Annotated in this window: 49 protein-coding genes, 1 tRNA gene and 2 rRNA genes (1 of these 52 running past the window's edge); 24 read left to right on the top strand and 28 right to left on the bottom strand. The window is 39.8% G+C overall.

Translation table 11 applies throughout. The annotated features are described in order from the left end of the window. From EMK97_RS11620 to rpmH, 18 genes are all read right to left on the bottom strand, one after another. A protein-coding gene (locus EMK97_RS11620; protein ID WP_130602346.1) for a hypothetical protein crosses the window boundary here: on the bottom strand, positions 1–374 show its 5' end (the start). It extends 913 nt beyond the left edge of the window; the window shows 374 of its 1,287 coding nt (coding positions 1–374); it begins with the start codon at positions 372–374; its stop codon lies off the left edge, out of view. Next, entirely contained in the window at positions 374–1,111 is a 738-nt protein-coding gene (locus EMK97_RS11615; RefSeq protein ID WP_130602344.1) for an ABC transporter ATP-binding protein, read from the bottom strand. The genes EMK97_RS11620 and EMK97_RS11615 overlap by 1 nt, the downstream gene beginning before the upstream one ends. A gap of 27 nt (positions 1,112–1,138) precedes the next feature. Next, positions 1,139–2,401: an ABC transporter permease gene (locus EMK97_RS11610; protein WP_130602342.1), complete on the bottom strand. Its 1,263-nt coding sequence runs from the start codon at positions 2,399–2,401 to the stop codon at positions 1,139–1,141. A gap of 2 nt (positions 2,402–2,403) precedes the next feature. Next, on the bottom strand, positions 2,404–3,549 hold the full coding sequence (locus tag EMK97_RS11605) for an ABC transporter permease (protein WP_246028772.1): 1,146 nt from the start codon (positions 3,547–3,549) through the stop codon (positions 2,404–2,406). Positions 3,550–3,675: 126 nt separating this feature from the next. Beyond that, positions 3,676–4,416, bottom strand: a complete 741-nt coding sequence (locus tag EMK97_RS11600; protein ID WP_130602338.1) for an outer membrane lipoprotein-sorting protein — start codon at positions 4,414–4,416, stop codon at positions 3,676–3,678. Between the two features lie 112 nt (positions 4,417–4,528). After that, the gene (locus tag EMK97_RS11595) at positions 4,529–5,854 is read right to left on the bottom strand and encodes an IS4 family transposase (protein WP_130600978.1); all 1,326 of its coding nucleotides are present in this window, start codon (positions 5,852–5,854) and stop codon (positions 4,529–4,531) included. Positions 5,855–6,025: 171 nt separating this feature from the next. Continuing rightward, positions 6,026–6,787 carry an IS5 family transposase gene (locus EMK97_RS11590; RefSeq protein ID WP_130598256.1) on the bottom strand — a complete coding sequence of 254 codons (762 nt, stop codon included), beginning with the start codon at positions 6,785–6,787 and terminating at the stop codon, positions 6,026–6,028. 89 nt (positions 6,788–6,876) lie between these two features. Beyond that, positions 6,877–7,773, bottom strand: a complete 897-nt coding sequence (locus tag EMK97_RS11585; RefSeq protein WP_130602336.1) for a ParB/RepB/Spo0J family partition protein — start codon at positions 7,771–7,773, stop codon at positions 6,877–6,879. Between the two features lie 48 nt (positions 7,774–7,821). Continuing rightward, the gene (locus tag EMK97_RS11580) at positions 7,822–8,640 is read right to left on the bottom strand and encodes a ParA family protein (RefSeq protein WP_130602334.1); all 819 of its coding nucleotides are present in this window, start codon (positions 8,638–8,640) and stop codon (positions 7,822–7,824) included. A gap of 54 nt (positions 8,641–8,694) precedes the next feature. Further along, positions 8,695–9,324 (bottom strand): 16S rRNA (guanine(527)-N(7))-methyltransferase RsmG, encoded by a 630-nt coding sequence (rsmG, locus tag EMK97_RS11575; RefSeq protein ID WP_130602332.1) that lies wholly within the window; start codon positions 9,322–9,324, stop codon positions 8,695–8,697. 56 nt (positions 9,325–9,380) lie between these two features. After that, on the bottom strand, positions 9,381–11,270 hold the full coding sequence (mnmG, locus tag EMK97_RS11570) for a tRNA uridine-5-carboxymethylaminomethyl(34) synthesis enzyme MnmG (RefSeq protein ID WP_130602330.1): 1,890 nt from the start codon (positions 11,268–11,270) through the stop codon (positions 9,381–9,383). Positions 11,271–11,711: 441 nt separating this feature from the next. Further along, positions 11,712–12,170, bottom strand: a complete 459-nt coding sequence (locus EMK97_RS11565; RefSeq protein WP_130602328.1) for a flavodoxin domain-containing protein — start codon at positions 12,168–12,170, stop codon at positions 11,712–11,714. Between the two features lie 185 nt (positions 12,171–12,355). Continuing rightward, on the bottom strand, positions 12,356–13,381 hold the full coding sequence (locus tag EMK97_RS11560) for an Abi family protein (RefSeq protein WP_130602326.1): 1,026 nt from the start codon (positions 13,379–13,381) through the stop codon (positions 12,356–12,358). Positions 13,382–13,671: 290 nt separating this feature from the next. Beyond that, on the bottom strand, positions 13,672–15,075 hold the full coding sequence (gene mnmE, locus EMK97_RS11555) for a tRNA uridine-5-carboxymethylaminomethyl(34) synthesis GTPase MnmE (RefSeq protein WP_130602324.1): 1,404 nt from the start codon (positions 15,073–15,075) through the stop codon (positions 13,672–13,674). A gap of 122 nt (positions 15,076–15,197) precedes the next feature. Further along, positions 15,198–16,826: a membrane protein insertase YidC gene (gene yidC, locus EMK97_RS11550; protein ID WP_130602322.1), complete on the bottom strand. Its 1,629-nt coding sequence runs from the start codon at positions 16,824–16,826 to the stop codon at positions 15,198–15,200. A gap of 5 nt (positions 16,827–16,831) precedes the next feature. After that, entirely contained in the window at positions 16,832–17,080 is a 249-nt protein-coding gene (gene yidD / locus EMK97_RS11545; RefSeq protein ID WP_130602320.1) for a membrane protein insertion efficiency factor YidD, read from the bottom strand. Further along, positions 17,047–17,385, bottom strand: a complete 339-nt coding sequence (gene rnpA / locus EMK97_RS11540; RefSeq protein ID WP_342774592.1) for a ribonuclease P protein component — start codon at positions 17,383–17,385, stop codon at positions 17,047–17,049. The genes yidD and rnpA overlap by 34 nt, the downstream gene beginning before the upstream one ends. Before the next feature lie 70 nt (positions 17,386–17,455). Then, positions 17,456–17,590, bottom strand: a complete 135-nt coding sequence (gene rpmH, locus EMK97_RS11535) for a 50S ribosomal protein L34 (RefSeq protein ID WP_118959841.1) — start codon at positions 17,588–17,590, stop codon at positions 17,456–17,458. Positions 17,591–18,077: 487 nt separating this feature from the next. On the opposite strand from rpmH, the gene dnaA reads away from it, so the two are divergent. The 8 genes from dnaA (at position 18,078) to EMK97_RS11495 (ending at position 28,094) form a co-directional block, all read left to right on the top strand. Beyond that, positions 18,078–19,472: a chromosomal replication initiator protein DnaA gene (dnaA, locus tag EMK97_RS11530; RefSeq protein WP_130602316.1), complete on the top strand. Its 1,395-nt coding sequence runs from the start codon at positions 18,078–18,080 to the stop codon at positions 19,470–19,472. 33 nt (positions 19,473–19,505) lie between these two features. Beyond that, on the top strand, positions 19,506–20,609 hold the full coding sequence (gene dnaN, locus EMK97_RS11525; RefSeq protein WP_130602314.1) for a DNA polymerase III subunit beta: 1,104 nt from the start codon (positions 19,506–19,508) through the stop codon (positions 20,607–20,609). A gap of 45 nt (positions 20,610–20,654) precedes the next feature. Continuing rightward, positions 20,655–21,734, top strand: coding sequence for a DNA replication/repair protein RecF (gene recF / locus EMK97_RS11520; protein ID WP_246028771.1), 1,080 nt, complete (start codon positions 20,655–20,657; stop codon positions 21,732–21,734). 26 nt (positions 21,735–21,760) lie between these two features. Then, positions 21,761–24,196, top strand: coding sequence for a DNA topoisomerase (ATP-hydrolyzing) subunit B (gene gyrB / locus EMK97_RS11515; protein ID WP_130602310.1), 2,436 nt, complete (start codon positions 21,761–21,763; stop codon positions 24,194–24,196). A gap of 148 nt (positions 24,197–24,344) precedes the next feature. Then, positions 24,345–25,268 (top strand): glycine--tRNA ligase subunit alpha, encoded by a 924-nt coding sequence (gene glyQ, locus EMK97_RS11510; RefSeq protein ID WP_130602308.1) that lies wholly within the window; start codon positions 24,345–24,347, stop codon positions 25,266–25,268. Beyond that, positions 25,268–27,334 (top strand): glycine--tRNA ligase subunit beta, encoded by a 2,067-nt coding sequence (glyS, locus tag EMK97_RS11505; RefSeq protein ID WP_130602306.1) that lies wholly within the window; start codon positions 25,268–25,270, stop codon positions 27,332–27,334. The genes glyQ and glyS overlap by 1 nt, the downstream gene beginning before the upstream one ends. Positions 27,335–27,518: 184 nt before the next feature. Further along, positions 27,519–27,833, top strand: a complete 315-nt coding sequence (locus EMK97_RS11500) for a TraR/DksA family transcriptional regulator (RefSeq protein WP_130602304.1) — start codon at positions 27,519–27,521, stop codon at positions 27,831–27,833. Positions 27,834–27,842: 9 nt separating this feature from the next. Further along, on the top strand, positions 27,843–28,094 hold the full coding sequence (locus EMK97_RS11495) for an HP1242/YdcH family protein (RefSeq protein WP_130602302.1): 252 nt from the start codon (positions 27,843–27,845) through the stop codon (positions 28,092–28,094). A gap of 64 nt (positions 28,095–28,158) precedes the next feature. Here EMK97_RS11495 and tusA read toward each other — a convergent pair whose 3' ends face one another. Beyond that, complete coding sequence (gene tusA, locus EMK97_RS11490) at positions 28,159–28,404, bottom strand: sulfurtransferase TusA (protein ID WP_130602300.1); 246 nt, start codon at positions 28,402–28,404, stop codon at positions 28,159–28,161. Positions 28,405–28,584: 180 nt separating this feature from the next. Here tusA and EMK97_RS11485 point away from each other — a divergent pair, with 180 nt between their 5' ends. From EMK97_RS11485 to EMK97_RS11470, 4 genes are all read left to right on the top strand, one after another. Beyond that, positions 28,585–30,567 (top strand): transglycosylase SLT domain-containing protein, encoded by a 1,983-nt coding sequence (locus EMK97_RS11485; protein ID WP_130602298.1) that lies wholly within the window; start codon positions 28,585–28,587, stop codon positions 30,565–30,567. A gap of 120 nt (positions 30,568–30,687) precedes the next feature. Then, positions 30,688–32,019, top strand: coding sequence for a Xaa-Pro dipeptidase (gene pepQ, locus EMK97_RS11480; RefSeq protein ID WP_130602296.1), 1,332 nt, complete (start codon positions 30,688–30,690; stop codon positions 32,017–32,019). A gap of 25 nt (positions 32,020–32,044) precedes the next feature. Further along, complete coding sequence (locus EMK97_RS11475) at positions 32,045–32,659, top strand: YigZ family protein (protein ID WP_130602294.1); 615 nt, start codon at positions 32,045–32,047, stop codon at positions 32,657–32,659. 24 nt (positions 32,660–32,683) lie between these two features. Continuing rightward, the gene (locus EMK97_RS11470; RefSeq protein WP_130602292.1) at positions 32,684–34,135 is read left to right on the top strand and encodes a TrkH family potassium uptake protein; all 1,452 of its coding nucleotides are present in this window, start codon (positions 32,684–32,686) and stop codon (positions 34,133–34,135) included. A gap of 100 nt (positions 34,136–34,235) precedes the next feature. Here the strand turns inward: EMK97_RS11470 and EMK97_RS11465 are convergent, their stop codons facing one another. From EMK97_RS11465 to def, 5 genes are all read right to left on the bottom strand, one after another. Further along, on the bottom strand, positions 34,236–37,130 hold the full coding sequence (locus EMK97_RS11465; protein WP_130602290.1) for a TolB family protein: 2,895 nt from the start codon (positions 37,128–37,130) through the stop codon (positions 34,236–34,238). 121 nt (positions 37,131–37,251) lie between these two features. Continuing rightward, positions 37,252–38,628 carry a Trk system potassium transporter TrkA gene (trkA, locus tag EMK97_RS11460; RefSeq protein ID WP_130602288.1) on the bottom strand — a complete coding sequence of 459 codons (1,377 nt, stop codon included), beginning with the start codon at positions 38,626–38,628 and terminating at the stop codon, positions 37,252–37,254. 38 nt (positions 38,629–38,666) lie between these two features. Further along, positions 38,667–39,962, bottom strand: coding sequence for a 16S rRNA (cytosine(967)-C(5))-methyltransferase RsmB (gene rsmB / locus EMK97_RS11455; protein WP_130602286.1), 1,296 nt, complete (start codon positions 39,960–39,962; stop codon positions 38,667–38,669). A 7-nt stretch (positions 39,963–39,969) separates the two neighbouring features. After that, positions 39,970–40,953, bottom strand: a complete 984-nt coding sequence (gene fmt / locus EMK97_RS11450) for a methionyl-tRNA formyltransferase (protein ID WP_130602284.1) — start codon at positions 40,951–40,953, stop codon at positions 39,970–39,972. Between the two features lie 35 nt (positions 40,954–40,988). After that, the gene (gene def, locus EMK97_RS11445; RefSeq protein WP_130602282.1) at positions 40,989–41,501 is read right to left on the bottom strand and encodes a peptide deformylase; all 513 of its coding nucleotides are present in this window, start codon (positions 41,499–41,501) and stop codon (positions 40,989–40,991) included. Positions 41,502–41,616: 115 nt separating this feature from the next. Between def and EMK97_RS11440 the strand changes: the two genes are divergently transcribed. From EMK97_RS11440 to EMK97_RS11425, 4 genes are all read left to right on the top strand, one after another. Continuing rightward, positions 41,617–42,750: a LysM peptidoglycan-binding domain-containing protein gene (locus EMK97_RS11440; RefSeq protein ID WP_130602280.1), complete on the top strand. Its 1,134-nt coding sequence runs from the start codon at positions 41,617–41,619 to the stop codon at positions 42,748–42,750. A gap of 70 nt (positions 42,751–42,820) precedes the next feature. Next, positions 42,821–43,957 carry a DNA-processing protein DprA gene (gene dprA / locus EMK97_RS11435; protein WP_130602278.1) on the top strand — a complete coding sequence of 379 codons (1,137 nt, stop codon included), beginning with the start codon at positions 42,821–42,823 and terminating at the stop codon, positions 43,955–43,957. Positions 43,958–43,966: 9 nt separating this feature from the next. Further along, the gene (locus EMK97_RS11430) at positions 43,967–44,440 is read left to right on the top strand and encodes a DUF494 family protein (RefSeq protein WP_130602276.1); all 474 of its coding nucleotides are present in this window, start codon (positions 43,967–43,969) and stop codon (positions 44,438–44,440) included. 130 nt (positions 44,441–44,570) lie between these two features. Continuing rightward, positions 44,571–45,128, top strand: a complete 558-nt coding sequence (locus EMK97_RS11425; RefSeq protein WP_130602274.1) for a DNA topoisomerase family protein — start codon at positions 44,571–44,573, stop codon at positions 45,126–45,128. Positions 45,129–45,177: 49 nt separating this feature from the next. On the opposite strand, the gene EMK97_RS11420 is transcribed toward EMK97_RS11425, so the two are convergent. Further along, the gene (locus EMK97_RS11420) at positions 45,178–46,329 is read right to left on the bottom strand and encodes a 5-(carboxyamino)imidazole ribonucleotide synthase (protein WP_130602272.1); all 1,152 of its coding nucleotides are present in this window, start codon (positions 46,327–46,329) and stop codon (positions 45,178–45,180) included. Between the two features lie 9 nt (positions 46,330–46,338). Continuing rightward, on the bottom strand, positions 46,339–46,821 hold the full coding sequence (gene purE, locus EMK97_RS11415) for a 5-(carboxyamino)imidazole ribonucleotide mutase (protein ID WP_130602270.1): 483 nt from the start codon (positions 46,819–46,821) through the stop codon (positions 46,339–46,341). 457 nt (positions 46,822–47,278) lie between these two features. Between purE and tsaC the strand changes: the two genes are divergently transcribed. Further along, on the top strand, positions 47,279–47,836 hold the full coding sequence (gene tsaC / locus EMK97_RS11410) for an L-threonylcarbamoyladenylate synthase type 1 TsaC (RefSeq protein ID WP_130602268.1): 558 nt from the start codon (positions 47,279–47,281) through the stop codon (positions 47,834–47,836). Beyond that, positions 47,833–48,747 carry an oxygen-dependent coproporphyrinogen oxidase gene (gene hemF, locus EMK97_RS11405; RefSeq protein WP_130602266.1) on the top strand — a complete coding sequence of 305 codons (915 nt, stop codon included), beginning with the start codon at positions 47,833–47,835 and terminating at the stop codon, positions 48,745–48,747. The genes tsaC and hemF overlap by 4 nt, the downstream gene beginning before the upstream one ends. A gap of 22 nt (positions 48,748–48,769) precedes the next feature. On the opposite strand, the gene EMK97_RS11400 is transcribed toward hemF, so the two are convergent. Further along, positions 48,770–49,183: a group II truncated hemoglobin gene (locus tag EMK97_RS11400; RefSeq protein WP_130602264.1), complete on the bottom strand. Its 414-nt coding sequence runs from the start codon at positions 49,181–49,183 to the stop codon at positions 48,770–48,772. A gap of 263 nt (positions 49,184–49,446) precedes the next feature. Between EMK97_RS11400 and EMK97_RS11395 the strand changes: the two genes are divergently transcribed. The 3 genes from EMK97_RS11395 (at position 49,447) to EMK97_RS11385 (ending at position 51,341) form a co-directional block, all read left to right on the top strand. Next, positions 49,447–50,154, top strand: a complete 708-nt coding sequence (locus EMK97_RS11395; RefSeq protein ID WP_130602262.1) for an OmpW/AlkL family protein — start codon at positions 49,447–49,449, stop codon at positions 50,152–50,154. Positions 50,155–50,280: 126 nt separating this feature from the next. Beyond that, positions 50,281–51,105: a shikimate dehydrogenase gene (gene aroE, locus EMK97_RS11390; protein WP_130602260.1), complete on the top strand. Its 825-nt coding sequence runs from the start codon at positions 50,281–50,283 to the stop codon at positions 51,103–51,105. Positions 51,106–51,110: 5 nt separating this feature from the next. Beyond that, positions 51,111–51,341 (top strand): hypothetical protein, encoded by a 231-nt coding sequence (locus EMK97_RS11385; protein ID WP_130602258.1) that lies wholly within the window; start codon positions 51,111–51,113, stop codon positions 51,339–51,341. Positions 51,342–51,354: 13 nt separating this feature from the next. Here EMK97_RS11385 and EMK97_RS11380 read toward each other — a convergent pair whose 3' ends face one another. Next, entirely contained in the window at positions 51,355–51,888 is a 534-nt protein-coding gene (locus tag EMK97_RS11380) for a gamma carbonic anhydrase family protein (protein ID WP_130602256.1), read from the bottom strand. Positions 51,889–52,614: 726 nt separating this feature from the next. On the opposite strand from EMK97_RS11380, the gene EMK97_RS11375 reads away from it, so the two are divergent. The 3 genes from EMK97_RS11375 (at position 52,615) to EMK97_RS11365 (ending at position 57,591) form a co-directional block, all read left to right on the top strand. Continuing rightward, positions 52,615–54,155: ribosomal RNA gene (locus EMK97_RS11375) — 16S ribosomal RNA — on the top strand. Between the two features lie 89 nt (positions 54,156–54,244). Beyond that, positions 54,245–54,320, top strand: a tRNA-Ala gene (locus tag EMK97_RS11370). Between the two features lie 388 nt (positions 54,321–54,708). Beyond that, a 23S ribosomal RNA gene (locus tag EMK97_RS11365) occupies positions 54,709–57,591 on the top strand. The 16S and 23S rRNA genes sit together here with 1 tRNA gene alongside, the layout of an rRNA operon. Positions 57,592–57,671 lie beyond the last annotated feature (80 nt).

Raw genomic sequence — 57,671 nt, 5'->3', positions numbered from 1 at the left:
TTACCCACTTCAGTCATCACAGTATCAAAGTCTTTGTAACGATACTGGGTTTCAGACGTTGCTATGGTTGCGCCTAAACCACCGGAATTTTTGGCAAAGTCCGTATTAGAAAAGTACAAGGGTTGTAGTTCATAATGTAGCTCAAAATTTCCTACTGAAGGTGACAGGTATGAGCCCATTAACCTAAGCGCATTTTGCGATTGAAAATTTCCCGAGATTGCTTGTTGCTCACTTAGTCCATCACTGGCATCAATGGTGATGCTATCTTGGCCAAGCGCATAGCTTTTTAAATAGCCAGTAAACACGGTATTGTCTGCAAAACAAGTTTGACTGTAGAGCAGGGCGCAAACCAAGCATAATGTTTTATTAGCCATTAATCACGGCGCTCATCATCAACAATACAGCCATCAACTAAACGAATGATACGCCGAGCACGCTCCATAATTTTTGGATCATGAGTAGAAAAAACAAAGGTCATATTTTGCTCTTCATTGAGCGTTTTCATCATTTCGAGTAAGTCTGCGCCTGTTTTAGAGTCTAAGTTAGCGGTTGGCTCATCCGCTAAAATAATACTTGGTTTGGATACCATAGCTCGTGCTACCGCGACACGTTGCTGCTGTCCACCAGAAAGCTCAGCAGGGCGTCTGTTTTCCAGCCCTTCTAAACCAACCGCATGCAGTATTTGTTTAACTCGCTTATTTCGCTCGGCAGGCGATATCCCCTGTAGCAACATAATATATTCGATGTTTTCTTTCGCACTTAGCACGGGGATCAGATTATACGCTTGAAAAATAAAACCTATATGATCGCGCCTAAAGTCAGATAACTCTGTTCCTGTCATTTGGCTAATATGTCGATTATCTAAAAGTACCTCACCAGAGCTAGGAGTATCTAAACCGCCAATAAGTTGCAATAAGGTTGATTTGCCTGAGCCTGAAGGGCCAATAATCGCGGTAAACTCCCCTCTATTTATTGTTAAATTAGCATTAGACAGGGCTTTAACTAAAGTGTCTCCTTGACCAAAATGACGACATAGCTGTTTAGTTTCAATCACTATCGCCTTGCTATCACCTTGTGCAATAGCACAGTTATTATTTGTCGTTAACACCATGAAAATAAGCTCACTTAAATTAATCTCTTAAAGGGTTTTTCGCATAGCAAAAGAAGGTTGTAGTTTTGCAGCATGCAAGGCTGGATATAAACAGGCAAGCACAACAACCACTAAAGTAGCACAAGCCATTTGCATAAAACTGACGCCATTAATCAGCAAATAAATCGGTTCATTCAGCGTCATACCTGTCATTTCAAGATCGGTATAATCAATCCCTACCACAGAGCCCCAATAACAAACTAAAAAGGCTAACAATAAACCAAGGGCTACACTTAACAGGCCAATAAAGAAACCTTCTAACAGTATTTGTTTGAATAATTGCTTAGGCTGAGTGCCTATTGCCAGCAAAATACCAAACTCGGTATGGCGCTCAAATATAGACATAAACATGGTATTAATTAAGCCAAGGCAGACCAGAATATAAAGAATGCTGGAAACAACTAAGGTTGAGTACTCGGTCATGGCAAGCATACTGCTTAGCTGCGGCACTAACTCTTGCCAAGATAGGGTCTCTAGCTCTGTGTTATTTAATGTTTGCCAAAAAGGTAATGTATTATCATCAGCTTGCGCTAACATTTGCAAACGCAGGGCAACTTGATGAACTCCTTGAACATTAAGTATCTCCTGACCTTGCTTTAAATTAACAAAGGCGATGGCGTTATCCATATTTCTTTCGTTAAAGCTAAATAAACCCGACACGCGAAATAAGGCTTGTGATAAATCTCCGCCCTCGGCTTGAGATACAGTGATAACAATACGATCACCTAAGTTAACTTCTAGAAGTTCAGCTAAACGATCGCCTAACAAGATCTCGCCATCTTTGCCTGTTAGGTAACTTCCTTTAAGCACAGCTTGCTTCAATTTACTTACTTGAGCTTCTTTTTCAGCATCAACACCATAAACAATGGCAGAAGCAACATTTTCTGACGAAGAAGCCATAGCTCCTGTGATAACACGCGGTGCAAAGGCTGATATCTCTTGAATATGGCTAAGCTGCTGATAGAGTTTATTTTCATTTTTTATATATAAATCAATATCATTCGCTTCTCTAAAGCCTTTTTGGTGAATTTGCGCCTCACCTAAAAAGGTTTGCGTAGAAATTTTCACCATAGTATCAACCATACCGCGAACAAAAGCATCGGTGAAAAGGATGGCGGTTAAACTACAAGAGATCAGAAAAATGGTTAGTAATGTCCGGCGAGTATTACGAAAAACGCTGCGCTTAGCCAATCTGGCAACCAAAGACCTTGTTTGACTATGTGCAGATAAATTGCTATTGGAGGAAGCCATAATTACACCGCCTGTAACGCTTTCAGCGGTGATATTTGTGCAGCTCTTATTGCCGGAATAAAACTCACCAATAAAGTACTGATAATGACTACTAAGCTAGGTACCCAGATAATGTACCAACTTACTTCACCTAGCATGGTATCAAAAACGATACCGCCCATATCAATAGGCTCAGGCATAGCAATCCCCTGACTTGCTAACCAAAAACATACAGGCAATGACAACAGTAGCCCTAAAATACAACTGACCATAGCCAAAGCAAGCGACTCTAACATGATTAGCATAAACACAGCCGCTGGCCTTGTGCCAATGGCTTTAAGCACACCAAACTCTCTAGTACGCTCTAATGTGCCCATTAAGATAGTATTTAATACGCCAATTGAGACAATAAAAATAATAATGCCCATCGAGACATAACTACCTTTTTTATCTGCCTGCATACTGTTATAAAACGCAGACTCAACCACTTGCCATGGCGAAACCCTAAATTCATTGCCTGTAAATAATTCACTATCTGCAAACTGCTTTTGCATAGCGTCAGCAAATGTTCGCGCTAAGCTTTGGTGTTGCAAACGAATAGCAACTTGATGCACCTGGCTATTATCTCCTTGCCCCATGGTCAAAAATTCCTGCATTGCTGGTAAAGACAGATAAACATTCATTTTTTCATATGAGCTTTCGTCACCAACAATGGCACTAACAATAAATATATCATTGGCTATAGAGCCATCTATACCTTGTGATATAAGTACCAGTTCATCGCCTAACGACAAACTCAAGTTTTTAGCTAAGCTATAACCTATCATGGCAGGAAAATAGCCTGCTTCAGTCATGCCAATCGTTAAGTATTCACCTTGATTAACCTTACTTTTTAATCGCGTTGTTTGTGCTTCTTTGATCGGATCGATACCAATAACTTGCGCGGGAAAGGTTTTGTTTTTGCCATAGGCAAGTGAAGGTCCATACACTCGCGGCGCAGCTGCAACCACTTGTTGATTTTCACTAAGCAGCTCGAGCAATGCATTGGCGGTATTAATGGTTTTATATAGCGAAGGGCGCTCTAAATAATCCTGCTGATGAATTTGTACATGGCCAGTATGATCTTGGGTAAAAATATTAATAATATTGCTATAACTACCTTCTGACATAGATAGTGTTATACATAGTAGAAAAAAGCCGCCGCCCATACTGAGCAGTGTCAGCAATGAGCGCCGTCTATTACGCAAAATATTTCGAAACGCTAACTTGAGTATCAACATAAGCTAGTAACGCTATTAAAAACGCTTTTGTAAATTCCGTAGGGTAAAGACATTTTTGTCTAACTCAACATCAAACTGCGCATCAACATATTCAATCACAGTTTTATGGCCGGATTTATTTAATGGCTGCATCGTCATGATCGCCGGCATTTTTTTACCAGAAAACTCACGAATTTCGCTAAAGGTCATGATACGAACCTTTTCGCCTTTTTCATTAAAATAACTTTGCTCTAACGGTAATAGACTTTGTTGATTAACAACTATTTCAATTTTTCCCCATACGGTCACCGTATTTTGTTTAGGCTTTAACGTTAAACGAAAGTTATCACCGTCTGTCGCTTTATCTACATGATATTCTTCCACCAGTGATACTTCTCGTACTAAATCATCATTGGTAAAGTCAGAGCCCATCCAAGAGCCCATCATCATTGAAGGTGGCACCTTAATGACCTTGTTGATTTTAGGAAAGTAATTCCACATTTCTTTATCTTTTTTTAAGGTGGCAACACCGCGATCTTTTCTTGGTGATAACACGCGAATAAAGGTGTCATCCATGCCGCGAGTCCAACTTTGCATTTCTAAGGTGCGTTGCCAATTGGGTGTGATAATTTGCATCTTCATGCTGGCAATAGAAGTGTCTGAGCGATACAGCTGATCAATTTTTTTTAATAGCGCAACGCCATCATCAGCAGCAACGACAAAGCTAGCAATAAGGTGTAAGAATATAAATATTATGTGGAATAATCGCTTAGCCATAACCTTGTCCTTAAGCTTTCAAAAAATGTACGTCAGTTACTATAACAAGCTAAGATATAATACCAAGTGAAATATAAACAAAAAAACCAGCAATATGCTTAACACATGTCAATTAAGCATGTTTTGATTTGACAGGGTAGCGGGTTTTAGAAATACGAACGGTCCGGGCTTTGGGCCGTTTTCGTTTCTCTGGCAATATAAATTGTTTTACGTTTTCCCGCATCGCCCTCAACTTTTTAGGAATACTACCTGGTGAGGCTATTGCACACCACATAAACTCATCTTGGATAAATCGCATTGCCATCACAAAGCTTATGCGTAACGGAGAGACTTGTGCTTCTGTCGCTATTTGGCTTATCTCGGCTCTAATTAGGTTATACGCAATTAATAATCCCCATATTTCTTGCTTTACGCCCTGAACTGTTTGGCTTCTAAGCAATATTGCATTATCAAGTTGAAATTGCTTTAACTCCCCATAGCCATTTTCTATCTCCCAACGCTCGAAGTACACTGCCAGAATATCTTCTGCTTTGTATTTATTAATGTCAGTTAAAGAGCTCAGGAGCCCTTTAATATGATTACTTTGTTTGTTTTCTGGGTAAGTAACGAGGCGAGCTTGCCAAACTTCAGGTAAACTCGGGTCTTGTTTTCTGGCATGATTTGATACTGACATTTCAATGAGAAAATCATGTTCACTGTACTGTTCAATGACACGGTATTTGGTATTACTTTTTATGGGGGTTAACCAGTGCTGCTCTTGGTTATGCCGTTGCCAATTCATCATAAGTTCTGCGCTTAGGTAGCACCTATCAAAAATAGTGAGTGAATTTGCTGATGCTGATGAAATTAACTGTTTCGCATAATTAACCTCGCCAACTCGGCTTGAGCCAAATGCGACATCTTTTATTAGGCGACTACGCAATGACATTAATGCACATAATCGTACTACTGGATATTCAAGGTGCTTATCTTGGCGGTGCTTGATATACCCAAACTCGCTTGCAGTTTCTGGCGTGTCTGCACAACGAAGCTGTGTGCCATCCACTGAAAAAAGTGATAGCCCACACCAAGTATCATCCCCATCTTGTTGTTGTGACCAATGTGTCGCCGTCAATTTAAATAGTTCAGCTAATGGAGTGTCACTTAAGCGCTTTCGTGCTTGCGGGATTGCACTGGGAGCAAGTGTTTCACCCAGTTTATCTGACAGTATTAGGTCAAGTTTATCAACAACCTCGGTAATAGGGCGATTACGATAAAGGCCTATTCCCACGATGAGCCAGACAACAAGCTCAGCTGGTAGTTTGCGCCTTCTCATACTGGCTTTATCCGTTTCAACGAGTACCTTCTCTATCCATTCCATTGGCAAATGTTTTTGGAAAACAGATAAATCTTCGGGAGCAGCAAAAGTGTCTGTATCGAGTAACCAATTTGAAAGCATAAAAAAAATCCAGTGACTTGTGATCACTGGATTTTGACAGATTGTAAAGATCGTTCAACCGATCATAATAATTTTCTTAACTGATCGGTGTTAAGCAATATGCTGGCTTTTAAGGGAAGATTATAGTGAAAAATATCTAGGGGTTGTTGATCTTTGCTGTACATATCTTGTTCAGCAGTACATCGGTAGCCACATTAACATAAATGCCAGCGATACCATGCTGGCATAATTCCTTCCTAATTTATCATATCTCGTTGAAATAGCTCTAAAATGCTTGATTCTCGCAAATGCATTTTCAACCAAATGACGATATTTGTATAAGCACCAATCCATGCTTGTTTTATCTATGTCTTGTCCGTAATTACGTTTGGCAATAACCGTTACCCCGCCCAGCTCTCGAACAAATTTGCGAAATGGCTCACTGTCATACCCTTTATCACAAACTACGGTATTTACATCATCTAACTGCGCTACCAAACTTTCTGCATGAACGATGTCGTGTCGTTGACCTTCTGATAGCTCAAAGCAAATTGGCAAACCACCACTATCCACTGCCAAGTGAATTTTAGTTGAATTTCCCCCTCGACTTTTTCCTATTTGTTCAGAATTGTCAGTAGCAGCCCCTGTACTGTGTTGGTGTGCTCGAACTATAGAACCATCAAGAAAGACCCAATCATAATCTGAAAGTTTGGCTAACTCATTGAATAGCATATTCAATAAGCCTTTCTTCGACCACAAATTAAAGCGACGATAAATGCTACTCCAGCCGCCAAACTCTGTTGGTAAATCGCGCCACGGGATGCCTGTTCTCAGTCGATATAATATCCCCTCAAACGTCATTCTGTGTTTTGGTTTGTTGTATATGCGGCCAGTGCTCTTCATTACTTGAAGTAGCTTTAACCACCGCTTATCAGTTAGCATTAGTCTAGGCATGGTATTGAGTTGTTAGTTTACTTTTGGCGAAGCAAATTATAACGCTTTACCATGCCGCTCAAAAAACACTCGCGAAAGATCAACAGCCCCTAGTTAATCTTAGCTAAAATCTCTTCTAATTTTTCTAGGTTAGCATACGAAATCACTAACTTGCCTTTACCTTTTTTATTGTGGCTAATTGCCACCTTAGCGCCGAGCTTGTCAGCTAAACCTTGCTCCCAATCTAAGGTTTTAATATCTTTTTCTACCGCTTCTTTTTCAGCGACTGGGTTTTGAATTTTCTTAATTAAGTTTTCAGTCTCGCGAACCGTTAACTCTTTGGTGGCGACCGTTTGTGCCGCCGATGTTTGTAAATCACCTTCTAAAGCAAGTAAAGCTCTAGCATGGCCCATTTCTATATCACCATTTTCCAAGAAAGTTTTAACTTCATCGTTAAGATTATTTAAGCGTAATAAATTACTTACCGTGGTACGTGATTTACCCACAGCAATAGCCACTTCTTGGTGAGTTAAATCAAACTCATTTAATAAGCGCTCTAATGCTATCGCCTCTTCCATGGCATTAAGGTCTTCACGCTGAATATTTTCTATTAAAGCAATCGCTACCGCTGATTCATCAGGTACGTCTTTAACTAAACAAGGCACAACATCCAACTGTGCAAGCTTTGCTGCACGCCAACGACGTTCACCGGCAATAATCTCATAGCGATTTTCTGAGACCAAGCGAACCACAATGGGTTGAATAATACCTTGAGATTGAATAGATAAAGATAACTCTTCAAGTGCAGCATCAGACATATCACGACGAGGCTGATATTTACCCGGCGATAATTGCTCAATAGGCAGCTTTTGTAACTCACTATCAATAGCTTTACCTGCATGAGCCTCCTCAGCAGAACTTTCTTTCACTGGACTTGCAGCAGGCGTTAATAAGGCATCTAAACCTCGGCCTAAACGGCTTCCACCTTTTCGTTTTGCTGGACTCATAATATTCCTTGCACTTATCTGTTGTTATTTTCGCGTTATTATACTGAGTTATTCAGCAATATTAACATCCGCAGGCGCTTTATTTGCTTTTGCCTGTTTAGTTGGATCATTTCTGCGCAATACTTCCCCGGCTAATGCTAAATAGGCTTTAGCACCTGTAGATGATTTATCATAATACATAGCTGGCGCACCAAAGCTTGGCGCCTCAGCTAAACGAACATTACGTGGAATAACGCTGCGATAAACCTTATCACCAAAATGGCGTTTAAGCTGCTCAGAAACGTCATTAGCTAAGCGATTTCGAGGATCGTACATAGTACGTAATATTCCCTCAATATGTAGCCCTTCATTTACCACCGAAGTTAACTTGGAAATAGTATCCATTAACGCCGTTAAGCCTTCTAGGGCATAGTATTCACATTGCATAGGCACTAGTACAGAATCTGCTGCTGTCATGGCATTTACGGTTAACATGTTCAGCGATGGTGGACAGTCGATAATAATATAGTCGTAGTAGTCTTTAACCGGCGCTAAAGCAGTTTTTAAGCGTTGCTCGCGGGCAAACACTTCCATTAACTTTATTTCTGCCGCAGTAACATCAGTATTTGCTGCTAATAAGTGATATAGGCCAGAAGTTTCTTTAACAACAACTTCTTCAACACTTTGCTCTTCAATTAGCAGTTCATAACAGGTTGCATGCACCTGATATTTATCAACACCACTGGCCATAGTGGCATTGCCTTGCGGATCTAAGTCTATCAGTAGTACTTTTCGCTTTGTCGCCGCTAATGATGCCGCTAAGTTAACAGCAGTGGTGGTTTTTCCTACCCCACCTTTTTGATTTGCTACAGCTATTATTTTTCCCACAAGCGCCTCGAATATAGTATTGATTTATTTGTTAATTTTATTGCTATATTTAACTTATTTACTTTTTTTCAACTCTAAAACGTGCCTTTCACCAACTAAATCAGGCACGTGAATTTCATAGCTTTTTACCAGTTCAATATGCGCTGGCAATTGTGTCATTTCTTCATGAGGAAATTGCCCCTTTAAAGCGAAAAAACGTCCTTGCTCTGCAGCAATTAAATGATTACACCAAGATACCATGTCATTTAATGATGAAAAAGCACGACTTAACACACCATCAAACGCTTGTTCAACCTGATACTCTTCAACCCTAGATTTAACGGGTTGCACGTTAGTTAGCTTTAATTGAAAAACAACTTGTCGTAAAAAAGTAATGCGTTTTCCTAGGCTGTCTAATAATACAAAATTTCGCTCAGGATACAAAATAGCAAGTGGGATCCCCGGTAAGCCAGGACCTGTGCCTACATCAATAAAACGATTGCCGGTTAAAACTTCTCCCACCATTAAACTATCCATAATATGCTTAACTAACATTTCGCTAGGATTGCGAACCGAAGTTAAGTTATAGGCTTTGTTCCATTTATGCAGTAATTCAACATATTGAACAAGTTGTTCAATTTGCGTTTCGGTAACTTGAAGTGAGGTTTTGCTTATCAGTGAAGTTAATTCTTGTCTTAATGTCATGGTAAATTAGGCGGCTTTTATCGCTTGAAATAAAAGCTCGCCCCTAATGTGTACGGCTATGCGTGTTTACGCAATAGACCATGTTTTTTTAGATATACCAATAATAACGAAATTGCTGCCGGAGTAATACCAGAAATTCGCGACGCTTTACCAATAGTTTCCGGCTTAGCATCCATTAACTTTGCTACAACTTCGTTAGATAAACCTGAAATTTGCTGATAATCAAAGTCTGTTGGGATTAAAGTATCTTCATTACGCTTTTTCTTGGCAATATCTTCAAGTTGTCTATCAATATAACCGGCGTACTTAATTTGGATCTCAACTTGCTCAGCAGCTTGTTTATCCGCAAGGGCAGGGCCTAGGCCTTCAATGTTGATTAAATCATCGTATTTAACTTCAGGTCGACGAATTAAATCTTCTAAACTTGCTTCCTTGCTCATAGGTGTTTTTACAAGTTCATTAACTTTTGTCACGGCAGGGTGATCTTTTTGTACCCAAGTTGATCGTAAACGTTGGCGTTCAAGCTCGATATTTTCCATTTTTTCATTAAAACGTTGCCAACGAAGATCATCGACTAAACCAACTTCTCGGCCTTTTTCAGTTAAGCGAATATCGGCGTTATCTTCACGTAACAATAAGCGGTATTCAGCACGAGAAGTAAACATACGATACGGTTCTTTAGTGCCTAATGTAGCTAAATCATCAATTAACACGCCCATATAAGCTTGATCACGACCTAGAATAAATTCATCACGGCCTTTTACTCTATTTGCCGCATTTGTTGCGGCAATTAAGCCTTGCGCGCCGGCTTCTTCATAACCAGTAGTGCCGTTAATTTGTCCAGCAAAGTACAAGTTACTAACAAATTTGCTTTCTAAACTCTGTTTCAGATCCCTTGGATCAAAATAGTCATATTCAATGGCATAACCAGGGCGAGTGATCACGGCATTTTCAAACCCTTTAATTGAGCGCACTAAGTTCATTTGTACATCAAACGGTAAGCTAGTCGAAATACCGTTAGGGTAGACTTCATTGGTAGTTAAACCTTCAGGCTCAACAAATATTTGATGAGAGTCTTTATCAGCAAAACGCGTGATTTTATCTTCGATAGATGGGCAATACCTAGGGCCTACACCTTCAATAACGCCTGTGTACATAGGCGAACGATCAAGACCATCACGAATAAATTGATGAGTTTGCTCGTTAGTGTGAGTGATATAACAGGAAATTTGCTCTGGGTGATCATCAAGTGATCCCATAAAAGAAAATACCGGACGCGGTGTATCGCCAGGTTGTTCTTCCATCACTGAAAAGTCAAGTGTTCTGGCATCAAGTCTTGGTGGCGTACCTGTTTTTAAACGATCCATTCTAAATGGCATATCTTTTAATTTTGCCGCTAAATTCATACTAGCAGGATCACCTGCACGACCACCTTGATAGTTGTTTAAGCCAATATGAATCTGACCTGCAAGGAAAGTACCTACAGTTAAAACAACGGTAGTGCCTTTAAACTTTAAGCCCATTTGTGTTGATACACCAACAACATGATCGTTTTCTAAGATCAAGTCATCACAAGGCTGTTGAAAAATAGTTAAATTTTCTTGGTTTTCTAAGGTGTTACGAACAAATGAACGATATAAAACGCGATCAGCCTGAGCTCTTGTTGCACGTACAGCAGGTCCTTTACTGGCATTAAGTGTTCGAAATTGAATAGCACTATGATCAATGGCTGTTGCCATTAAACCGCCAAGGGCATCAATTTCTTTTACTAAGTGACCTTTACCAATACCACCAATAGCTGGGTTACATGACATCTGTCCTAATGTATCAATGTTATGGGTCAGTAAAAGCGTTTTACAGCCCATGCGTGCAGCAGCTAAAGATGCTTCTGTTCCTGCATGACCGCCACCAACAACAATTACGTCATAAGACTCTTGATACCACATAAATTAAAACCTACTAAACAAAAAACTAATCGATAATTTCTTACAAAAAGAATCTATCTAAAAAATAAGGAGGCATATTTTAGCGCTTTTTTAGCGAAAGAGATACGATCAAATACGTAAAAAAGATCTAGGCAGATCCTTAATATATAAAAAGAGATCTATATAAAGATCTTGTTATTATACTTTATTAAGATCCTGTTTTTCTGTGGATAAGGCTTTTTTCTCTTTATTTTTTAATAGTTAATGAAAGATATAACTTTGTGATCAAACATTGATCTATCGCCAAATAACCTTTGATCAAAAGCCTTAGTTATACACAAGCTAAAATAGTTTGTTTTTAGTTAACTGAATAATAATAGAAAATTAATAGCTTATTAAAGGTTTTATCCACAGATGGTGTTTTTTTAGTTTGTAAATGTTGATAACTTATGGGTAAGCGATCTAATACAGATCGCTATGTTGTCTTATCCACGCTTGGCTAAGCTCTTCTGGATCTATTTCTTGAGACATATCTAGGGTGTATAAATCTACTATTTCTTTAGAACCTTTTGATTTTAATAGCTTTGATATGTTTTTTGCTGCCTGGCAGAAAGTATCATAGCTAGAATCACCAACACCGATCGTTAAAAAGCGTACTGTGGATAGATCTTGATCACAATTTTCAAGATCACGAGCAAAGTCGATAAAATTGTCAGGGTAGTCACCGGCACCATGAGTTGAGGTACAGATAAGCCAAACTGGATTTTCGCTCGAATTAGTAGCAGAGACTATGTCAGAAAAGTTAGGTTTTAGGTGTAAAGCTACCTGTTGATTAAGGGATTCTAATGTTTCTTCGCAGGCTTCAGCGACATATTCTGTACCGCCTAACATACTGCCAACAATTATTTGAAATGAACTCATAATGGCTCCTAAATGGGGAAATAGAAGCGTTATTGTAGTATTTAATGGCCGATATAAAAATAGCCTAAAGGTAGGCTATTTTTGTTATGGAACAAGCTTGAGCTGAATTATTTACCAATACAATAAATAAAAACAAAGTGTTTATCTTTTTCTAATTGGAGTGAAGGCGCTATAGTGTAAGTAAACTAAATCGGGTGCAGTGCTGATATACTTCTCTTACCATGAACCAGAAACACGCTCTTTTTCATCTTTATTATGGAGCCTAATTCTCGCTTGAATTTACAGCTTTTAATATGACTACTCGCTATTTCGTGGTGTTTTATGTAGAAATCTAGCCCACGTGTTGAGCATAACCAGAGGAAATGAGTGTGAGTTGCTGAAGCCACCAAGTCATCGTAAAGTTCCTGTGACATCCATCTCAACAACTCTGTTATTTTAGAATATATGATTCTCAAACGTTGGATACTTTCAGTAGGGGTTGAGCTTGGTGGATGTAACACTGCTCTATTGGAGCCTTGTGCAGGTGGAGTTTCATCTAATATTTTTGGTGTCTTCCATAGGGGTTCATGGTGAGCTATCCTGTTGCGAATATCTCTTACCAGTTCTAAACGATATGTCAATCTTTTCTGCTGGGTTGCGACATTCCATTGGTTACTGTTTGAGGCTCTGTGTTTTGGGAATATATGAGCTAGTACGTTACCCCATTGAACAAGAGGGTTTTTATCAATAAGGGATGACCAGAAACCAAAATGTAGACTTGATACTACATCATCGGGAGAGGGTCTTACCCTTCCTTGCAGGGGAGTCTTACTGCGATAATGGTGAGTAGTGGTATGTATTTTAGAAAGCGACTTATTTTCAAGTAATCCTGCTTCATACCAGTTGCATGAGGATGTTGTACCTATCGTATTTGTATTTGAAGTATTCCAATTTCTTGGGTTGCCACTGCAACGAGTCACAACTCTTTTTTGTGAATGATACAATTGACTACTTAGACTTACATGCGTCCTGTTTCGTAAAGTAATTTCGATTTGAGTTATGACATTAAATAATGCCTTACTTATTGCGTCGTTCCATAAATAGCAGTTATAAACCTCATCATCAGATAAGTGACTCCCAAAGTAACGTTTATATGCATTAATTCTTGGCTGAGACAAGGAATCAAAAACAATGGCTAGGTCATTTGGTCTCAATTTATTTTTCACATCCATTAGAAAACTATGTGTTCAACACTACCACAAAATAAAAATAACAGTTGACAAAAATGTTGTAATTGGCCAAAATTTACTACGTAAGCGCTTGTAGTGATAACTTATAAACCACCTCTAATAGCAGGTTTGTAGGGCTGCAAGCAGCAAAGTATCTTGAGAAGGCTGCCTTATGGCAGCCTTTTTCATTTTGATTAAATCAATAGTTGCTTTTTTGTTTAGATATTTAGCTCTTCTTTAAATGCCTCTTTTGTAAGAAACCAGACTGGTTGAGAGTCAATTTTTTTACTAGTTTATTTACCAATACAAAATGAGGTAAAGATCTTACCTAGTAGATCATCACTAGTGAATTCACCTGTTATTTGATCTAATTCTTGTTGGCAAAGGCGTAGTTCTTCCGCAAGGATCTCACCAGCAATGTAAGATTCAAGCTGCTCTAAACCTGTTAGCAGGTGCTGATAGGCGTTATCTAAGGCGACTAAATGGCGTCTTCTCGCCATAAAACCACCTTCAGTACCGCCTTGATAGCCCATGATGGCCTTTAAGTGTTCTTTAAGACTCTCTACGCCACTGCCCGTTTTTGCTGACAAGGTGACTACGGTATGGGTTTGTTGGGCTTGGTCGGTAAACTCATCTAATCCCGTTGTCATCTTGCTGATATCGGCTTTATTGCGAATCAGTGTTAAACCGATATTTTCTGGGAGTTTGGCAAAAAACTCTGGGTAGAAATCTTTAATATCTTGCTCATCTTCAAGTACGGTGTGTTTTTGGCTGGCATCTACCATTAACAGTACTCGATCAGCTTGATTGATCTCTTGCCATGCGCGCTCTATGCCTATTTGCTCAACGGTATCATCACTCTCTCTTAGTCCTGCAGTATCTATAATATGTAGTGGCATACCATCAATATGAATTTGCTCAGCTAGTACATCGCGCGTAGTACCTGCAATATCGGTAACTATGGCACTTTCTTTACCGCTCAGCGCATTAAGCAAGCTTGATTTACCGGCGTTGGGTTTACCAGCAATAACTACTCGCATACCTTCACGAATGATACTGCCTTGCTGTGCTTGTTTACGTACATTAGCGACCTGCTCGATAATGGCTTTTAGGTCGCTAACCACTTTTTTATCTGCTAAAAAGTCAATTTCTTCTTCGGGAAAATCTATGGCCGCTTCAACATACATTCTTAGATGTATAATGCTATCTACCATTTGGTGAACTAGTTTTGAAAAGTCACCTTGTAGTGAGTGCAGGGCAGAGCGAGCCGCTTGCTCTGAGCTTGAGTTGATAAGATCGGCTATTGCTTCTGCTTGGGTGAGATCTAGCTTGTCATTTAAAAAAGCTTGTTCGCTAAACTCACCCGGTTTTGCCATTTGTACTTTGGGTAGCGTTAAGATGGCTTTGAGCAGCATATCCAGTATAACTGGGCCACCATGACCTTGAAATTCAACCACATCTTCACCAGTAAAAGAATTAGGAGCCTTAAAGTAAAGTGCTATTCCCTGATCTAACACTTGCTGATTTTGATCATAAAATGGTAGATATTCTGCTTTTCTAACCTCTGGTACTTTTCCAAGTATCGCTTGCGCTACATTTTTGGCTTCTGGGCCTGATACGCGAATAATACCTACACCACCACGTCCTGGCGCTGTAGCTTGTGCGGCTATTGTTGTTTGTTGAGAAAAAGCACTCATAGGTTAGTCATCTTAATCATGTCAAAGTCTAGTTATTTTACTCGATTTTATCTGATTCTTATACAGTTACTCAGGCATAAAAAAAGCGACCCTAGGTCGCTTTTAAAATGATTTTATACAGATTAGCTTTTTGCTTCTTTTTGCTTGGCCATATCGGCAAAGATGATCTTCATTTGCACAATAGAAACCACGTTACTGATAAACCAGTATAAAACTAAACCTGATGGGAACCATGCCATAAAGATAGAGAACACTACTGGCATATATTGCATGATCTTTTGCTGCATTGGATCTTGAATAGTCATTGGCTGCATTTTTTGCATTACATACATACTTGCACCCATTAAAATAGGTAGTACGAAGAATGGGTCCATGGCAGATAAATCTTGAATCCATAATACAAATGGCGCATGACGTAGCTCAACACTTTCTAAGAACACCCAGTATAGCGCTAAGAAAATAGGCATTTGTAATAGTAAAGGTAAACAACCACCAGCAGGGTTTACTTTCTCTTTACGGTACATTTCCATGGTAGCTTGTGACATTTTTTGTCTATCGTTACCGTAGCGCTCTTTTAATTGTTGCATTTTAGGTGCTAAATCACGCATTTTTGCCATAGAGGTGTATTGTGCTTTGGTAAGCGGATACATAACACCTTTAACAATTAAAGTAATGATGATAATTGCCACACCCCAGTTACCAACAAGTGCTTGAATTTGAACTAATAGCCAGAATAACGGTTGGCTTATCATAAACAAGAAACCGTAATCGATAGTTAAATCTAAGTTCGGCGCTATTTTTTCTAATGCTGCTTGATCTTTTGGACCCACATAAAAAATGGCGGCCGTGGTACCTGTTTGGCCAGCATCTATGTTAACAGCAGGAGCTTTATAACCGATAACCGCTTCATAGTTGTTGGTGTAACTGGTATAAATTTGGTTAGTATCTTGTGCTTGTGGCACCCAAGCAGAAACAAAGTAGTGCTCTAACATAGCAACCCAACCGCCCGCAGTAGCTTTCGTTAAGTTAGCTTCAGCGATATCTTCAAAATCGTATTTTTCGTAACGTTCTTCAGTGGTTGAGTATGCCGCGCCACGATAGGTTGGTAGCATGCCTGTTGAAGTATCAACAACGGTAGATTGCTTTAATTGACCGTACATTTGTACAGAAACAGTATTACTGGTGTTGTTTTCAACTATATACTCAACCCCTATGCTATAGCTATTAGCTGTGAAGGTGAAACGCTTAGTGACATTAAGTGCATTGTCACCTTGGTAGGTTAAATCAACCACTAAGCTTTCATTGCCTGCCATATCATAGTTGCTTTGTGCGCTGCTATAAATTGGGCGGCCTTTTACCACTCGGTCAACACCATTAGCACCTGTTAAGCCACTTTGCGCTATGTACTTACGAGCGCCGTCTTGCATTAAGGTGTATGGAATACCGTTACCCTGTTCTGTATCAAAGTGATGTAACTTAGCTTCAACAATATCGCCACCTTGCGTGTTGATTTTAAGTGCTAATGTATCTGTAGTTACAGTAATAACTTTGGCTGCACTTGCTGCTTTTAATTCGCTAACAACAGTTGCTTGCTCGCTTGACTCAGGAACAAAGTCAGAATTTTCACCTTGAGCTGTTTGGCTTACAGTGACGGGGTCTGTTTTTGGCGCTTGATCTTGCTGCCATTGGCTAAATAACAAGTATGTTACTACCGCTAGCGCAATAAAGAGCAGACTACGTTGGGATTCCATAAGGTTTATTTCTCTTTTTTTTGTGTTGGCACGGGATCTTCACCCCCTGCGTTGAGTGGGTGACATTTTAATATACGTTTGCTTGCTAACCAAGTCCCTTTTAATACTCCAAAGCGATTAACAGCTTCAATAGCATAGGAAGAGCAGGTTGGTTGAAAGCGACAATTAGAACCCAATAAAGGGCTGATAAATTTTTGATAACCTTTAATTAAGGCTATGATTAATTTTTGTGGCGCTGAATTATTTTTCGCCATATTTTTTCTAATTGTTTATTTATTTGTGTGTTATCTAATTGGTCAATGCCAGACTTTACCATAACCACCATATCGATAGCAGGTAGTTTATGCTGATTTAAGCGAAAACTTTCCCTAACTAATCGTTTCATGCGGTTACGCTGAACAGCAAGTTTGACTCGTTTTTTAGCTATAGCTAAGCCTAAACGATTTTTACTGGTGGAATCGTTATCTAAAGTAGTAGGTGATATTAGAATGGTGAAGTGTTGTGAGCTATATCTAACAGGTTTAGAAAACACTGTTTGGAATTGACCGGGAGTCAACAAACGTGACTCCCGATTAAATTTATAAGAAACCATTATTTAGGCTATCTTATGATATTCTTTGCAGAATATATTAAGCGCTAAGGCTTGCGCGGCCTTTAGCACGGCGACGAGCTAATACAGCACGACCGTTTTTAGTAGCCATGCGAGCACGGAATCCGTGGTTACGCTTACGTTTTAATACGCTAGGTTGAAATGTTCTTTTCATTACGCTAATCCGTCGGTTGTTGTTGCCCTGGCAAAACAGCCGTTTGAGCACACTGGTCTAAAAAAAGAGGCCGAATATTAAAGCTTCGTTGACTAATTGTCAATCATTTATCCAAGCTAAATTTTTATATAGGGATCATGATCATGACAAAAGGATCGTTTTTGATCGCTATTTTATTTTTAGCTATCCACAGTTTTATAACATTTCGCTATTAATAGTCAGACTCTCTAGACAAATCGTTCGTTGTTTATCGCTTTTATCACAGTAAATTATTAATATTAAATTTAATAATTACAGTTGGTTATATATATTGTTGCTTTTTTTATCTTCATTAAGCAAAAGTCAATATTGAACTTGTGGATAAGTAGTTAGATAATAGCCTAATTAAGAAGAAATAACTCTATTGTGCATTTCCTTTTTCTAATTGGTATTTGCTTGTAAGCAAAACCTTAGTTACTAAAAATTATTAAAATTTTGGAGCGTCCGGTTGGATCAGTCACCTTGGCAACGTTGCCTTTCCGTTTTGCAAGAAGAGTTGCCAGCGCAGCAATTTAGTATGTGGATCCGACCACTGCAATGCGTTATTTCAGATAATGTAATGACGCTTTATGCGCCAAATCGGTTTGTTTTAGATTGGGTTAGAGATAAATATGTTAATAGAATTAATGAGTTAGTAACGCTTAACGAAACAGAAAATCCATTACTATTACGTTTTGATGTTGGTAGCAAGCCTATTTTCGAACAAAATAATGCTGAGCAAGCTCCAGATAGGCGTGATGGCTCTAGTACCAATGTTACTAATATTTTCTCTAAAACATCTTCTGATAGTAAACCTGTAGAGACAGAATCTAATCTACCTAAAAAGACCAATGTCAGGGTTAATTATACTTTCGATAATTTTGTTGAAGGTAAATCTAACCAATTGGCAAGAGCTGCTGCTTCACAAGTTGCAGATAATCCAGGTGCTGCATATAACCCTTTATTTATTTATGGTGGTACCGGCCTAGGTAAAACCCATTTATTGCATGCAGTTGGTAATGGTATTTTACTGAATAAGCCTAATGCCAAGATTGCCTATATGCATTCCGAGCGTTTTGTCCAAGATATGGTAAGGGCGCTGCAAAACAATGCGATGGAAAAGTTTAAACATTATTACCGTAGTGTGGATGCTTTACTCATAGATGATATTCAATTTTTTGCTGGTAAAGAGCGCACGCAAGAAGAGTTTTTCCATACCTTTAATGCCTTACTTGAAGGTAATCAACAAATAATTTTGACCAGTGATCGTTATCCTAAAGAAATTGATGGCGTAGATGATCGTTTGAAGTCGCGTTTTGGTTGGGGTTTAACGTTAGCCATTGAACCGCCTGAGCTTGAAACACGAGTCGCCATATTAAAACGAAAAGCTCAAGAAAGTCAGATTAATCTAGCCGATGAAGTTGCCTTTTTTATTGCCAAACGTTTACGTTCTAACGTTCGTGAGTTAGAAGGCGCATTAAACCGTGTTATCGCTAATGCTAACTTTACAGGTCGTGCAATTACCATAGATTTTGTCAGAGAAGCGCTGAGAGACTTACTTGCTTTGCAAGATAAGCTAGTCACTATTGATAATATTCAAAAGACTGTTGCTGAGTATTATAAAATTAAAGTGGCAGATTTATTATCTAAGCGTAGAAATCGTTCTGTTGCTAGACCAAGGCAGATTGCCATGGCATTATCTAAGGAGCTAACAAACCATAGTTTACCTGAGATAGGTGACGCTTTTGGTGGTCGTGATCACACTACGGTTTTACATGCTTGTCGTAAGGTCAAGTCATTGCGTGAAGAAACGCATGATATTAAAGAAGATTATTCAAATTTAATCAGAACACTTTCATCATAATAATAATGTTTAAAGCTTAAGATAGGTATAAAAATGAAGTTTTCACTAAATAGGGAATTGTTGCTCAAACCTTTGCTTTTGGTTTCTGGTGCTGTTGAGAGAAAAAGTACGTTACCCATTCTTGGTAATATTTTATTTGATGTAAGTGGGCAATCACTTACCCTAACAGCCACAGATTTAGAACTAGAAATGGTTTCTCATGCTGAAATTGACAACCAAGGGCCTGATGGCAAGTTAACAATTCCTGCACGTAAACTTCTTGATATTTGTAAAAGCCTACCTGAGAACTCTTTGATCAGCTTTGCAGCCGAAGAAGATACGGTTAAGCTTGCTTCTGGTCGTAGTAAATATTCTTTATCTACATTACCTGCCACAGATTTTCCAAATATTGAAGAGTGGAAAGGGGATGTAGAGTTTAAACTTCTTAAATCAGAGCTACTTCGTTTAATTGAAAGTACTCACTTTTCTATGGCCAACCAAGATGTTCGTTATTACTTAAATGGTATGTCAATTGAATCTGAAGGCAATGAAATTCGTTCTGTTGCCACTGATGGTCATAGATTAGCCATTTGTAAGATTGTTAATGACAGTTTAGCCCTACCTGCACGTCAAGTTATTGTACCGCGAAAGGGAATTTTAGAGATTATTCGTTTACTTAGCCCTGTTGATGAAGAGGTTCAAGTATTCCTAGGCTCTAACCACATTCGTATTATTGATAGTGAGTTTTCTTTTACCAGTAAATTGGTTGATGGTCGTTTTCCTGACTACCGTCGAGTTTTACCAAGAAATGGTGATAAGGTTTTTGAGACAGATAAAGATCATCTTAAGCAGATTTTGTCTAGAGCATCAATTTTATCAAATGAGAAGTTCAAAGGAGTACGTTTAAATTTCTCTAATTCTTTGCTGCGTATTACGGCAAATAACCCAGAACAGGAACAAGCGGAAGAAGAGTTAGAAATCAACTTCCCTTACGATGACTTGGAAATTGGCTTTAACGTAAGTTATGTTTTGGATGTTTTATCTGCCATTAAGGACGAGCAGGTTAAGTTCACATTAGCAGATGCCAATAGTAGTGTCGTTATTGAAGGTTGTGGCTTAGGTGAAGCTTTATATGTTGTTATGCCTATGCGCCTTTAATAAATGAGCCTAGTTAGTTTAACTAGTCACAATTTTAGAAATTTGGTGTCAGCTAGTATTCCGCTTCACCCAAAGTTAAATTTCTTTATTGGCGATAATGGTAGCGGTAAAAGTAGTATTTTAGAGTCGCTTTTTTTTGTTGGTCATGGCAAATCATTTCGAACCAGCAAAGTAGAGCACTTGGTAACACATGATAATAATGAATTTGTTATCAATGTAAAAAGTGACAATGATTTACAGTTAGGGATCAGTAAAAACTTTTTGCATGGCACGACTCAAATTAGAGTCAATGGCAAGAATCAGAATAGGCTATCTGTTTTAGCACAAAATATTGCTGTTCAGATTGTTACCCCAGAAAGTTTTAAATTGTTTTTTGGTGGTGCAAAAGAGCGTCGTCGCTTTGTTGATTTAGGTATGTTTCACGTGAAACAATCTTTTCCATCATTGTGGCGTGACTTTGCAAAATTATTAAAACAGCGTAATGCGCTAATTCGTAACAAAGTTAATAAGGCCGAACTCGCTTATTGGACAGAGTCATTTGCTCAATATAGTGAGCAAGTATCTGTGTTACGTGAAGAATATATTGCTTCATTAACTGAGCAATTAACTGAATCTTTAAAAGTTCTATTACCGACTCTTGCTGAAAAAGTTAGCATTCATTATTCAAGAGGGTGGTCGCAGAAAAAATCTCTTGTTGAGTATTTGAATGAGAGTTATGAGCGCGAATTTTCATACGGTTATACCTTGTATGGTGCTCATAAGTTTGATGTCAAATTTTTATATGGAAAAATGCCTATCGAGACACAATTGTCTAGGGGGCAGCAAAAGTTGTTTTTACTGGCGTTAACTTTCGCGCAAGCGAATCTAATAGCTAAAGTTAATCGAGTAAAACCAATTTTACTTATTGATGACATAGGCGCAGAACTCGATGTAAAATCTCGTGCCTTGTTGTTTAGTTTAATTGAAATAACAAATTGCCAAATTTTAATCACCGCGACTGATAATTCAGTATTAGCAGACTTTTTAAAGCCTTCTAGCATTGAGTCAGGTGATGATAACACTGGTAACTTAGGTGAAAACTATAATATGTTTCACGTGAAACATGGAAAAATATCACCGATTTAGTATAGGAAAGTAAATAGGCTGAAACTATGACAGTAGAAAATGAATATGATTCGTCCAGTATAAAGGTACTTAAAGGTCTTGATGCCGTTCGCAAAAGACCTGGTATGTATATTGGTGATACCGACGATGGCACTGGCTTACATCATATGGTTTTTGAGGTATTAGATAACTCAATTGATGAAGCTTTAGCGGGGCACTGTAGTGATATTGTGGTAACAATTCATTTAGACGGTTCTGTCTCTGTGAAAGATGATGGCCGTGGTATTCCAACTGAAATTCACCCTGAAGAAGGAGTATCAGCGGCTGAGGTTATTATGACCGTACTACATGCTGGTGGTAAATTCGGTGGTGAAGATTCTGGTTATAAAGTTTCTGGTGGTTTACATGGTGTAGGTATTTCTGTAGTAAATGCACTAAGTGAAAAACTAACCTTAACGATTCGACGCGATGGTAAGTTACACGAGCAAACCTATCATATAGGTGAGCCGGAAGCGCCATTAGCTGTAGTTGGTGAGAGTGAACACACAGGTACAGAAGTTCGTTTTTGGCCAAGTGCTGAAACTTTCTCAGATACATTGTTCCATTACGATATCTTAGTTAAGCGTATAAGAGAATTATCTTTCCTAAACTCTGGGGTATCAATCAAATTAATTGACGAAAGAGAAGAAGGCCGAGAAGAACACTTCTGCTATGAAGGTGGTATTCAGGCATTTGTTGATTATTTAAATACCAACAAAACTGCAGTTAATGAAAATATATTTTACTTTGATTTAAGTCGAGAAGACGGCATTGTTGTCGAAGTAGCTATGCAATGGAACGATGGTTTCCAAGAAAATATTTTCTGTTTTACTAACAACATTCCTCAGCGTGATGGTGGTACTCACTTAAGTGGTTTTAGAACGGCATTAACACGTACGCTTAATTCTTATATGGTAAAAGAAGGCTTAAATAAGAGTAAAAAAGGCGAAACAAGTGCTACCGGTGATGATGCTCGTGAAGGTTTAACTGCGGTTATTTCAGTTAAAGTACCTGATCCAAAATTCTCTTCACAAACAAAAGACAAGCTTGTTTCATCAGAAGTGAAAACAGCAGTAGAACAAGCTATGGGTGAAAAGTTAGGTGAATACTTACTTGAAAATCCAACGGTAGCTAAAACAATTATTATGAAAATTGTTGATGCTGCAAGAGCGCGTGAAGCGGCTCGTAAAGCAAGAGAAATGACTCGCCGTAAAGGTGCATTAGATATTGCTGGCTTACCAGGTAAACTAGCTGACTGTCAGGAAAAAGACCCAGCATTATCTGAACTATACATAGTGGAGGGTGACTCTGCGGGTGGCTCAGCAAAGCAGGGTCGTAACCGTAAGAACCAAGCTATCCTGCCATTAAAAGGTAAAATATTAAACGTTGAAAAAGCACGTTTTGATAAGATGATTTCATCACAAGAGGTTGGTACTCTGATTACTGCCTTAGGCTGTGGTATAGGTCGTGATGAGTATGACCCAGAGAAATTACGTTACCACAGCATTATTATCATGACCGATGCGGATGTCGATGGTTCTCATATTCGTACGCTTTTATTAACATTTTTCTACCGTCAAATGCCGGAGATTATGGAAAGAGGTCATATCTTTATCGCACAGCCACCGCTATATAAAGTGAAAAAAGGTAAGCAAGAGCGTTACATTAAAGATGATGATGCATTAACGGAATACTTAACGACATTAGCATTAGATAATGCTTCAATTCATGTTAATGAGCAGGCTCCTGCTATTTCTGAGGTTGCTTTAGAGCAGTTAGTAAATCAGTTTAGAAATACTATGGATACGATCAAGCGTATTTCACGACAAATACCTGCAGATATTTTAGAAAAAATGGTGTACAGCACAACGATTGTTCCAGCTGATTTTTCTGATAAAGCTAAGGTTGATGCTTGGGCTGCTAACTTAATTAATCAGTTAGAAAACCAAGATGGTAATGGCTCTATCTATTCGGTAACAGTAGAGCATGATCAAGAGCGTAATATTTACTATCCAAGCTTTAATGTAAGACAACACGGTATTGATAAGATTTATAACTGTAGTTATGACTTTATTCAGTCAGGTGAGTTTGCCGCAATTCAATCTTTAAATGATGCCATAAACGGCTTAATGGAAGAGGGAGCTTATGTTAAGCGTGGCGAAAAAGTTCAACCAGTAACAAGCTTTGAACAGGCACTTAATTGGTTAATGACTGAATCAAAACGCGGTCAATATATACAACGTTATAAAGGGTTAGGTGAAATGAACCCTGAGCAGTTATGGGAAACAACCATGGATCCTGAAACACGTCGTATGTTAAAAGTGACCATTGAAGATGCTATCGCAGCAGATCAATTATTTAATACATTAATGGGTGACCATGTAGAGCCTCGTCGAAACTTTATCGAAGAGAATGCCTTACGAGTTTCAAACTTAGATGTATAATAAATAATGACATAACATAATTTGTATGCCCGGTCTTCATATCGGGCATTTTTATTATTAATATATCGCTTTGTCGGTGTATTAGATTAAATACTCTACACACGCTATAATCGCTCAAGTAGAAAATAAACAGTGAATTTGAAAATCCATGACAAATTTCAATATTAAAACGTTTCAAGGGCTGATCTTGCAGTTGCAAGATTATTGGTCGCGTCAAGGTTGTGTTATCGTACAGCCGCTTGATTTAGAGGTTGGAGCAGGTACTTTTCATCCGATGACATTTTTGCGCTCAATTGGTCCTGAGCCAATTAGTAGTGCTTATGTACAGCCATGTCGACGCCCAACTGATGGACGTTATGGTGAAAACCCAAACAGACTACAACATTATTATCAATTTCAAGTGATGTTGAAGCCTTCACCTAAGAATATACAGCAGCTTTACTTAGACTCATTAGAAGAGCTAGGAATTGATACCTTAGTTCATGATGTCCGCTTTGTCGAAGATAACTGGGAGTCACCAACATTAGGTGCTTGGGGTCTTGGTTGGGAAGTGTGGTTAAACGGCATGGAAATTACCCAGTTTACTTACTTCCAACAGGTAGGTGGCTTAGAGTGTGCGCCAGTTACAGGTGAGATAACCTATGGTTTAGAACGTTTAGCCATGTATATCCAAAATGTTGATAGCATTTATGATCTTGTTTGGACTGATGGCCCTATGGGCACAGTTTACTACCGTGATGTATTCCATCAAAATGAAGTAGAGCAGTCAGCCTATAACTTTGAGCATGCCGATGTGAAAGATTTATTCCATCAATTTGATCAATGTGAGAAGGTTTCACAAGATTTAATAGAAAAAGGTCTACCTTTACCTGCCTACGAACAAGTAATGAAAGCATCTCATGCCTTTAATTTATTAGACGCTCGTCATGCGATTTCAGTTACTGAACGTCAACGTTATATTTTACGTGTTAGAGCTTTAGCAAAGGCCTGTGCACAGGCTTATTACGATGCTCGTGAGTCTTTGGGTTTCCCATTATGTAAAGACCAAGTGAATGTTAAGGGAGATGCATAATGACTACTGAAACATTACTAATTGAATTAGGTACAGAAGAACTACCACCCAAAGCGCTAAGTAAATTGGCTACGGTATTTTTTGAGCAAATTAAAACACAACTAGAAAGTGCCGATCTAGGTTATGAAACCATTAAATGGTTTGCTTCGCCACGTCGTTTAGCTGTTCAAGTAAATGCTTTGGTGGCTAAGCAAGCTGATAAAGCGGTAGAAAAGCGTGGCCCTGCGGTTAACGTTGCCTTTGATGCTGACGGAAATCCTACCAAAGCTGCTGAAGGTTGGGCTCGTTCTAACGGTATTACCGTTGCTGAAGCTGATAGATTAACAACAGACAAAGGTGAGTGGTTATTACATAAAGCGGTTCAAGCTGGTAAAACTGTCCATGAATTGATTCCAGCCATTGTCGTTAATGCATTAAACAAATTACCTATTCCTAAGCCGATGCGTTGGGGAGCAGAGCGTATCCAGTTTATTCGACCTACACATACATTAACTATGATGTACGGTAGTGAAATTATTGCTGGTGAAGCCTTAGGTGTGCAATCAAGTAATCAGTTACAAGGGCACCGTTTTCATCATAAAGGCTTAGTTACTTTAGATCATGCGGATAATTATCAAAGCGTATTAGAAAGCGCATTTGTTATTGCTGATTATCAGCAACGTAAAGCCCTTATTGAATCACAAGTAGCAAAAGTTGCCGCTGATATAGGTGGTAATGCTATTGTCGATGCTGACTTACTTGAAGAAGTTACCAGTATTAATGAATGGCCTGTGACTTTAGTTGGTACTTTTGATGAAGAGTTTTTATCAGTGCCTGCTGAGCCATTAATTTACTCAATGCAAGATCATCAAAAATACTTCCCTGTTCGCGATAATAACGGCAACTTAATGAACAAATTTATCTTTGTTGCCAATATTGAAAGTAAAGAACCACAACAGGTTATTTTTGGTAATGAAAAGGTTATTCGTCCACGATTAGCTGATGCTGAGTTTTTCTTTAAAACAGATAAAAAGCAAAGCTTAGAATCAAGATTAACAACACTTGATTCAGTCTTGTTCCAAAAGCAGCTAGGTACGTTAAAAGATAAATCTGAGCGAATTGCACAGCTTAGTCAGTTTATTGCTGAGCAATTAAATGAAAACAGTGCTGATGCTTATCGAGCAGGTTTATTAAGTAAAACCGATCTTATGTCTGATATGGTACTTGAGTTTCCACAAGTACAGGGAACTATGGGTAAGTACTATGCTCAGCACGATGGTGAAAGTGCCGCTATTGCGCAAGCACTAGAAGATCAGTATCGCCCAAGATTCTCAGGTGATAGCTTGCCTGAAGCTAATATTGGTTGTGCGGTTGCTATTGCCGATAAAATTGATAGCTTAGTTGGCATCTTTGGTATTAATCAGCCGCCAAAAGGCGATAAAGACCCATTTGCGCTAAGAAGAGCTGCAATTGGTGTTATCCGTATCATAATCGAGAAACAGCTAAATTTAGACCTTTCAGCGCTTATTTCTCGTAGCATAGAATTATTTGCTGATAAGCTAAGTAATGAAAACACCGCGAGTGATGTATTAGATTTCGTAATGGGACGTTTTAAAGCGTTTTATCAAGAGCAAAATATTAATGTTGATGTTATTCAAGCGGTACTTGCGAAAAAGCCGAGTGCACCATTAGATTTTGACAAGCGCATCAAAGCGGTAAGCTACTTTAGTCAATTAGCTGAAGCAGAAACACTAGCAGCAGCGAATAAGCGTGTTGGTAACATACTCGCTAAGTTTGATGGTGAGCTATTCCAAAGCTTTAATAGCGAGCTGGCTACGGAAGCAGAAGAGCAAGCCTTGGCAGCTGCTTTTGCTGAAATTAGTGAAAAGGTTGCGCCGTTTATGGCAAATAAAGATTATCAAGCAGCGTTAACTGAGTTAGCACAGCTTAAAGCGCCTATTGATACCTTCTTTGATAATGTCATGGTTATGAGTGATGATGAAGCGGTGAAAACCAATCGCTTAACCTTACTTAATCAAGTAAGAGCCTGTTTCTTTGATATAGCGGATATATCACTTTTACAGTAAAAAACTATCATTAAATCATGGCGAAAAAGGGCATAGCGATATGCTCTTTTTTTATGCCTAAAAAACGTGAAAATGCTTGTGCTGGATCAAAAACTCTTTAGCTGTAAGGAGTATGGTTAATTTGTAGCTAGACAATTTTACAGGGAAAAATTTCTAAAATTATAGGCTACTTAAGGAGTGAGAAATGCAACTTGAACAAATTGAAACTCAGCTGAAAAATAAACAGCAAGAGCTAAGAAAAAGAATTACGGCGATTGAGGCAGACTTTCACAAAGGTCGATCACAAGACTTTGCCGAGCAAGCATCGGAAACTGAAAACGATGGTGTGCTTGATGAAATACATCATGAAGCAAAAGCCGAACTTAGCCTTATTAATGAAGCATTAAATAGATTAGCCGCAGGTACATACGGACACTGTAGTGGCTGCAACGAAGCAATTAACCCACAAAGATTACAAGCGCTGCCTTACATAACCACATGCATTGATTGCGCGAATTAGGAGATTAGCATGACATTAGAAAAACATGATTTGCACCACGAGTTCCCAGAATATAATGATGAAATTCATTACTTAAAAATGAATGATAACCACTTTGCACGCTTATTTGCTGAGTATCATGAAATCGATCAAGAAGTTCATCGCATTGAACAAGGAGTAGAAAATACCTGTGATGACTATCTTGAAACAAAAAAGAAAGAACGTTTACTATTAAAAGATAAACTATTTGTAATGATTAAAAAAATCAAAGAAACAGCTTAATTCTAAGTGAAATAATTATTTGAAAAGTTCAGAGCGTGTTGCTGTTATTATCAACACGCTCAAGCTAACTCTTTTTGATCACATATAAATAGGGCAGTTCAGCTGTTTGTTGTGCAACTAGCTCGTGTTCCATAAATCGACAAAAACTAGGAATGTCTCGTGTCGTTGAAGGATCATCACATTGCACTAAAAGCGTCTCTCCACTGGCAATATTTCGAATTTGTTTACGTACCATCATAACTGGCTCAGGACAGCGCAAACCAATAGCGTCTAATGAGTGATCTGTGTTTTGAAAAATATTTGCTGTCATATAGCGGTATTTTGCTTACAAAAAAATAAAAAGAAGCTAAATTATACCTGATTATTAAAGGGGATAAACGTTTCTTAATAGAAAGCGGTAAGTATGCTGGAAAATAGCTTAGCACAACAGCTAGTGAATGAGTTAAGCTATAATTATCGACGTAAAAATGAAAGGTGTTAAGGTTATATAATGCAGGTAAATAGGCGTTTGAGAGGTTTTGCTGATAAGTTGCTATATTGTTGGCATAAAGTTAAAGCGATATTACTGCTTAGCGCCTTAAGCCTTGCCTTTTTCAAACCTGGCTTTGCTAGTCAACCTTTAGCGGTAACCACAGATAAAAATCAACAACAGTTATTTTTAAAAGCTGAGCGCTTAACTTCGCAATCACAGAGCAGACAATATATAGATTACTATAATCAACTGCATTATTACCCACTGCAACCTTATCTAGATCAGCGTCGTTTAATGGATAAAATGAAGTTGTCTGATGCAACCGAAATTAAGGCTTTTCTCACTAAATATGAAGATTCACCATTAGATTGGCCTTTGCGTAAAGCATGGTTAAAGTTCTTAGCAAAGAAAAACCAGCCGTTGCTATTTATGCAGTTCTTTAAGCCAACCTCTAATGTGCTATTAACTTGCCAGCATTTAAAGTATGCCCTTAAAACCGGGAGTAAAGAGGCTGATATATTGCCGCAAGTAACGCCTTTATGGCTTGTTGGTAAATCACAAGATAAAGCCTGTGACCCGTTATTTGAGCGCTGGCAAAAATCTGGGTATCGCACAGATGATGTGGTTTGGCAGCGAGTAGAGCTGGCAGCAGACGGTGGTAAACATACTTTAATTCCATATTTAACTAAGCTGTTACCGAAAGAGCAGCAATATTTAGCAAGTTTATGGCATAAAGTGCGCCGAGATCCCGCCATTGTGAGTCGCTTAAAGTATTTTCCAAACAAATCTGCTAAAGAAGCACAAATATTTACTTATGGCATTAAGCGCTTAGTATGGCGTGATCCTAATCGAGCGATAAAAACTTACAAGAAAGCGCTAAAAGTATTTCCGCTTACTGATGAGCAAAATCAGCAAATTACAGAAAAATTTGCCTTAGCCTTGGCAAATAAAAATCATAAAGCCGCGCGCACTTGGTTAGATAAATTACAACCAGCGCAACTAAATGAAAATATGCTGCAGTGGCGTATTACTGAGCTATTGAAAGAGCAAGATTGGCATCGAGTGATTAAAGAGTTAAAACAGCTACCTGAAAGTCAGCAGCAAGATTTGCAGTGGCAATATTGGTACGCCAGAGCCTTAATTGCCACTGACCAGCTTAGTCAAGGTAAGCAAATTATGGATAACCTAGCTGATAAGCGGCATTATTATGGCTTTTTAGCGGCAAGTTACCTACAAGCGCCGGTAAGTTTACAGCATAAACCTGTCAATATAACTCTAGCGGAGAAACAACAGGTATTAGCGCATCCAAGTGCAAAACGTGCTTTTGAATTATTTTATCTTAAGCGCTTTACTCAGGCTCGCAGAGAGTGGAATTTCTGGTTATCAAAACTGAGTAATAAAGAAAAGCTGGTAGCAGCAAAAGTTGCTAATGAAAATAATTGGTTTGATAGAGCAATTTTTACTTTGTCTCAGGTAGGTTATTTAGATGATGTTGAATTGCGCTTTCCGAAAGCCTTTGATAAAAAAATAAATCACCATGCTAACAATCAACAAATTAATCCTGCTTGGGCGTTTGCCATTACCCGTAGAGAAAGCTCTTTTATGACAGATGCATACTCATCAGCAGGTGCGCGTGGTTTAATGCAGTTGATGCCAAATACTGCTAAAAACTTAAAGCGCGGTAAAGTTAATAAAAAGTACTTACTCAATGCCGAGAATAATATTCAATTGGGGACTAAGTATTTACGGCAGTTACTTGATAAAAATGAAGGTAATCAGGTTTTGGCAACGGCAGCTTATAACGCTGGGCCTTATCGAGTAAAACGTTGGCTTAAAAATGTAAAAGCATTGCCCGCGGATATATGGATAGAAACCATACCGTTTAAAGAAACCCGTAATTACGTTAAAAGTGTGTTGGCTTACCAAGAAATATATCAGCACAAGCCAGGGCAGGTCAGTAGCGTTTTTGATACGGTAATCAATATGAATATTGGTGACTAATCCTGCTGGCATAAACCCTGCAAAGCATTCTGAACAACATTGATAAGATAGATTGATTTAGTTTCGTTATCAGCATAAGGGTTTATGCTATGATGGCGAAAAAATTTTGGAGAGATCTGCATGACACTAGTTAATGATAAGTTGGCGAGCTTATTTCCTGCTCATATCGCACAATTACAAAAAACAGCAAGAACAGCATTAACCCGTGAAAACCTTGAAGGTTTAGTGATTCATTCAGGTCAGGAGCTTAAGGCATTCCTTGATGATAATAGCTATCCATTTAGGGTCAATCCACATTTTAAGTATTGGTTACCTTTAACTGAGGTAACTAATTCATGGTTAGTTATTAATGGCGAAGATAAACCAACACTAATTTATTATCAGCCAGTAGACTTTTGGCATAAAGTAACGCCTTTACCTGAAAGTTATTGGAATGAGTTTTTTGATATTAAGGTGCTAAGCAAAGCGACAGAAGTTGATCAGTTATTGCCTTATGATAAAAAAGGCTACGCCTATATAGGTGAGCACTTAGAAGTCGCTAGAGCATTAGGCTTTGAAAACATTAATCCTGAGCCATTAGTGAATTACTTTCACTACCATAGAGCTTATAAAACGCCTTATGAACAAGAGTGTTTAAGACAATCTAATCGACTCGCGGTGTTAGGTCACTTAGCGGCGAAAAAAGCATTTTTAAATGGCGACACTGAGTTTGATATTCAAAATGCATATTTAAAAGCGGTTGGTTGTACTACTAATGATACTCCTTATGGCAATATTGTTGCCTTAAACCGAAACTGCTCTATTTTACATTACACCGCGCTAGATAAAGTTGCCCCGCAAAATCATCAGTCTTTTTTGATTGACGCTGGCGCACAGTTTAATGGTTATGCCTCAGATATTACTCGCACTTATTCTTTTAGGCGGGATAAGTTTGCCGAATTAATTACCCGTATGGATCAATTGATGCTAAAAGCGGTTGATGGCTTAAAACCAGGATTAAGTTATGTGGACTTACATATTAATACCCACAGAGAAATTGCTAAGGTATTAAGGGAATTTAACTTAATTACTGTGGATGCTGATACTGCCGTTGCCTCAGGTGTGGTTTCTAGCTTTTTCCCGCATGGTTTGGGTCATCACCTTGGCTTACAAACGCATGATGTGGGTGGCTTTATGGCTGATGAACGTGGTACTCATGTTAATGCACCACAAGAGCATCCATTCTTAAGAACTTCGCGTGTGATAGAAACAGGGCAGGTATTTACCATTGAGCCAGGTTTATATTTTATTGACTCCTTGCTTGCTGATTTAAAAGTGTCGTCAAACTCTGATCAGGTTAATTGGCAAAATATTGAAGAGTTACGTCCATTTGGCGGTATTCGCATTGAAGACAATATTATTGTTCATCAGTCACATAATGAAAACATGACCCGCGATCTCGGCCTGAGCTAATTATGGCGAGTGTTTAGTTAAATTTATGACCCAGTCCTACCCGATAGCGATTAATCAAGTTGAAGAAGAAACATTGGTTAATCGCAGTCGTTTTATTTGTTATCTACGTCCATGTGAGAGTGCAGCACAAGCTAAAGAGATAGTGAAAGAGCTGCAAGTCTTGCATCCTCAAGCGAATCATCATTGTTATGCTTTTATTACTGGCTCGGTTAATGATAGTCAAAGTTATGGCTTTTCAGATGATGGTGAGCCTAGTGGAACTGCAGGTAAGCCTATGCTGAATGTATTGCAAGGTGGCGGTGTTGGCCAGGTTTGTGCTGTGGTTGTTCGTTATTTCGGTGGTGTAAAGCTAGGCACAGGCGGCTTGCAGCGTGCTTATGCTGGAAGTGTTCGCCAAGCGCTTACACTGTTACAATCAGAAATGAAAATAGCTATGGTGCATAAATCGCTAGCGTGTCAATATAGCCAAGTTGATGATATTTTGCACTTGCTAGCACAAGTAAAAGGGCAGGTTATTAGGCAAGATTATCAACAGCAGGTAACATTTGAGCTTGCTATACCGTTTGATAAATTAGCGACTTTTAAGCAAAATATTCAAACTATGTCATCAGGTGCTTTAACACTGGCATCAATGGATTAGCCAATAAAAAGATAAGAAAGCAAAGTGCAATATAAGAACATAATAAGAATATTAGGATTACTGGTGGCATTACTGAGCGTTACTATGTTGCCGCCAGCATTAATATCTATGCTTTATCGAGATGGTGGTGGTGTACCCTTTCTTATGGCTTTTCTTTGGTGTTTATTTACCGGTTTAATTGCTTGGTACCCTAACCGTAATGAAAAAACAGACTTACGAGCACGAGAAGGCTTTTTAATTGTTGTCTTGTTTTGGCTAGTATTAGCAAGCTTTTCCGCGATCCCGTTAATGCTACTAGAAGAGCCAAATTTATCAAAAACAGATGCTTTTTTTGAGTCATTTTCTGGCTTAACTACTACCGGGGCAACCATACTTAATAATATTGAAGCATTGCCGCACGCGGTATTGTTTTATCGTCAGCAACTACAATGGCTTGGCGGTATGGGGATTATCGTTTTAGCAGTAGCTGTATTACCTATGTTAGGTATTGGTGGTATGCAGCTTTATCGTGCTGAAACGCCAGGCCCTGTAAAAGATTCTAAAATGACGCCGCGGATTGCCGATACGGCAAAACACCTCTGGTATATTTATTTAGGCCTAACAGTGGCTTGTGCTTTTTCTTACTGGTTAGCTGGCATGTCAGTGTTTGATGCTATTTGTCATTCGTTTTCTACGGTGGCTATAGGTGGTTTCTCTACCCATGATGCCAGTATGGGGTATTTTAATAGCCCAACAATTAACTTGGTTTGTGTGTTCTTTTTAATTATTGCTGGCGTTAACTTTGCCCTTCACTATGCGGTTTTACAAAGTAAGTCATTGAAAAATTATTTTTATGACCCAGAGTTCAAAGTTTTTATCGCAATCCAAGTAGTGCTTACCTTAATTTGTTTTACCGTTTTAATGGCGACTGGTACTTACCAAGATGCTGATGTTGCATTAGATCAGGCGTTATTTCAGTCAGTTTCTATAAGTACTACAGCAGGCTTTGCCACCACATCATTTGCTGATTGGCCAACATTACTACCTATTTTATTAATATTTTCTAGTTTTATTGGCGGTTGTGCTGGTAGTACTGGTGGCGGTATGAAGGTTGTTCGGGTGTTACTGCTGTACTTACAAGGTCTACGTGAGTTAAATAAGCTAGTTCACCCTAAGGCAATATTTAGTATTAAATTAGGTAAAAAAGTGTTGCCCGATAGGGTAGTTGAAGCGGTTTGGGGCTTTTTTTCAGCCTATGCAGCGGTGTTTGTTATTTGTATGTTGTTGCTTTTAGCCGCAGGAATGGATGATATAACCGCTTTTACCGCCGTTGCAGCTTGTATTAATAACCTTGGCCCTGGTTTAGGAGAAGTCGCCGCTAACTTTTCTAGCATTAGCGATATGAGTAAGTGGGTACTTATTATGGCAATGTTATTTGGTCGTTTAGAAATATTCACTTTACTGGTGTTATTTACGCCAGCATTCTGGCGTTCATAACAGTTAAACGTAAGCATTTCTTCTAGTTTATAACAGTTAGAAGTTGTATATACAAAATGGTTATAATGTATGTACAACCTAATCTATATTGTTGATTAAACTACCATTGGTGACTTAAACCTATCCAACCTTGAGTTTCTGACTTACTATTTTCAGGGTTAACTTGAGCAATACCTAAGTTAAGTGAAATATTATTGATGCCGGTAAAACCAAAGCTGCCATTAACTGTGCCGCTAATACCATAGCTGTCGATTTGTTCTTGCTCATTCATATCATGTCGGCGATAGAATAGCTGGCCAAACTCAAAGGGTATATAGGCCTGATAGCTTTGGTAGTCATTGCCAATTTGTTGATAAAAGGCGAGTTCTGGCGTTAATTTCTTATTTAGATGAGCTTTATTTTGCATTAAGGTGGAGGTGTAGCCACCAAGCGATAAAATATTACCAGCATCTTTCGAGCGTTCAGCCCAAGTGTAGCTAAAGCCTAAGCCGAAGTTATTAAAGTGACCATTGATATCGATAGAGCCGTTTGACCCTTGATAACTTGATGCTTGATTATCTTGATCGCCCAGCATAAATTGCCCAGTAAAGCTTTGTTTTATTCCCCAAGTTTGCTTATCTAGCGACCAGTGTTGTCTAAAACCCGCTGAAAGGTAATAACTATCTTCTTTTGCTAAGGTTTGGTATTTAGCTTGGACAAAGCTATCGATAGCAAAGGTGTCATAGCTGAATGGGTAGCTGGCTTCTACAAAAAGACCTTTTTCTTTGATTTTGCCAAACGCTAATGCATCCGAGTATTGTTTGTCAGTTTTAAGGTCAAATTGGTAGCCATGAGCCAACAGTTTGACCGGCCAGCCTTGCCAACGTACTGTGCCAGCGTAGCCGGAAAGAATGTTATCAAAGACATCCTGACTAATATTTACCTGCCAATCAAAGCGCTCTAATATATCTCCGCTTTTATAGCCTAACTCAAACATGCTACTACTTGCTGAATAATAACTTTCGCCTAAGGTAATAGTGCCTTCTTGTGGGCCAACACCGTAATTTGAATTTTCACCAAGTGTTTCATCTACTGCCATGCTAGCATCAGCAAGTAGGTATTTTGAAGCCTGTTTTTTATTAATATTTGTTTTAATTGTAGTGTTAGTTATTGCAGTCTTTTCTACTTCGGCTAAGTTAACTTGATAAATATCAGGGCCATTAGCTGAAATAGCTAAATGTAGTAAGTTGTTTTGCTTATCTAAAGTAGGCCAAGTGACAGCTTGCTCGCCTGAACTTATGGCAGATAGGTTATTGTTAGCGATATGGTATTGATAAAGCTTAGTCATGCCATGTTTACCAGCAACATAGTAAATATATTCACCATCTTTAGACCACTCAGGAAAAGACAAATACTGGTAGTCTGTTGGTAATGGTATGGCTAATTCTTCATTTGTATTAAGATCTTTAACTCTCAATGCCCATTTATTATTGAGGGTACTAACAAGGTAAGCAAGCTCAGTGCTTTCAGTTGGCTTATTTGTTGGTTTAAATCGTGGAAAATCATAAACCTGATTAGTACTTGCGTTAGTGATTTCTTCGATTACCGTGCCTTTATTATTATCAGCTAAGCTGACTCTAACCAATTGAGACTGCCCGTAACGACTACGCTCAGCAATAATCGATTGACCATCTGGGGCGATATCAAAGCGCCTTAAGTTTTCACCACGAGTTAATTGCGTTACTTGATTATTAGATAACTGCCAGATAATTAAGTCTTTATGAAACTCATTTTTGCCATTTAAGCTGGTTGAACCAAAAATAATGGTGTCATCATTAAGCCAACGTGGGTTTTTAATACCTCGTTGGTTGGTTTGGTTAAGCGTAAACAGCTGTTTTCGCTTAAATACCTCGGGGGCTTTGTCAGCAATATCTAGGGGATCTTTGGCTAATAGTTCTTTGGTGTTTTTTTCAAACTCTTTAGCTTTTTCAGTATTTTCTTTAGTGCTATATATGTTAAGGGTTACTTTAGCTTTACCATCTTTAATTTCGGTTTCAACAACGGCTAATTGCTCTCCGCTAGGGTTTAGTGTTGGTGCGTCAACATAACCGGTTAAATCCATCCAAAGCTTTGAATCTAAGCTGGAGAATTGCGCTTCTTTTGTCATGGCTTTATAGGTGTATTCGGCGACAAAGCGTTGATAAAGGTTTTTTGCCGAGTCAGGAAAAACACCGTTAAAGGCTTGATGGAAAGTTCTATTTTTAACGGCTGACCAACGTGTCCATACCGCATCAAGTGTTTCTTTGCCGTAGTTTTCTTCTAGCCATGTTAGGTAACGTACACCAACTATATAAGCCATTGAGCCTGACATAAAGTTATCGTCTGCATTACTGAGTTGCTCATATGAGGGCAGAGCGCCTTGGCGGGCAAATTGCTGCAAAATGGCTTCAACCTGGTTATTGAATAATCGGCCTGTACCTGTCATTTGTGATTCCAGCAAGGTTGCATAACCTTCAGCTACCCAACGCTCACCTTTTATCTGGCTAGCTTCGTAAATATCAAACCAGTTACTGATATTATTTCTTAGTTTGGAGCGACTTTGTTGCGCGAGATGAACTAGATGTACATATTCATGCAATACCAATATTTGCTGCCAACTGGTAGCGTTGGCAATAATACTGTCAGACAGTGGCGGGGTAGTAAAAAGCGCCATGTAAGGCTTATTGCTCAGTGGTACAGCAAAACCATTAGCAGAGTTATAGGAGTCGATTATATAAGCATCAACTTTTTCTTGTAACACTCGACCTTGTTGCTGTTTTACTAATTTTCTTACTTGCTCTAGCTCGCGAGCACTTGATAATGCCCATTGCTTGTAATTTTCGGTGTAATGAACGCGGAAGTTTTCGGTTTCAAAGGTTTGCCAGTTATCGCTATTGTTGGCGAGTTGCGCATGCGATGAAAGTGATAAACCTGATAATGCCAGTGTAATAGCAGAGAGAGTGTTAGTGATTTTCATAAAATCCCTGTCATGACTTTAATGAGTATAAATCACTATTATTACAGCTAACTAACCTAAAAATAAGCAATTAGCTGTAAATAAGTATGTCTGGCGAACTAGGTGATAAGCACCCTAGTTGTTAGAAATAAATTGCGCTAACTTGGAACAGCTTTTCTACATCACTAATATATTTCTTATTTACTAAGAATAATATAACGTGATCTTCTTCACGAATGAGTGTGTTGGAGTGGGCTATTAATACTTCACTGCCGCGAACTATGGCGCCTATGGTTGTACCCGGTGGTAATTTAATTGATTTAATTGCTCGGCCAACTACTTTTGATGACTTTTCATCACCCTTGGCAACAATTTCAATTGCTTCTGCTGCGCCACCGCGCAAGCTGTAAACATTATCTATAGTACCTCTACGAACATGGGTAAGCAGGGCTGAAATGGTTGCTTGTTGTGGTGATATTGCAATATCTATAGTGCTGCCATGCACTAAGTCGATATAGGCATCGCGTTGAATAAGTACCATGGTTTTGCGTACACCAAGTCTTTTCGCTAGCAGTGATGACATAATATTAGCTTCATCATCGTTAGTGACCGCAATAAAGACATCAAACTGTTCGATGTTTTCTTCTGTTAGTAACTCTTGATCAGAAGAGTCACCTTGAAACACTAAGGTTTCATTGAGCTCAGAAGTGAGTTTTTCTGCACGTTTGCTATTGCGCTCAATCAGTTTAACTTGATGGTTTTTCTCTAATATTCTTGCAAGGCCTGCACCGATATTACCACCGCCGGCAATCATGATACGCTTATAAGCAGGCTCGAGTTTTTGTAGCTCATTCATTACTGCGCGAATATGAATACTGGCAGCAATAAAAAATACCTCATCGTCTGCTTCAATCACGGTAGTGCCTAATGGCCTGATAGGTTTGCCATTTCGATAAATGGCGGCTACTCGCGTATCAACATTAGGGATATGATCTTTTAAAGTTGATAAAGCATGACCAACCAGTAAACCACCATAATAGGCTTTTACGGCAACTAAACTAACTTTACCTTCAGCAAATTCAAGTACTTGCAGCGCACCAGGGTAATCAATCAAGCGCGCAATATCACGAGTAACTAGCTGCTCTGGGGCGATAACATGGTCAACAGGAATGTGTTTTTTGTGAAACAGTGCTTGTGAATGCTTAAGTACCTGATTTGAGCGAATACGGGCAATTTTTTTATGAGTGTTAAATAAAGAAGAGCATATTTGACAAGTGATCATATTGGTCGCATCGTCACTGGTTACCGCAATGACCATATCGGCATCTTCGCCACCAGCATTTCGTAATACTTCCGGGTAGTAACCTTGACCAGTGACGACTTGCAAGTCCATTTTATCTTGCAAGTTGCGCAATTTTTCTGCATCAATATCAACAACTGATATTTCATTGTTCTCACCGACAAGGTTTTCAGCTAAGGTGCCACCCACTTGTCCTGCGCCCACTATGATTATTTTCATTTGTTATTTTTATACTCGTTTACATGCTTAGGTTATGGTTAAGATGCTTTTTTAATGAGTTTGGCATAGTAAAAACCATCCATATTGCGCTCATCAGGTAAAAGTTGCCAACCAATGTCATCATCACTTTGAGCAATTGCTAATAATTCGGCATCAGCAGTTTGTTCAACAAAGTGCTTAATTTGCTCACGGTTTTCTTCAGGTAAAATACTACAAGTTGCATAAAGCAAAGTACCACCGGGCTTAAGCAAAGACCATATGTTTTTTAATATTTGCTGTTGTAACTCCACTAGTGTAGAGATATCTGATGCTTTTCGCAGCCACTTTATATCTGGGTGACGTCTTATAACACCTGTGCCAGAGCAGGGGGCATCAAGTAAGATGCGATCAAACATTTCACCTTGCCACCAATCTTTACTTGCAGCATCGCCGGCGATAATATTTGCCTTCAAATTCAACCTGCTTAGGTTGTCGCTTACGCGTGTTAACCTGTCTTGTTCTATATCTATGGCGGTCATAGATTGAATTTGCGGTGTTTGTTCAAGTATATGGCAAGTTTTGCCCCCAGGTGCTGCGCAGCAGTCAAGAACAACATCGCCAGCTTGGCAATCTAATAGACGAGCTGCTTGCTGTGCGGCAGCATCTTGAATTGACACCCAACCTTGTTCAAAGCCCGGTAGCTTAGTAACCTCAACCGCTTTTGTTAATTCAATTGCTTGGCTGAATTTATCAATGTTTTTTATTTCTATATCAGCATTGGTTAATAAGGCTTGATAATCCTCATAACTATTTTCCTGCTGATTAACCCTTAACCACATAGGTGGTTTTACCTGGTTTGCTTGCAATATTGCTTGCCAGTTTTTTGGGTAGGCCGCTTGTAGCTTTTTAATAAACCAACCGGGGTGATTAAAACGTACTGCATCAGCAAGCGCTTCGTCTTGTGTTTCATTTTGCTGCTGACGAACAAAGTTTCTCAATACGCCATTTACCAAGGCTTTCATATGACGATTTTTCAATGCTGATGTTGCCGCAACGGTTTCGCTAACTGCGGCGTGATCGGGTACACGCATATATTTAATTTGGTAAACGCCAACTATGATAAGAAAGTGAAAAACTCGTTGCTTACCTGTTAGTGGCTTTTGCATAAGTTGCCGAACATCATGCTCTAGCTCAGGTAAATAACGTATTACCCCATAGCAAATTTCTTGAAGCAGTCCTTTATCCTTACCTTCAAGCAAATCTTGTTTTTTAGGTAGCTCATCACTTAAGCTACGGCCTTGATCAATAACACTAAAGCAACATTTTGCTGCTAATGCTCTAATATTCTTCGCCATAAGCTTATTAGCTCACTCCGTTAATATGTTGACCAGCGACAAACCAATCGGCACGACCATTAAGAATATCAGCAACTGCTAATGGCTTTTTTCCAGGTAGTTGTAGCTCAAGTAACCGTAGTGCACCAGATGACGTAGCCACTAAAATACCAGTTTTATCTGCCGATAAAATAGTGCCTGCAGCTTGGTTGTGCTTGTTGTCTTCGGCTTTAGCTTGCCAAATACGTATACGGTGCTGTTTGCCATTTGCTTCTTGGTAAGTGAACTGTGCTACAGGCCAAGGTATATAAGCTCTTACTTTACGTGATAATTGTTGTGCATTTAGTTGCCAATTTAACTCAGCTTCAGCTTTATCAAGCTTTTGTGCATAAGTAGCTAGTTCATTATCTTGTACTTGCGCTTGCTCTTTCGAATTAAAGTCAGCTTTAGCCATCATAGCTAAAGTATCGAGTAAGGCTTCTGGTCCAAGTACGGCAAGCTTTTCATAGATAGTGGCACTGGTATCATTGTCCTCAATAGCACATTCTGCTTTAAGCAACATAGCACCAGTATCTAAGCCTTTATCCATTTGCATAATGGTAACGCCAGTGATTACATCACCAGCCTCAACAGAACGTTGAATTGGTGCTGCGCCTCGCCATTTAGGTAATAAAGAGCCGTGTACATTGATACAGCCAAGTTTAGGGGTATTTAAAATCACTTCTGGCAGTAATAAACCATAAGCAACCACTACCATAACGTCGGCATTATATTGAGCCAATATCTCTTGGGAATCAGTTTCTTTGAAGTTAATAGGTTGTTCAACCGGCAGGTTATGCTCCATTGCTAATTGCTTAGTTGCGCAAGCGGTGAGTTTTTTGCCTCGGCCAGCTGGTTTATCTGGTGGGCAATACACAGCAACAATATTGTGTTCAGATTGGATCAGCGCGGCTAAATGCTTGGCGGCAAAATCAGGGGTGCCAGCAAAAATAATATTTAGAGGTGTAGACAAAAGGGGAATCCTATATTTTGTTAGTGTGCATTCACTTACTTGTTTTTAGCTAATCTTGCTTCTTTCTCTAGCTTAGCTTTTATTCGTTGACGCTTTAATGGCGATAAATAATCGACAAATAAAACGCCATTTAAATGATCAATTTCATGTTGAACGCAAATGCTTTGTAGGCCTTCAGCTTGTAAGGTAAACTCTTTGCCGTCTCGATCTAGCGCTTTTACTGTGCATGTTTCATGACGATCAACTTTGGCGTATGTGCCGGGTACAGATAAGCAGCCTTCTTCATTAATTAGCGTGTCATCACTGCTGGCAATAATTTCAGGGTTAATAAAGACCAGTGGGCTGTTGCCATCTTCTGAGGTATCCATTACAAATATGCGTTGGTGAATATTCACCTGAGTTGCTGCAAGACCAACGCCTTTTTCGTCATACATAGTTGCTAACATATCGTCTATAATAGTAGCTGTAGCGTCGCATATTTCTGTGACGGGTTCGGCTTTGGTTCTTAATCTAGGGTCAGGGAAACGTAAAACGGTTAAAATTGTCATAATTTAATAAAAGAATTAGCGATAATTCATCTAGAGTGTTATGTTCTAATTTTAGCCATTAAATTACATTAATCATAGTGCTTTACAGTAAAAGCATTAAAAAGGAATGAGCTCTATGCTTAAAAAAATAATACTATCGCTATCAATATTGTCTTGCCCTTTGCTTTCATTAGCTGATCAAATAAAACTAAATGAAGATGCGCCAAAAACTTACTTGGTAGAAAAGGGTGATACATTATGGGATATTTCGGCAGTTTTTCTTGAGCAGCCATGGCTATGGCCACAATTGTGGCGTTTAAATCCAGAAATAAATAACCCACACCTAATTTACCCAGGCGATGTATTAAAGTTAGTAATGGATGACAAGGGTGAGCCAATGCTTATTGTTGACAATACTGATGCTGATAAAGTTGTCACGCCAGTAGCTACGCCAAAAGAAAAGGCGAGTTTTAAATGGTCACCTAAAGCACGTAAAACCATGAAGGACAAATCAGCCGTTGAGTTATTGCCGTTAGAAGTTATTGCCCCTTACCTTAAATATGACCATTTATTTACTGAACAGCAATTAAGTGAACTTCCGCATATTATTGGCAGTGATGAAGGTTATCGAATGACCATTGATGGCTTTAAAGTGTATGTAAATAGTGATTTAGATTTAGCTCAGACTTACGCTATTTATGACCAAGGTGAAGAGTTATTTGATCCTGAAACAGAAGAGTCTTTAGGCTTTTATGTTAATTTGGTTGGTACAGCACAAGCTATTCGCACCGGCAATATGGCTGATAGTGAACCTGCTACCATGAAAGTTACTTCGGCAAAAAGAGAAATTCATGCTGGTGATTACGTAGTACCTGTTAATAAAGGACAGATGTTACCATCTATCTTTACCATGAAAGCTGCAAATGATTCATTACGAGGCGCTATTGTAAAAGCGTCGAGTGATAACCGAGAGTTTGGTAAGTTAGAAGTGGTCATGATCAACCGTGGCGCTAATCATGATGTCACTGTTGGTGATGTTATGGCAATAAAACGCCCAAGCCCTGCAGTATTAAAAACGGCAGATGGGCCAAAATACAAAGCTGAAGCACCGCGTTGGAACCGCATGTTAAGTGATGAGTCAGATTATAAAATGCCCGAAGAAGAACTGGGTGAACTGATAGTTTTTAAAGTGTTGGATAAAGTCAGTATGGGCTTAATTCTTCGAACTGAAAAGCCGGCACGATTAAAGGATATAATCACTGCACCATAACCTAAATAAAGGCTAGCGAGTATTAAATACAGCTAGCCTTTTTTAATGCTTGTTCTTAAGGAGAAGACAAGTGCATAAAACGGATATTCACTATTGGCTAGCGTTAAAGCTAATTCCTCGCCTTGCGGTTCATAAAAAGCTAGCTTTAGTTAAAAAGTTTGGCTTAGAAACACTATTTGAACAGCCTTCTGTATTAACTTCATCGCATGGTTTATCAGTTAAACAACTCTCAAGGTTTCATCAGCCTGACTGGCAAAAAGTTCAGCAAATTATTGATACCAGCAAAAACTGCAGCAGTGAAATTATAGGTTACAACCATAGCGCTTATCCTAAACTACTTAAGCAAATTTATGATCCACCCTTAGTACTTTTTGCTCAGGGTAATACTCAGTTATTGAATCAAGCTCAGTTAGGCATTGTTGGTAGTAGAAATGCAACTGAATCAGGAAGAGAACAAGCATGTGTATTTGCTCAAGGTATGGCGCAGAGTCATATTGTTGTCACCAGTGGTTTGGCGCTCGGTATCGATGCTGCTGCCCATAAGGGCGCGTTAACATATGATGCCAGCACTATTGCTGTTGTCGCGACAGGTTTAGATAGTATATATCCTGCTCGACATAACCCCTTAGCGAAACAAATATTGGCACAGCAGGGGTTACTTATTAGTGAGTTTGTCCCGGGCACACCAGCACGGGCAGGGCACTTTCCAAAGCGAAATCGAATTATTAGTGGTATGAGCCAAGGAGTTTTGGTGGTAGAGGCAACATTAAAAAGCGGATCATTAATTACCGCTCGCTGCGCTTTAGAGCAAAATCGAGACGTTTTTGCTGTACCAAACTCGATTTATAATGAGCAGGCTAAAGGTTGTCATTGGTTAATTAAACAAGGCGCTAAACTTGTTGAGGATTGTGCCGATATATTAGAAGAGTTAAACCTCGATGAGAATTCTAGTCTACACTTAAAGCAAGAGAGGCAAGAACAACTCAATTCGCAACTAATTCAAAACAAAGAAGAAGATAAAATAATTCCACAAAAGGACTTGTGCAACGATGCATTGTTGGCTAGTGTGGGGTTTGAAGTCACTCCCGTAGATAGAGTGGTTTCTCGAAGTAAGCTTCCCATAGAGGAAGTACTCACTCGATTAACAGTGCTTGAGCTTAGTGGTCTGGTATCTGCGGTACCTGGAGGCTACCTTAGAGTAAAATAGGGGCTAGTTATGTTTGATATCTTGATGTACCTTTTTGAAAACTATATTCATAGTGAAGCTGAAGTCATGGTTGATCATGACGTTCTTACCGATGAACTGACCCGCGCTGGATTTCATCAAGATGAAATATATAAGGCACTAAGCTGGCTTGAAAAGTTAGCTGCATTGCAGGACAGTGATGCCTATCCTTACCTTACCCGTGTTGGCAGTCGCTCTGTTCGTATTTATACACCAGAAGAAATGCAGCTGCTTGATACACAAAGTCGTGGCTTTTTGCTGTTCTTAGAGCAAATCAATGTGCTTGATTTCACTACTCGTGAAATGGTGATTGATAGAGTTATGGAACTTGATACCAAATACTTCTCAATGGATGATTTGAAATGGGTTATTTTAATGGTGCTATTTAATGTACCAGGTAAAGAAACTGCCTATTCGCAAATGGAAGATTTGATATTCGAAGAGCAAGAAGGCCCATTGCACTAAATCACATTACCTGCACATTCCTGATTCTTAGTCGGCAGTGGTTTGTTATTACTGTTGATTAAGATCTTATTGTTTGGCTATTGGATATGGCATAATAGCGTTATTATTGTCCGAGCTATTGTTTAAGTTCATGTCAAAGTCAGATAAGCCTTTATTTAGTCATCACGAACATGCTTTAGAAAAAGAGTACCAAGTGTGCCCGGAATGTGGCTCTGAGCTCACAATTAAGCACGGCAAGTCAGGTTCATTTTTTGGCTGCGCCAACTACCCTAACTGTCAATATACACGTCCAGTGGTTGAGCATGAGAGGGTTGAGGATAAAGTGCTTCCTGGCAGTGAATGCCCTAAATGTCAGCATAACTTAGCGGTTAAGCAAGGTCGCTATGGTATGTTTATTGGCTGTAGTAATTTCCCTCAATGTGACTATATAGAGCATGATGAAGCACAAGCTGAATTAGAAGTTGCTTGCCCTAGTTGTAAAAAAGGTCAGCTAAAAGAAAAAAATAACCGCTTTGGTAAGAAATTCTATGCTTGCGATTGTTATCCCAAGTGTAAGTTTGTTGTTAATCACCAGCCAGTCGAAGGGGAGTGCCAGCAATGTGGTTTTCCTTTATTGTTGAAACGTAATATGGCTGCTGGCGTAAAGTATCAGTGCGCTAATAAAAAGTGTTCAGCGATGCAAAAATAAAAAAGACGCGAAAAGCGTCTTTTTGGTGGTTACTTTATAGCTTTTAGCCTTACTTTTGTTTAGCTAAATACTCTACAGCAAAGTCATGCAGTTCAGGAAAGCCAGCTTTTGGTAATAATTCAGCAATTGCCAATAACCTTTGCGCTAACTCTTGTTTATTATCTGCGCTGACATTAATGTGTCCCATTTTACGGCCTGCGCGTTTCCCCTTGTTATACCAATGCATGGTAACACTTGGGATGGCTAGTACGTCATTTGCTACTGAATCTTCGCCGATAATATTAATCATAGCTGTTGGACGAACTAATGCAGTACTGCCTAAAGGTAAATCACAAATAGCACGTAAGTGATTTTCAAATTGGCAAGTGTCAGCACCTTGTTGTGTCCAGTGACCTGAGTTATGAACTCGAGGGGCAATTTCATTTACTAATAATTGCTCACCTACTTGGAAAAATTCAATCGCTAAAACACCAACATAATTTAGCTCTTCTGTTAGTGCTTTAAATACCTTGCCAGCTTGTTTTTGCAAAGCTTCATTAACAGGTGCTGCAACTGAAACACTGAGTATTCCTTGAGTGTGGTGATTTTCAGTGAGTGGGTAAACGGCAATATCACCATTTTTCCTACGAACGCCTACTAAAGATACCTCGCGATCAAAAGGAACCATTTGCTCGGCAACAATACCTTGAGTCTCTTTTGCTTCAGCTAAAAATTGCGCCATATCTAGCCAAACCGCTTCGGCATCACTTTTATCTTTTAAGCGCCATTGTCCTTTGCCATCATAGCCTTCTAGTGCGCTTTTAAAAATAATAGGCAGAGAGAGTTTTTCAATCGCTGCATCAAACTCGGCCTTATTATTGACAAAGCAATGTTTGGCATTAGCGGCTTGAGCTGATTCTAGTAGTGCTTTTTCTAAGCGTCTATCACCACCAATTTTTATCGCGTTACTGCTCGGGAAAAGCTTTCCTGATTGCTCACATTCCGCCAAAGTATCATGAGCAACATGCTCAAACTCCGCAGTAATCACATCAGCATTGGCAATACCTTGTGCTAAATCGCCATATTCGTGCTCAGGGCTGATAGGTTGAACCACTTTGTGGCTTCTAACATCAAATGCTTTGACATCAAGATTTAAAGGTGTACCAGCTAGCTCCATCATTCGAGCAAGTTGACCGGCACCAAGGACAAGAACTTTATTCATGAGTGTCGCTTATTCTGCTGGGTTAGGGTTGTCTAAAATAGTTTGTGTTTGTTCGCTTCTAAAGCGCTCAACATTTTCTTGTACTTGCGCATCAAATGTGCCGATAATTTGTGCGGCAAGTAAGCCTGCGTTTGCTGCCCCAGCTGTACCTATAGCTAATGTACCTACGGCAATACCTTTTGGCATTTGTACTATTGAAAGTAATGAATCTTGGCCGCTTAGCGCTTTAGATTGCACCGGAACACCCAATACTGGCAGGCTTGTGTATGCTGCTGTCATGCCTGGTAAGTGTGCGGCACCGCCAGCACCACCAATAATTACCTTAATGCCTCTATCTTTTGCACTTTCGGCATATTCAGCCAATAGGTGAGGTGTACGATGAGCAGAAACCACTTTGGTTTCATACTTAACACCTAATAAATCAAGCATTTCTGCTGCATGTTGCATTGTTGGCCAATCTGATTTTGACCCCATGATGATACCTACTGTCATGAATTTTCGCCCTTTGAAAATGTGTGATGTTCTTTAAGGTAGAACAAGATTAGTAAAGAGGGCTGCAATTATAACCTTGTTTAGCGCAATACGGAATGATGACTTTTCTATGAGTTATACCAATTGAATTAACTATTTGATCATTCAGCGAGAGTTAAAAGGCTTATAGGCAAGGCATTGATTACAGAGAATGGTTATTCCCTTGTCAAAATCAATAACGCGGCATATAAGCCTTTTAAACTCGCCCTTGGGAGCTTGTCAGTAAGATGATAATTTTACAAATTTCTTGGCTGGAGAATGACTACAGCGGCATAAATTTGCTTTATTCTCACCTTCCTGACATAGCTCTGAACTGGTCAAATAATTATTTCACTTGGTATTATGCTTAGCAAAATTGGTAAATGCTATTCGTACTTTGGTAACATAGCACTAGCGTAGATAATGAGGAGTAAATGTAGTGAGTAAAGCCACAGTTGTGGAGTCATTTAAGGCTGGCGGAGTTATTGCTTACCCGACAGAAGCGGTATTTGGTTTGGGCTGTGATCCTGATAACCAAGATGCAGTTGAAAAATTATTGGCTATTAAACAACGACCTAAAGCTAAAGGACTGATTTTATTAGCAGCAGACTTTTCACAGTTACAGCCATATATTGATGAAGATAAAATTCCAGCGGAAAAGCTCAGTGAAATTTTATCTCGTTGGCCAAATGGTATCACGCAAGTTTTACCTAAAAGCGCATTGACGGCAGATTGGTTATCTGGACAATTTGATACTATTGCTGTTCGTGTCACAGATCACCCTGATATTGTTGCTTTATGCGAGCAAACGCAAAAGCCGATAGTATCTACTAGTGCTAATTTAACAGGTAAAGCACCAGCCAAAACTTGGCAAGAAGTAGAGCAAGACCAAGCACTATTTTCACAAATAGATTTTTTAGTAAAGGGAAGTACCTTAGGCTTTACTCAGCCCTCAACTATTATTGATGCCTTAACAGGAGAGAAATTTCGCGCATGAGCCAAGTAAATATAGAGACAGTTATTGAATTTTTAACTAGTTTACAAGATAAAATTTGTCACGCGCTAGAGCAAGCCGATGGCTCAGGCAAGTTTGTTGAAGATAACTGGCAACGTAAAGAAGGTGGTGGCGGAAGAACGCGTGTATTAACCAATGGCACTGTTATTGAGCAGGGCGGCGTTAATTATTCTCGTGTTTCGGGTAGTAAGTTACCGCCATCAGCCACGGCACATAGACCTGAGCTTGCAGGGCGAAGCTGGCAAGCATGTGGTGTCTCTTTAGTTATTCATCCTAAAAACCCTCATATCCCAACTTCGCACGCTAATGTACGCTTTTTTATTGCAGAAAAAGAAGGCGAAGAGCCGGTATGGTGGTTTGGTGGCGGCTTTGACTTAACACCGTTTTATCCCGTTGATGAAGATGTTAAGCATTGGCACCAAACGGCATATGATTTATGTAAGCCTTTTGGTGATAATGTTTATGCTGAACACAAAAAGTGGTGTGATGAATATTTCTATTTAAAACACCGAGATGAAACTCGCGGTGTTGGTGGCTTATTCTTTGATGACTTAAATCAATGGGACTTTGATACTTGCTTGAATTACATCAAGGCAGTAGGGCAAGGCTTTATTGATGCCTATGTACCCATTATTAATAAACGTAAAGATACTGATTATGGTCAGCGCGAGCGCGATTTTCAGTTATATCGTCGTGGTCGCTATGTTGAGTTTAATTTGGTTTTTGATCGCGGTACCTTATTTGGCTTGCAATCAGGCGGTAGAACAGAATCTATTTTAATGTCTATGCCGCCACTTGCTAGATGGGAATATAATTACCAGCCAGATGAAAATTCACCTGAAGCTAGCTTGTATCAACACTATTTACAGCCACGTAATTGGTTAGGCTTATAAATTAACTCAATCTGAGTTTAGGTTAACTATTAACCATATGTGCGGCAAGCTGAGAAAATGCTTGTCGCAGCAGTTGCTTTACTTGCTTGTCCGTTATGGTTTTATCCATAGCATTGTTCATACATAACATCCATAAGTCTCGTTGTTTTGCTGTGACTTTAAATGGCATATGGCGTGCTCTTAACTGTGGGTGACCATATTTTTGCTCAAATAAGCTTGGGCCACCAAGCCAACCAGAAAGAAACTCAAAAAACTTTTCTCTAATTTTATCTAAGGGCTGCGGATGAATGGCTAGTAGCTCTTGTAAGTGAATATTTGACTCCATCTCATCATAAAAGGCATTAGCCAGTTTTCTTGTGCCTTGTTCTTCACCAATTAAAGAATAAAGAGAGTTAGGCTCTGAAATTGTTTTTGTGACTTTTTGATTAGAGGGCATGAATTTTTTTAATAGAGTTAGCATTTTTATAAATAGTACTGCAAAAAATTAACACGCTTAGTATATCAGCGAACCATGCTTGTGATAAATGTCACTTTATCCCTGTGTTTTTGTTAGTAAAAAAGTCGAAATTAGAGTAATTACTTGATCGAAATCAACAAAAAATTCCTTTTGAAAAAATCACAGAAAAACTTTGCGCTAGATCAAGTTTTAACCTGCGTTGAGGATTACTATACCCCTAAATTAAATAAGGAAATAAACCCATGAAAAAATCATTATTAGCAGTTGCTCTTTTATCTACTCTTTCAACTGGCGTTTTAGCTAATCAAGCGGGCGATATTCTTGTTCGTGGCGGTGCTACTATGGTATCACCAGATAGCGCGAAAGCTGGTGTGGCATTAGATGGTGCAGCAACACCGTTATCAATTTCAGTTGATGACAATACTCAACTAGGTTTAAACCTAGTGTACTTTTTCGATAGCAACTGGGCGATTGAGCTACTTGCAGCAACACCATTTACTCATGATGTAGTATTACACGATCCATCTGGTGTGACAGAATCTGTATACGGCGCCAATTTAGATGGCGCTAAATTAGCAGAAGTTACTCACTTACCACCAACATTAAGTGCCTTATATTATTTCAATACAGGTACAGCATTTAAGCCATATGTAGGTGTTGGTGTGAACTATACTATTTTCTTTGATGAGAAATTCACCCCTACGCCAGATTCTGTTGGCTTCGATAACCTTGAGTTAGATGGCTCGTTTGGTTTATCTGCTCAAATAGGTGCTGATTTTGAACTAAGCAAAAATTGGTCAATTAACGTATCTGCTCGTTATATAGATATTGGTACTAAAGCAACGTTTGATTTGAATGACCCTTTTAATGTGGGTCTGGAAGGTAAGGGCAGCGCTACCGTTGATGTCGACCCTATGGTTTACTCGGTAATGTTAGGTTATAAATTCTAATTCGTTAGCTTTTATCACTTCAATGCAAAAAGCAGTAACTTATAGCAAAGAGTTACTGCTTTTTTGTTTTATTAAGCACAATAATTCGCTAGCATTTAGTTAAATTTTTATTTAAGAGCTTTTACTGTGGACAACTATCGCGTCTTTGGCAACCCTATTAAACAATCTCGCTCTCCCTTTATTCATCAGCAGTTCGCCCTATCAACCAATCAAGAGTTAGATTATCAAGCGCAACTAGTTGAACTTGATCAGTTCGCAAGTACGGTAAAAGAGTTTATTGCGCAAGGTGGCAAGGGAGCAAACATTACTGTGCCATTTAAAGAACAAGCATTAGAGCTAGCGGATCATTTAACAGAACGAGCCAAATTAGCGGGCGCAGTAAATACTTTAAGCTTTATAGATGACAAGGTATATGGCGACAATACTGATGGTTTAGGTTTAGTGCAAGATTTGCTGCGTCATCAAGTGTCACTTAAGCAAGCACGCATCTTATTGCTTGGGGCAGGAGGTGCGGCTAAAGGTGTTATTTTACCTTTGTTAGAGCAGCAACCTACAGAAATTGTTATTGCCAATCGTACTGTGAGTAAAGCTGAACAACTGTGTCAGCAGTTTTCAGCGTTAGGACATAGTAACTTAAGTGCTTGTGGCTTTAATGATGTAAATGAGCAAGCCTTCGATGTTATTATTAATGCAACTTCGGCAAGCTTATCTGGAAATATTCCTAGTATCCCTAATTCATGCATTGATGCAAATACGGTATGCTACGATATGGTTTATGCGAGTGAGCTAACGCCGTTTTTGCAGTGGGCCACAGAGCAAGGCACAGAAAAGCTGATTGATGGCTTAGGTATGCTAGTTGGCCAAGCAGCAGAAAGCTTTTCAATTTGGCGAGGTGTTAAGCCACAGGTAGAGCCAGTATTGGAAGATTTACGTACACAAATGACTAAGTAACCGCTATGAACCAATCAATTTTGTTTAATGACGACCTAACATTTGATAGCCAAGAAGATGCTTGGCGACTTACGGGTCAAATTGCAGGGCAAAGAATTATAATTTATTTTCATTCAGTGCAATTAAAGCAACTCGCTGAAATTGATAATTGCACTAAATATGATTTAGAAGAAATAACTGAGTTATGGCTTGAATCTAATGAACTAGAAGGCGACACCTTACATATTGATGTATAACTAAGTAAAATGACTACTCTTGTAAGTAATCATTTTTTAAATCGATATAGTTAATTGCAGATTGCTTCAAAAACGCCATTTCGGCTTCTTTTAGCGGTCTAACCTTTTTTGCTGGATTACCAACATATAAAAAACCACTCTCAAATGTTTTATTAGGGGGCACTAAACTACCTGCGCCAATAAAAACATCGTCCTCAATGATAGCTCCATCCATAATAATGGCGCCCATTCCAACAAGAATTCTATTGCCTAGTGTGCAACCATGCAGCATACATTTATGACCAACGGTAACATCTTCACCAATGATCAGCGGATTACCTTGAGGGTTATTTTGGCTCTTACGAGTTACGTGCAGCACAGTACCGTCTTGAATATTAGTACGAGCACCGATAGTAATGGTATTTACGTCGCCACGTGCAGCAACTAACGGCCAAATGCTGACTTCATCAGCGATTTGTATATCACCAACTAAAACTGCAGAAGGGTCTAAATAACAATGCTTACCCACAGAAGGGAGTATCCCTTGATAAGGTTGTAAGTGATCCATAATGATAAAACTCTTAAAATTTAATGATTAAATCTAAAAAACTATTTGTAAATTTAGCAGAAAATTGCAAAACATAATATTTAATTTCATTTTGGCTAAAAGTGAAATTTAAATATGCAATTATCAAAATTTACACATAATAGCGTTTGTTTGTCTTTTAACAGGCTAATAAATACGCGCTTTGTATGAAAGTTATCAAATTAAACAATAAATATCATGTTTTATTAAATTTATTGCAAATAAGGGTTGACCTAAGAAGAAAAGTGTCTAAAATGCGCATCCACTTCTCAGGGAGACTTAAGAAGTCAGTTTTGGCAAGTTTAGTTATCCAAGTTGATAGCAAAACGGCAAAGATAACGTTAAAAATTAATTTGAAATAAGTTAAAAAAAACGTTGACATCAAAACTGGGAGGCGTACAATGCGCATCCGCTTCGGGGCAAAGCTTACGAAGCATCAGGTATAAACGAATGCGATTTATATCTTCTCGCAAGAGATTCTTTAACAATTAGTTATCATGCAATTTGTGTGGGCACTCACATTGATGTTGATTTTACAAAAGTCGTTACTTTTTTAAGTAAAGACGTAAAACAGCACTTTGATGAATGTCACGCAAATAAATATATACTTATATATGTAATGCTTCTTTTCACTTTTAGTGAGAAGAAACGACAGAATTCATTGAGCAGGAACGTTTCTTTATAAGGAACGCTCCACAAACGATTTTTTAATTGAAGAGTTTGATCATGGCTCAGATTGAACGCTGGCGGCAGGCTTAACACATGCAAGTCGAGCGGAAACGAGGAGTACTTGTACTTCGGCGTCGAGCGGCGGACGGGTGAGTAATGCTTGGGAATATGCCTTTAGGTGGGGGACAACAGTTGGAAACGACTGCTAATACCGCATAATGTCTACGGACCAAAGGGGGGGCTCTTCGGACCTCTTGCCTAAAGATTAGCCCAAGTGAGATTAGCTAGTTGGTGAGGTAATGGCTCACCAAGGCGACGATCTCTAGCTGGTTTGAGAGGATGATCAGCCACACTGGGACTGAGACACGGCCCAGACTCCTACGGGAGGCAGCAGTGGGGAATATTGCACAATGGGGGAAACCCTGATGCAGCCATGCCGCGTGTGTGAAGAAGGCCCTAGGGTTGTAAAGCACTTTCAGTAGGGAGGAAAGGGTGTTGATTAATACTCAACATCTGTGACGTTACCTACAGAAGAAGCACCGGCTAACTTCGTGCCAGCAGCCGCGGTAATACGAGGGGTGCAAGCGTTAATCGGAATTACTGGGCGTAAAGCGTGCGTAGGCGGTTTGTTAAGCAAGATGTGAAAGCCCAGGGCTCAACCTTGGAACTGCATTTTGAACTGGCAAACTAGAGTACTGTAGAGGGTGGTGGAATTTCCAGTGTAGCGGTGAAATGCGTAGAGATTGGAAGGAACATCAGTGGCGAAGGCGGCCACCTGGACAGATACTGACGCTGAGGCACGAAAGCGTGGGGAGCAAACAGGATTAGATACCCTGGTAGTCCACGCCGTAAACGATGTCAACTAGCCGTCTGTTGCCTTGAGCAGTGGGTGGCGTAGCTAACGCGCTAAGTTGACCGCCTGGGGAGTACGGCCGCAAGGTTAAAACTCAAATGAATTGACGGGGGCCCGCACAAGCGGTGGAGCATGTGGTTTAATTCGATGCAACGCGAAGAACCTTACCATCCCTTGACATCCTGCGAATTTTCTAGAGATAGATTAGTGCCTTCGGGAACGCAGTGACAGGTGCTGCATGGCTGTCGTCAGCTCGTGTTGTGAAATGTTGGGTTAAGTCCCGCAACGAGCGCAACCCCTATCCTTATTTGCCAGCGAGTAGTGTCGGGAACTCTAAGGAGACTGCCGGTGATAAACCGGAGGAAGGTGGGGACGACGTCAAGTCATCATGGCCCTTACGGGATGGGCTACACACGTGCTACAATGGCGTATACAGAGGGCAGCAATACCGCGAGGTGGAGCGAATCCCACAAAGTACGTCGTAGTCCGGATTGGAGTCTGCAACTCGACTCCATGAAGTCGGAATCGCTAGTAATCGTGGATCAGAATGCCACGGTGAATACGTTCCCGGGCCTTGTACACACCGCCCGTCACACCATGGGAGTGGGATGCAAAAGAAGTGGCTAGTTTAACCTTCGGGAGGACGGTCACCACTTTGTGTTTCATGACTGGGGTGAAGTCGTAACAAGGTAACCCTAGGGGAACCTGGGGTTGGATCACCTCCTTATCTTGAAGTAAAACAACGCTTTGTTGAGTGTTCACACAAATTACATGATAACGAAATTAAAAGAGTACACCTGCCTTAGGTGAAAAGATGGGGCTATAGCTCAGCTGGGAGAGCGCCTGCCTTGCACGCAGGAGGTCAGCAGTTCGATCCTGCTTAGCTCCACCATCATTACTCTTTGACTGAGAAAGAAGCCAAACTTAAGCGGTTCAATGAACAATTTAAGTTTGGTTTTTACTCTCCGTAAGGAGGGAAATCACAAATTAGCCGAATGTGTGCTAGTTTGACGCTCTTTAACAATCTGGAAAGCTGATATAAATACCCGGTGTTTATATGGTGTGCGAAGTGTCGCGCTTCAATCACATAAGTATAAATACCAACAATAGCTAAATGATGTATTCCTTAATCATTTAGACCAATAGTTGAAAGACTATTAACTCTTATTCAAGTAACTCATCACTTTAACGAAAGTTAAGTGAAAGTGCGTGAAAATGTCAGACTTTACAACTACCTTGGTTTAGTCACCAAGGTCTACTAAGACTACTTAGGGTTGTATGGTTAAGTGACTAAGCGTATGTGGTGGATGCCTTGGCAGTTAGAGGCGATGAAAGACGTGTTAATCTGCGATAAGCCTAGGTAAGGTGATAAAAACCGTTATAACCTAGGATTTCTGAATGGGGAAACCCACTGTCATAAGACAGTATCTTTATGTGAATACATAGCATAAAGAGGCAAACCGGGAGAACTGAAACATCTAAGTACCCCGAGGAAAAGAAATCAACCGAGATTTCCTTAGTAGCGGCGAGCGAACGGGAATTAGCCCTTAAGCGGTTTGTAAGTTAGTAGAATGTTCTGGAAAGGACAACGATACAGGGTGATAGTCCCGTATACGACAACGAACTTACCGTGAAATCGAGTAGGACGGAGCACGTGAAACTTTGTCTGAACATGGGGGGACCATCCTCCAAGGCTAAATACTCCTAACTGACCGATAGTGAACCAGTACCGTGAGGGAAAGGCGAAAAGAACCCCTGTGAGGGGAGTGAAATAGAACCTGAAACCGCATACGTACAAGCAGTGGGAGCCCCTCGAGGGTGACTGCGTACCTTTTGTATAATGGGTCAGCGACTTATATTCTGTAGCAAGGTTAACCGATTAGGGGAGCCGTAGCGAAAGCGAGTGTTAACTGCGCGTTTAGTTGCAGGGTATAGACCCGAAACCCGGCGATCTACCCATGGGCAGGTTGAAGGTTGAGTAACATCAACTGGAGGACCGAACACACGTATGTTGAAAAATGCGGTGATGACTTGTGGGTCGGAGTGAAAGGCTAATCAAGCCGGGAGATAGCTGGTTCTCCCCGAAATCTATTTAGGTAGAGCCTCGGACGAACACCACTGGGGGTAGAGCACTGTTAAGGCTAGGGGGTCATCCCGACTTACCAACCCTTTGCAAACTCCGAATACCAGTGAGTGATATCCGGGAGACACACGGTGGGTGCTAACGTCCATCGTGAAGAGGGAAACAACCCAGACCGCCAGCTAAGGTCCCAAAGTCATAGTTAAGTGGGAAACGATGTGGAAAGGCATAGACAGCTAGGAGGTTGGCTTAGAAGCAGCCATCCTTTAAAGAAAGCGTAATAGCTCACTAGTCGAGTCGGTCTGCGCGGAAGATGTAACGGGGCTAAACTATGCACCGAAGCTGCGGATTCAAAATTTATTTTGAGTGGTAGGGGAGCGTTCTGTAAGCCGTTGAAGGTGAATCGAGAGGTTTGCTGGAGGTATCAGAAGTGCGAATGCTGACATGAGTAACGATAATGGGGGTGAAAAACCCCCACGCCGAAAGACCAAGGTTTCCTGTCCCATGTTAATCAGGGCAGGGTAAGTCGGCCCCTAAGGCGAGGCGGAAACGCGTAGTCGATGGGAAACAGATTAATATTTCTGTACTTCTATATATTGCGAAGGAGGGACGGAGCAGGCTAAACAAGCATGGCGTTGGTTGTCCATGTGAAAGTACGTAGGTTGGAATCTTAGGCAAATCCGGGATTCTAAGACTGAGATACGAGACGATGCTCTACGGAGCAGAAGTTGTTGATGCCATACTTCCAGGAAAAGCTTCTAAGCGTCAGATATATAGGAACCGTACCCCAAACCGACACAGGTGGTTAGGTAGAGAATACTAAGGCGCTTGAGAGAACTCGGGTGAAGGAACTAGGCAAAATAGTACCGTAACTTCGGGAGAAGGTACGCCGACTATGGTGATGGGACTTGCTCCCTAAGCTGAAGTCGGTCGAAGTAACCAGGTGGCTGGAACTGTTTATTAAAAACACAGCACTGTGCAAAATCGAAAGATGACGTATACGGTGTGACGCCTGCCCGGTGCCGGAAGGTTAATTGATTGGGTTAGCTCTGCGAAGCTCATGATCGAAGCCCCGGTAAACGGCGGCCGTAACTATAACGGTCCTAAGGTAGCGAAATTCCTTGTCGGGTAAGTTCCGACCTGCACGAATGGCGTAATCATGGCCACACTGTCTCCACCCGAGACTCAGTGAAATTGAAATTGCGGTTAAGATGCCGTATACCCGCGGCTAGACGGAAAGACCCCGTGAACCTTTACTATAGCTTGACAGTGAACATTGCTCCTACATGTGTAGGATAGGTGGGAGGCTTTGAAACCATGTCGCCAGATATGGTGGAGCCATCCTTGAAATACCACCCTTGTATGCGTGATGTTCTAACCTAGGCCCGTAATCCGGGTTGGGGACACTGTCTGGTGGGTAGTTTGACTGGGGCGGTCTCCTCCCAAAGAGTAACGGAGGAGCACGAAGGTTGGCTAAGTACGGTCGGACATCGTACGGTTAGTGCAATGGCATAAGCCAGCTTAACTGCGAGACAGACACGTCGAGCAGGTACGAAAGTAGGTCATAGTGATCCGGTGGTTCTGTATGGAAGGGCCATCGCTCAACGGATAAAAGGTACTCCGGGGATAACAGGCTGATACCGCCCAAGAGTTCATATCGACGGCGGTGTTTGGCACCTCGATGTCGGCTCATCACATCCTGGGGCTGAAGTCGGTCCCAAGGGTATGGCTGTTCGCCATTTAAAGTGGTACGCGAGCTGGGTTTAGAACGTCGTGAGACAGTTCGGTCCCTATCTGCCGTGGGCGTTTGAGAATTGAAGAGGGCTGCTCCTAGTACGAGAGGACCGGAGTGGACGAACCTCTGGTGTTCGGGTTGTCATGCCAATGGCATTGCCCGGTAGCTACGTTCGGAACTGATAACCGCTGAAAGCATCTAAGCGGGAAGCAGGCTTTAAGATGAGTTCTCACTGGGACTTTAAGTCCCCTAAAGGGTCGTTGGAGACTACGACGTTGATAGGTCAGGTGTGTAAGGGTTGTGAGGCCTTGAGCTAACTGATACTAATTGCCCGTGAGGCTTAACCATACAACGCCTAAGTGGTTTTGTGTATGAAGACTGATGAACATCACGTACTTAACAGTTACTGAATAAGACTAAATTTATAT

Origin of the sequence: Litorilituus sediminis (genome assembly GCF_004295665.1) — a bacterium.
Classification (GTDB): Bacteria; Pseudomonadota; Gammaproteobacteria; order Enterobacterales; family Alteromonadaceae; genus Colwellia; species Colwellia sediminis.
Note: the sequence above shows the minus strand (reverse complement) of the source record. Positions and strands in the feature narration are given on the sequence as shown.

What these genes read in the sequence shown, in the direction of transcription:
- EMK97_RS11615 (WP_130602344.1), bottom strand. Translation starts at nt 1,111, where the DNA reads ATGGTGTTAACGACAAATAATAACTGTGCTATTGCACAAGGTGATAGC.
- EMK97_RS11610 (WP_130602342.1), bottom strand. Translation starts at nt 2,401, where the DNA reads ATGGCTTCCTCCAATAGCAATTTATCTGCACATAGTCAAACAAGGTCT.
- EMK97_RS11605 (WP_246028772.1), bottom strand. Translation starts at nt 3,549, where the DNA reads ATGTCAGAAGGTAGTTATAGCAATATTATTAATATTTTTACCCAAGAT.
- EMK97_RS11600 (WP_130602338.1), bottom strand. Translation starts at nt 4,416, where the DNA reads ATGGCTAAGCGATTATTCCACATAATATTTATATTCTTACACCTTATT.
- EMK97_RS11595 (WP_130600978.1), bottom strand. Translation starts at nt 5,854, where the DNA reads ATGCTTTCAAATTGGTTACTCGATACAGACACTTTTGCTGCTCCCGAA.
- EMK97_RS11590 (WP_130598256.1), bottom strand. Translation starts at nt 6,787, where the DNA reads ATGCCTAGACTAATGCTAACTGATAAGCGGTGGTTAAAGCTACTTCAA.
- EMK97_RS11585 (WP_130602336.1), bottom strand. Translation starts at nt 7,773, where the DNA reads ATGAGTCCAGCAAAACGAAAAGGTGGAAGCCGTTTAGGCCGAGGTTTA.
- rsmG (WP_130602332.1), bottom strand. Translation starts at nt 9,324, where the DNA reads ATGACATTAAGACAAGAATTAACTTCACTGATAAGCAAAACCTCACTT.
- mnmG (WP_130602330.1), bottom strand. Translation starts at nt 11,270, where the DNA reads ATGTGGTATCAAGAGTCTTATGACGTAATTGTTGTTGGTGGCGGTCAT.
- EMK97_RS11565 (WP_130602328.1), bottom strand. Translation starts at nt 12,170, where the DNA reads ATGAGTTCATTTCAAATAATTGTTGGCAGTATGTTAGGCGGTACAGAA.
- EMK97_RS11560 (WP_130602326.1), bottom strand. Translation starts at nt 13,381, where the DNA reads ATGGATGTGAAAAATAAATTGAGACCAAATGACCTAGCCATTGTTTTT.
- mnmE (WP_130602324.1), bottom strand. Translation starts at nt 15,075, where the DNA reads ATGAGTGCTTTTTCTCAACAAACAACAATAGCCGCACAAGCTACAGCG.
- yidC (WP_130602322.1), bottom strand. Translation starts at nt 16,826, where the DNA reads ATGGAATCCCAACGTAGTCTGCTCTTTATTGCGCTAGCGGTAGTAACA.
- yidD (WP_130602320.1), bottom strand. Translation starts at nt 17,080, where the DNA reads ATGGCGAAAAATAATTCAGCGCCACAAAAATTAATCATAGCCTTAATT.
- rpmH (WP_118959841.1), bottom strand. Translation starts at nt 17,590, where the DNA reads ATGAAAAGAACATTTCAACCTAGCGTATTAAAACGTAAGCGTAACCAC.
- dnaN (WP_130602314.1), top strand. Translation starts at nt 19,506, where the DNA reads ATGAAGTTTTCACTAAATAGGGAATTGTTGCTCAAACCTTTGCTTTTG.
- gyrB (WP_130602310.1), top strand. Translation starts at nt 21,761, where the DNA reads ATGACAGTAGAAAATGAATATGATTCGTCCAGTATAAAGGTACTTAAA.
- glyQ (WP_130602308.1), top strand. Translation starts at nt 24,345, where the DNA reads ATGACAAATTTCAATATTAAAACGTTTCAAGGGCTGATCTTGCAGTTG.
- glyS (WP_130602306.1), top strand. Translation starts at nt 25,268, where the DNA reads ATGACTACTGAAACATTACTAATTGAATTAGGTACAGAAGAACTACCA.
- EMK97_RS11500 (WP_130602304.1), top strand. Translation starts at nt 27,519, where the DNA reads ATGCAACTTGAACAAATTGAAACTCAGCTGAAAAATAAACAGCAAGAG.
- EMK97_RS11495 (WP_130602302.1), top strand. Translation starts at nt 27,843, where the DNA reads ATGACATTAGAAAAACATGATTTGCACCACGAGTTCCCAGAATATAAT.
- tusA (WP_130602300.1), bottom strand. Translation starts at nt 28,404, where the DNA reads ATGACAGCAAATATTTTTCAAAACACAGATCACTCATTAGACGCTATT.
- EMK97_RS11485 (WP_130602298.1), top strand. Translation starts at nt 28,585, where the DNA reads ATGCAGGTAAATAGGCGTTTGAGAGGTTTTGCTGATAAGTTGCTATAT.
- pepQ (WP_130602296.1), top strand. Translation starts at nt 30,688, where the DNA reads ATGACACTAGTTAATGATAAGTTGGCGAGCTTATTTCCTGCTCATATC.
- EMK97_RS11475 (WP_130602294.1), top strand. Translation starts at nt 32,045, where the DNA reads ATGACCCAGTCCTACCCGATAGCGATTAATCAAGTTGAAGAAGAAACA.
- EMK97_RS11465 (WP_130602290.1), bottom strand. Translation starts at nt 37,130, where the DNA reads ATGAAAATCACTAACACTCTCTCTGCTATTACACTGGCATTATCAGGT.
- trkA (WP_130602288.1), bottom strand. Translation starts at nt 38,628, where the DNA reads ATGAAAATAATCATAGTGGGCGCAGGACAAGTGGGTGGCACCTTAGCT.
- rsmB (WP_130602286.1), bottom strand. Translation starts at nt 39,962, where the DNA reads ATGGCGAAGAATATTAGAGCATTAGCAGCAAAATGTTGCTTTAGTGTT.
- def (WP_130602282.1), bottom strand. Translation starts at nt 41,501, where the DNA reads ATGACAATTTTAACCGTTTTACGTTTCCCTGACCCTAGATTAAGAACC.
- EMK97_RS11440 (WP_130602280.1), top strand. Translation starts at nt 41,617, where the DNA reads ATGCTTAAAAAAATAATACTATCGCTATCAATATTGTCTTGCCCTTTG.
- EMK97_RS11430 (WP_130602276.1), top strand. Translation starts at nt 43,967, where the DNA reads ATGTTTGATATCTTGATGTACCTTTTTGAAAACTATATTCATAGTGAA.
- EMK97_RS11425 (WP_130602274.1), top strand. Translation starts at nt 44,571, where the DNA reads ATGTCAAAGTCAGATAAGCCTTTATTTAGTCATCACGAACATGCTTTA.
- EMK97_RS11420 (WP_130602272.1), bottom strand. Translation starts at nt 46,329, where the DNA reads ATGAATAAAGTTCTTGTCCTTGGTGCCGGTCAACTTGCTCGAATGATG.
- purE (WP_130602270.1), bottom strand. Translation starts at nt 46,821, where the DNA reads ATGACAGTAGGTATCATCATGGGGTCAAAATCAGATTGGCCAACAATG.
- hemF (WP_130602266.1), top strand. Translation starts at nt 47,833, where the DNA reads ATGAGCCAAGTAAATATAGAGACAGTTATTGAATTTTTAACTAGTTTA.
- EMK97_RS11400 (WP_130602264.1), bottom strand. Translation starts at nt 49,183, where the DNA reads ATGCCCTCTAATCAAAAAGTCACAAAAACAATTTCAGAGCCTAACTCT.
- EMK97_RS11395 (WP_130602262.1), top strand. Translation starts at nt 49,447, where the DNA reads ATGAAAAAATCATTATTAGCAGTTGCTCTTTTATCTACTCTTTCAACT.
- EMK97_RS11385 (WP_130602258.1), top strand. Translation starts at nt 51,111, where the DNA reads ATGAACCAATCAATTTTGTTTAATGACGACCTAACATTTGATAGCCAA.
- EMK97_RS11380 (WP_130602256.1), bottom strand. Translation starts at nt 51,888, where the DNA reads ATGGATCACTTACAACCTTATCAAGGGATACTCCCTTCTGTGGGTAAG.